The following is a 57,671-nucleotide window of genomic DNA, read 5'->3' as shown; positions in this document are numbered from 1 at the left end:
AGGACACCGACGCAGGCGGCATCGTCTTCTATGCCAACTACCTGAAGTTCTTCGAACGCGCTCGCACCGAGTGGCTGCGCGCATGCGGCATCGACCAGCGTCGGCTCGCCGACGATACCGGCGCGATCTTCATCGTTCGCAGCACGTCGCTCGACTACCGCGCGCCGGCACGACTCGACGACGCGCTGACGATCACGAGCCGGCCCGGACGCATCGGCCGCGCATCGGTGGAATTCACGCAGGAAGCCTGGTGCGGAGATACGCTGCTCGTGGCCGGACACATCCGCCTCGGCTGCGTCGACCGAACCGGCATCCGGCCCGCGGCAATCCCGCCGGTCGTGCTCGACGCGCTGCAACGCGGGCCCGTCATCGACGCCGGGCAGACTGTATTGTCAACGAAGCTCGGATGAGCACCGTTTAGACAAAGCCTATGAACTTGCCCTCCTGAATCGATACTAAGCAAGGTTCGGCGCCAGGCCAGGCCGGCGCGCCGCGCCACACGCATACCGTGCGCCCTCGCCGGACACCCCCGAAGGGACGTTACTCAAACCTCTATGAACACTTCTCAAGACCTGTCGATCATTTCCCTCGTCCTCAACGCGAGCGTGCTGGCCCAGGCCGTGATGGGGCTGCTGCTGCTGCTGTCGCTGATGTCGTGGACCTTCATCTTCCGCAAGTGGTTCGCGATCCGCCGCGCACGCGCGCAGACCGAACGCTTCGAAAGGGATTTCTGGTCGGGCGGCGACCTGCAGGCGCTGTATCAAAGCGCGGCCAACAATCGTCACACGATCGGCGCGCTCGAGCGGATTTTCGAATCGGGGATGCGTGAGTTCCTGAAGGGGAAGGAAAAGCGCATCAGCGACCCGGGCCTCGTGCTCGACGGCGCGCGCCGTGCGATGCGCGCGTCGTTCCAGCGCGAAATGGACGTGCTCGAAGCGAACCTCGCGTTCCTCGCGTCGGTCGGCTCGGTCAGTCCGTACATCGGTCTGTTCGGCACCGTCTGGGGGATCATGAACTCGTTCCGCGGCCTGGCTAACGTGCAGCAGGCGACGCTCGCGAACGTCGCACCGGGCATCGCCGAGGCGCTCGTCGCCACCGCGATCGGCCTGTTCGCCGCGATTCCGGCGGTTGTCGCGTACAACCGCTACGCGCACGACATCGACCGCCTCGCGATCCGCTTCGAGACCTTCATCGAAGAGTTCTCGAACATCCTGCAGCGTCAGGCCCAGTAAGGAGCGCGCCATGGCAGGAAGTCCCATTCGATCCAGCATGCGCGGCGGCCGCTCGCGCCGCGCGATGGCCGACATCAACGTCGTGCCGTACATCGACGTGATGCTGGTGCTGCTCGTGATCTTCATGGTCACGGCACCGCTCGTCGCCCCGTCGATCATCAATCTGCCGACCGTCGGCAATGCCGCACCCCAGGAACAGACGCCACCAGTCGTCGTCAACATCAAGGCCGACCGCACGATGAGCGTCAAGTACAAGGGCGACTCCGGCGCGACGCAGGAAGACACGATGACCAAGGCCGAGCTCGACAGCTTCATCTCGGCCCGGCAGGCTGACCATCCCGACCAGCCCGTCGTGATCGCGGCCGACAAGACCGTGCAGTACGATGCCGTCATGACCGTGATGTCGGACCTGAAGGCGCGCGGCGTCAAGCGCGTCGGCCTCCTCGTCAAATCGCAATGAACCGGCAGCAATCCACGCGCGGCAACGCCTATCCGTCTCAGCCCCCTCGCGAGCGCGGCACCTGGCGCGCGTTCGCGCTCGCGGCGCTGATGCACGTGCTGCTCGCGTTGTTCCTCTATCACGGCGTGCAGTGGCAGAACAGCACGCCGGCAGGCGCCGAAGCCGAACTGTGGACCGAGGTGCCCGACGTGCCCGCGCCGCGGCCCGTCGTCACACCCACGCCGCCCGCGAAGCTCGCACCGCCCCCTCCCCCGGTCCGGGACGAGCAGGCGGACATCGCGCTGCAACAGAAGAAACGGCAACAGGAAGCGGCCGCGCGCGAAGCGCTGCTCGAGCAGCAGCGCCGCGCGCAGCAACTGAAGACCCAGCAGGAAGAAGCCCGGCGCGAGCAGCTTGCGGCCCAGCAGGCTGCTGCCCTCGCCGCGCAGAAGGCCGCCGAGCGAGAAAAGCAGAAGCAGGCGGACAAGCTCAAGCAACAACAGCTCGTGGAGCAGCAGAAGCTCGACCAGCAAAAGCTCCAGCAGCAGAAACTGCAGCAACAGAAGCAGGCGCAGCTGGAAGCGCAGCAGGCGGCGAAGGCCAAGGCCGACGCGGCCGCGAAGGCGAAGGCGGAAGCCCAGGCAAAGGCGAAGGCCGAGGCGACGGCGCGCGCGAAGGCCGACGCGGCGGCGAAGGCGAAGCTCGACCGTGAGCGCAGCGCGCGTCTCGCGCAGATGCAAGGCATGTCCGGGTCCGGCGAAGGCGGCGGTGAAGGCCTCGCGAAAAGCGGTACCGGGACGGGCTCCGGCGGCAATGCCGCGTCGCCCGGCTATCCCGACAAGGTGCGTCGCCGTGTGAAACCGAACATCGTCTGGGGCGGCGAGCGCGCGGGCCTGACGACGGTCGTCGCGATCCGCTGCACGCCGTCGGGCGACGTGCTGAGCGTTTCGATCCGCCGTTCGAGCGGAAATTCGGGGTGGGATCAAGCCGTGGTCAATGCGATTCAGGCGTCGGTCCCATTGCCGCCCGATTCTAACGGTCGTACCCCGTCCGACATTACGATTACCTTCAAGGCAGCGGAGTGATCGCAAATGCGCTTACACTCCGTGCGTCGCTGCCGGACGGGAACGAATCGGGTATTTTTACTGTCTCTGCGGTTGCGCAGCGATCCAAGTCACATGGGAAGCAAGAAGCATGAGTTTGATGACGAAACTAGGTTTCAGGGCACTCGTGGCCTCGTGTCTGATTGCGGCCGGCGGCGCCGCTAACGCGCAGGTCAATGTGTTGATCACCGGCGTCGGTTCGACCCAGTTCCCCATCGCCACCGCGAATTTCGTGAACGAGGCGAACCTGCCGCAGCAGGTCACGTCGATCGTCCGCGCCGACCTCGCGCGCAGCGGCAAATTCACCAATATCGACGCGGGCAGCACGCCCGTGCCCGAAACCGCATCGGTCGATCTCGGCGCATGGAAGGCCAAGGGCGCGAACGCGTTCGTCGCCGGCAGCGTGAACCGCGACGCCAACGGCCAGTACAAGGTGAACTTCATCCTGTACGACACCGTGAAGCAGCAAAGCCTCGGCGGCCTGTCGCTGACGGCGAACGACAACACGCTGCGCACGGCTGGCCACAAGATCGCCGACTACATCTACCAGAAGTTGCTCGGCGTGCGCGGCGTGTTCGCCACGCGTCTGTCGTACGTGATCAAGACGGGCAACCGGTACCAGTTGCAGATCTCGGACTCCGACGGCCAGAACGCACGCATCGCGCTCTCGAGCACCGAGCCGATCATCTCGCCGGCGTGGTCGCCGAGCGGGACGAAGGTCGCGTACGTGTCGTTCGAGCGCAAGAAGCCGATCGTCTACATCCATGACCTGCCGACGGGCCGCCGCTACATGGTCTCCGACCAGAAGGGCAACAACAGTGCGCCGGCGTGGTCGCCGGACAGCAACACGCTGGCCGTTGCGCTGTCGCTGACGGGCAATACGCAAATCTATACGGTCAATGCGAACGGCGGCGGTCTGCGCCGGCTCACGCAGAGCAGCTCGATCGATACCGAGCCGTTCTACTCGCCGGACGGCCGCTGGATCTATTTCACGAGCGATCGCGGCGGCGCGCCGCAGATCTACCGGATGCCCGCGCAAGGCGAAAGCGCCGGCTCCGCGCAACGCGTGACCTTCACCGGCAGCTACAACACCAGCCCGCGCATCAGCCCGGACGGCAAGCTGCTCGCCTACATCTCCCGCACGGGTGGGGGGTTCAAGCTGTACGTTCAGGATCTGCAAACCGGCGCGGCGAACGCCATCACGAATACCAATCGCGACGAATCGCCGAGCTTCGCGGCAAACGGCCAGTACCTTCTTTACGCTACCCAGTCGGGTGGTCGCAACGTGCTGGCAGCAGTGCCCTCCGACGGCAGCGCGCCGCCGCAGATCCTGTCCGTCCAGGGCGGCTCCGTTCGTGAGCCGTCGTGGGGGCCCTTCATGCAATGACCACAAGGAGAGTAACCATGATGTCGAACAAAGCTCGTCTGGCCCTGGCCGTGATGATGATCAGCGCGCTCGCAGCGTGTAAGTCGGGCGTCAAGCTCGACGACAAGGCCAACGCGGGCGCGATGAGCACGCAGCCGAGCGCCGACAACGTCGCGCAGGTGAACGTCGATCCGCTGAATGACCCGAACAGCCCGCTTGCGAAGCGCAGCATTTACTTCGACTTCGACAGCTATTCGGTGAAGGACGAATACCAGCCGCTGCTGCAGCAGCACGCTCAGTACCTGAAGAGCCACCCGCAGCGCCATGTGCTGATCCAGGGCAACACCGACGAACGCGGCACGAGCGAGTACAACCTTGCGCTGGGCCAGAAGCGTGCGGAGGCTGTCCGCCGCGCGATGGCACTGCTCGGCGTGAACGACTCGCAGATGGAAGCCGTGAGCCTCGGCAAGGAAAAGCCGCAAGCATCGGGTCACGACGAAGCATCGTGGGCGCAGAACCGCCGCGCCGACCTCGTCTACCAACAGTAAGTAACGGAAGAGTTGCCGTATGACGCACCGTGTATCCTGGCTGCGGATGGCCGCAGCATTCTGCGTCGTCGGCGCGGCGTGGTCGGCCGCGCCGGCGCACGCCGGCATGTTCGACGACAACGAGGCGCGCCGCGCCGTGCTTGATCTGCGCAGCAAGAGTGACAACCTGTCCAGTCAGTTGTCGGCCGCCCAGCGTACGATCCTCGATCAATCCGGCCGTATCGACCAGCTGAACCAGCAGGTCGCGACGCTGCGCGGCGAGAACGAAGATCTGACGAACCGGCTGACGACGCTCGAGCGGCAGCAGAAGGAGTACTACCAGGATCTCGACACGCGGCTGAAGAAGTTCGAGCCGCAACAGGCGACGATCGACGGCGTGGAAGGCACCGTGCAGCCGGGTGAAACGGATGCGCTCAACGCGGCGCAACAGCAATTCCGCAACGGCAACTTCAAGGCGGCGGCGGCTTCGTTCCGCGCGTTCATCGCGAAGTATCCGCAGAGCCCCTACCAGCCGACCGCGCAGTACTGGTACGGCAATGCGCAATACGCGCTGCGCGACTACCGCGGTTCGACTGCAACGTGGCAAGGGATTGTCAGCAAGTTCCCGCAGCACCCGCGCGCGGCCGACGCACTCGTGGCAATCGGCACGAACCAACTCGAGCAGGGCCAGAAGGCGGCTGCAAAGAAGACGTTCGAGCAGGTCGTGTCGCAATACGCTGGATCGAACGCTGCGCAGACGGCACAGGGCAAGATCGAAAGCATCAAATAAATTATGGTGACGGGTTGTTGACAGACCAGCGATCCGCCGCTATAATTTTTTGCTCTTTGGGTCGTTAGCTCAGTTGGTAGAGCAGCGGACTTTTAATCCGTTGGTCGCGTGTTCGAGTCACGCACGGCCTACCAAGATGTCAAGAAGGGGCTTCCGGGAAACCGGAAGCCCCTTTTTCATTGTTGTTGCCTCGCGAGCAGGTGTGCGCCGCTGCACGCAGACACTTCTCCCCTCTTCGATTTCGCCAACGGTTCGTCGTCGAGCACGACGCCCCCGCCGGCAACCTCACGTGTCGCGCTGCGCGCGACGCCAGCGCCCCGGCGTCGTGCCGAGCACCGCGCGAAACGCCTTGCCGAACGCCGCCTCCGACTGATAGCCGACTGCCTGCCCGATCTCCGCCTGCCCGCGCTGCGTGTCCTGCAGCAGCGCGCACGCATGCATCATCCGGATCTGCGCGATGAACGCGCCGACACTCATCCCGGCCCGCTCGCGGAAATGCCGTGCATATGTCGCGCGCGACATCGCGGATGCATCGCCGAGCGACTCGACCGTCCACGGCTTCTCCGGCGCCTGCAGCACGGCCTGAACCGACGGGCCGAGCCGCGCGTCGGCCGCAAGCGCGAGCCAGCCGGACGGCACGCGCGCACCACGACCGTATGCGCGCAACGCATACGCGAGCAGCGCCTGGCCGAGCGCGTTCACGATCGCGCCGGCGCCCGGTTGACCATTCGACGCCTCGGTGCGCAGCACGCTCGTCAGCAGTTGCAGCGGCGCGAACCCCGACGCCTCGCGCAACCCGACATGCAGTACATGCGGCAGCGTGCGCATAAGCAGTTCGCCCGCACCGCGCGCATAGACGAACCGTCCACACAGCAGGTCCACGCTCGCGCCGCCCAGTTGGGCCGGATCGAGATTCGACTTGACCGGCAGCACCGTACCACCGCCGGTCCCCAGATCGCGCAGCGCTGCAACCGGCCCCAACCGGCCGGCCCCTGCGTCGAGCAGGTCGTGCGCGCCACCCGCGGGCAGCAGTACGAAATCGCCGTCGGCGAGCTGCAGCGTGCGCCCGTCCGCGGTACGCATACGGCACGTTCCGGCCAGCACGAGGTGAAACGCGGCCTCGCCGGGCGGCAGCGGGTCGTGCGGCATCGCGAACGGGCCATCGAGCAGGCAGCGCACGTCGAGTTCGACATGGCTGCGGCCCAGCGATAGTAGTTGACTGAGGGCATCCATGAGACGATCTCGCTAAAAATTGACACTCTAGCGTATCGAAACCCTCAGCGCGAACGATCAGAATAGGTCTGCATCGCCCGAGATCGCGGCGCCCGCCGCCCTCCTCACCTCTTCTCGAAAGGACGCATCATGCTGAACTGGAACGAATACCGGAAGGAACTCTCGACGCGCATCGGCGACATCGCCAAGCTGTCGCCCGATACGCTGGCCGGCTACAAGGCGCTGTCCGGCGCCGGCGCCAAGACGGGTCATCTCGACGCAAAGACGCGCGAGCTGATCGCGCTCGCGGTGGCCGTCACCACGCGCTGCGACGGCTGTATCGCCGTGCACACGGCGGAAGCCGCGAAGCATGGCGCGACCAAGGAGGAAGTGGCGGAAGCGCTCGGCGTCGCGATCGCGCTGAATGCGGGCGCGGCGCTCGTCTACTCCGCCCGCGTGATGGACGCGCTCGGCGACTGACGCGTGCACGAAGGATGCGGCACCCACCGCATCCTTCATCGACGATCGACCGGCGCAGTCTGCCAACCGGCGAGCGTGCGGCAGCCGCGTATAACGGCGCCGCGAAGTCGGCTACCATGCGCGAGAGGATTCATCGCGAAGGAGCGCTCCATGTGCCGCTGGCTCGCCTATACGGGTAATCCGATCCATCTCGAGACCGTACTGTTTCGCGCGAAGCATTCGCTGATCGACCAGAGCCTGCACTCGGAACTGGGCGCCACGACCACCAACGGCGACGGGTTCGGCATCGGCTGGTACGGCAACCCCGACGAACTGCCGTTCCGCTACCGCTCGGTGCATCCCGCGTGGAACGATCGCAACCTGCGCGAAGCCGCGCGCGCGATCCGCTCGCGGATGTTCATCGCGCACATCCGCGCGGCAACCGATACGCCCGTGCAGGAAACCAACTGTCACCCGTTCCGCCACGGCCGCTGGCTGTTCGCGCACAACGGGCTGATCCGCGACTTCCACAAGCTGCGCCGCGACCTGACGATGAAGGTCGACCCGGCGCTGTTCGCTACGCTCGAAGGCTCGACCGATTCCGAGCTGATGTTCCGTCTCGCGTTGACCTACGGCCTCGAGCAGATGCCGCTGCCGGCGCTCGAACGCATGGTCGGCGTGATCGAGGAAACCGCCGCGCGATACCGCGTCGCCGAGCCGCTCAACATGACGATCTGCGTGACGGACGGCGACCGGATCATCGCGGTGCGCTACTCGAGCGAACGGCAATCGCGCTCGCTGTTCCACAGCACGTCGTTCAGGCATCTGCACGAACTTTATCCGCACAATCCGCGCATCGTCGAAGCGGGTGACGACGCGTTCATGGTCGTGTCGGAGCCGCTCATCGACCTGCGCGACGCATGGGAGGAAGTGCCCGAAAGCACGGTGATCGTCGCGCATGGGGCGGATGTGCAGCAGCGGCCGTTCAATCCGCGACACAAATAACGCCAAGGCGTTCGCGCCGTCAGCCGCGACGCGTGAGCCGCATGCGTACCGAATCAAGCTCGGCGGGCAGCCGTCGCGAGCGCTGACGCGACCGCGTCAGCGCGACAAAGCCGAGCCGCTCGTACAGTGCGCGGGCGCGCTCGTTGCGGGTCAGCACGTCGAGCACGATGTCGCGGCTGTCGTCGTCCGGCAACGCACCGGTCTCGAGCGCGTCGCGCAGCAGTGCGGTGAAGATGCCCGTGCCGCGCCGCCGCTCGTCCGTCGCGCAATGCGCAATGAGGATCTGCCCACGCTTGGGCGCCGGAATCTCCGTTTCGAGCACCAGCCCGCGCAGCAGCTGGCCGATCGTGCGGCGCACGCCGAAAAAGCGCGCCAGGGCCCACACGACGTGAACGTCGTCGAACAACGTCCGGCGCCCGTCATGAATGGCCATCACGGCATGCACGGTGCCGTCGGCGCCGAGCGCGACCCGATGCCTGCGCCACGAGAACCGGCCGTGACGCGACCGGAACGCCTGTTGCAGGAACGCGATGCAGCGCGCGTCGCTCTCACCGAGGAAGAAACCGAATTCGCCGACGCCGGATGCGAACACGAGCGGTGCGCATGCCGCCGCATCGTCCGCGCATGCGGCGCGAAACGGCGTCGACGCGCCGGCTTGCGGCACGTCGAACGACGGCGCAAGCACCGCGGCGGGCATCATGCCGCCCGCCCCGCCAGGCGGGCCAGCACATCGACCGTCCGGCTGATCTGCCCGGGCTCGTGCGTCGAGCAGATGAAGAACCGCAGGCGCGCGGCCTTCTCCTCGACGGCCGGATAGAAGATCGGCTGCACGTTGATCCCTTCGTCGAACATCGCGTTGGCCCACTGCGCGGCTTTCAGCGAACTTCCGGTGATCACCGGCACGACCGCATACCCGGCGCTCGTGCCGGTGTTCAGCCCCGCCGCGCGTGCCTCGGTCAGGAATTGCTGCCCGCGCGCCTGCAGTTGCGCAACCCGCTCTGGTTCGGCCTGCAGGCGTTCGAGCGCGGCCAGCGACGCTTCGGCGAGCGTCGGCGCGAGTCCGACGCTATAGAGAAAGCCCGGCGCCAGATGGCGCAGCATGTCCACGAGCGGCTGACAGCCGGCGATGAAGCCGCCGCAACCGGCCAGCGTCTTGCTCATCGTGCCCATCCACACGTCGACCTGGTCGGGCGCGACCGCGCAATGTTCACGGATGCCCTTGCCCGTCGCGCCGAGCACGCCGAGCGAATGCGCTTCGTCGACCAGAAGGAACGCACCGTGGCGCGTCTTCACGTCGACGAAACGCTGCAGGTCCGGGAAATCGCCATCCATGCTGTACAGCCCCTCGATCGCGATCAGCACGTGCCGGTATTCGCGACGCACGCGCGACAGCAGTTCGTCGAGCGCCTGCCAGTCGTTGTGCGCGAAGCTCAGCCGTTTCGCGCCGCTCAGCTGCGCACCCTGCACGATGCTGTTGTGCGCGAGCGCGTCGTGGACGATCAGGTCGCCGGGGCCGAACAGTGCACCGATCACGGTCACATTGGTCGCGTGGCCGCTCACGAACGCGACGCAATCGTCGGTCTCGTAGAACGCGGCCAGCGCCCGCTCGAGGTCGCGCTGCACGGGACGCTCACCCGCGACCATGCGGCTCGCGGACGCCGACGTGCCGTAGCGGTCAATCGCGGCCTTCGCACGTTCGGACACGGTCGGATCACCGGCGAGACCGAGGTAGTTGTAGTTCGCGAAGTTCACGTACTCGCGACCACCGATCTGGGTGGTCGCGCCGGCAACGCCATCGTGCACGCGGAAGAACGGCGAGTCGACGCGCAGCTTCTCGCCCATCTCGCGCATGATCCTGACTTGCTGATACTGCGGCATCGATTCGAAACGGCTGCGCGCCGACGCGGCCTGCGCCGCCGGCGTACCGGGCACGCCGGGCGCCGCGGCAGCTTCCGTTGCGCGCTCAAGTTGCCGCTTCAGGGCTTTCGCCGCCAGTTGCTGGCGAAGGTGTTCTCCAAGTGCCATGGGTTAGTTCGGTATATGTCGCGAATCCGTTATAAGGTGTCGCTTGACTTATCAAAAGCGCCGATTCAGGCTTCGGCGAACTCGATCCACCGCCAGGCATTCCTGTCGGTAAGCAACGCATCGATCAACCGGAAATTCATTTCGTGGCTGGGTCGCAGTGCACTGACACGCGCGAGCAGCGGTGCGCCGGCGAGCGCGAGATCACCAACAAGATCGAGCACGCGATGCCGCACGAACTCGTCCGGCAGTCGCATTCCGCCCAACACGCGATTACCGACGATGGAAGCGGTGCACGACGGACGCGCGCCTCGCAATATCGGTGTGCCGCGCAAATAGCCGGCGATGATCGCCGGCACGGCCCATTTCACGCGCCCGTACGAACGCGACGGCGCGATTTCAGTTGCAAACATGTCCGGCGTCAGCGCTCCATCCCACTGCATATCGCCGAAGCCGCGCAAGTCGTTCCGCACGCTCAGTTCATAACGCGGCGCCGGCTCGATCCGCATTTCGCGTCGCTGATCGCCGATGCCGTCTGCGACCACGAGGGGCCGCAGCACACGAATGAAGCGCTTCGGTGTGTCGAGCGCAATTCGGCCACAGGCACGAATCGCCTCGACCCACGGCTTCGCGCTTCCGTCGAGAATCGGCACCTCCTCAGCATCGAGCTCGACAACCGCATGATCGATCTCACATGCCAGCAGAGACGCGAGCAGATGCTCTATCGTGCGAACGCCGACGCCGTCGGCATTGCGCAGCATCGTGCAAAGCGGCTGTGCGCGACGCAGGGCGGGATCGACTTCGAGTTCACCGAGTTCGCGTCCGTTGCGCACCCTTCGAAACACGATTCCGCGCCGCCCGCGCGCCGGCGTCATCGGCTGGATACGCACCTGCACGTGCCGACCGGTATGCAGACCGTGTCCCGACAACGCGAGCGGCCGCGCAAGCGTGCCCTCACTCGTCTGCCAGCCAGGGGGCTGCTTGATTCGAGCAATCACCGTGTCAACTGACACGCTTTCGTCCCTTGGCTCGTTCAATTTGAACTCCGCTCGAGTTGGGCCCGTCCTTCATCACCAAGCGCATGCCGCGCGACCAGCGCTTGCGCCAGTTCGTCCCCGGCCGCGGTCTTCTCGTCGCCGCTGCGCTCACCGAGCAACTCGACGATGCGCTCGGCCAGCGTATGCACCGTCGCGCCTTCCGCGATCGCCATGATCGACAGCTTGACGCCGAAGGTCTCCTCGACGGCCATGCCGAGCTCCATGCCCATCAGCGAGTCCATCCCGAGATCGAGGACCGACCGGCCTGCATCGACGCGCTCCGGCGACATATGCAGAATCCGCGCGATCTGGCCGCGCAGCACGGTCTCGACGAGCGCGACTGCCTCGGCCGGCGGCAACGTACGCAATTGCTCCAGCAGCACGCGATCGTCGCTCGACGTTTCGGCCGTGCCACTCGTGTGCAACGCCGTGTAACGCTGAGCGTGCGCGGCCGGCATGCCGCGCGAAATGGCACCCCAGTCGAGACGCACGACGGCTTCGCCGACGGTCCCTTGGGCAAGCGCGCGTTCGAGCGCGGCCATCGCTTCGTCCGACGTGATCGACGCACCGCCGATCCGCGACTGCAACGCCTCGCGCGTGCCAGCGTTGCGCGCCAGGAAGCCGACGTCCTCGATCGGCCCCCACGCCATGAACATGGCCGGCTGGCCGGCCGCGCGACGATGCGCGACCAGCGCCTCGAGGAAGCCGTTGGCGGCGACGTACGCACCCTGCCCCGGGTTGCCGAGAAAGGTCGTCGCCGACGAATACACGATGAAGAAATCGAGCGTGCACCGCTGCGTCGCGCGATGCAGGTTCCATGCGCCCGCCACCTTCGGTTCAAGCACGGCCGCGAAGCGCGCGTCGTCGACGTTGCGCAGCAGCCCGTCGTCGATCTGCATCGCCGAATGCAGCACGCCCTTGAGCGGCGTTCCGCGACGCTCGATCTTGTCGACGAGGCCGTCGAGCGCCGTGGCGTCGGTCACGTCGCATCGCGCGACCGACACGTCAGCGCCAAGCAAGTCCCGCCAGCGGTCGGCTTCCGCCTGCATTGCCGCGCCCAGCGCGCCGCCGCGACTCGCGAGCGTCAGGTGCCGCGCGCCGCGCTCGATCATCCAGCGCGCGGTCGCGAAGCCCAGCCCGCCGGTGCCACCGACGATCAGGTACGCCGCGTGCGGGTCGAATCGCAGCGCCGGCACCGCAACACCACGCGTCGGCGCCGGCGTGCCTGACGGATAGGTGACCAGCACCTTGCCGATCTGGCGTGCCTGCTGCATGTAGCGGAATGCTTCCTCGGCACGTGCGGCCGGGAATGCGCGATATGGCAACGGATGCAGCACGCCTGCAGAGAACAGGTTCATCACATCCTCGAACAGTCGTGCCGTCAGCGACGGCAGCACGCCCATCAGTTGATCCGCGTCGATGCCGAAATAGCTGATGTTGTTGCGGAACGGCCGCAGGCCGATCTGGCTATTCTCATAGAAGTCGCGCTTGCCGAGTTCGAGGAAGCGGCCGAACGGACGCAGCGTATCGATGCTACGCACCATCGCTTCGCCCGCGAGCGAGTTGAGCACGATGTCGACGCCTTCGCCGTGCGTGCGCGTACGGATCTCGTCGGCGAACGCGAGGCTGCGCGAATCGAACACGCGGTCGACGCCGAGCAGGCGAATGAATTCGCGCTTCTCGTCGCTGCCGGCAGTGGCGAAGACTTCCGCGCCGAGATGGCGCGCGATCTGGATCGCCGCGATGCCGACCCCGCCCGCGCCACCGTGCACGAGCACGCGCTCTCCGCGTCGCAGTCGCGCCAGTTCGCACAACGCGTAGTACGCGGTGAAGAACGTCGTCGGAACCGTGGCGGCCTCCTCGAACGACATCGTGTCGGGCTTGTGTGCGATCGCGGTCGCGCGCGTGACCACGCGTGTCGCGAACGATGCCGGCGCGAAACCCAGCACCGCGTCGCCCGGTGCAAACCCTTCGACGTCGGCGCCGACCCGCGCGACGCGTCCCGACATTTCCATGCCGATCGTCGCGCCCGCGAAGCCCGTCTCGACGGCTTCGTCGGACAGCAGCCCCATCGCGTACATCACGTCGCGGAAATTGAGCCCCGTCGCCATCGGCTCGATCTCGACCTCGCCGGCGGCGAGATCGCGTGCCGGCATCGCGAACCATTCGAGGTTGCGCAACGAACCCGGCATGTCGAATGCGAGCCGCGCGCCCGACCGGCCCGATGCGCTTGACAGCGCGCCGTCACGCTCGGCCGCCTGCGCGGCCGGCAACATGCGCGACACGTAGCGGCCCTGCGGCGCCAGCAGCACTTCCTCCTCGCCATCGTCACCAAGCAGCGCCATCGCAAGCTGCGATGCCGGTTGTTCGACGGTGCGATCGACGTCGATCAACCGGAGCGGCAGCGTCGGATACTCGTTCGCGATCACGCGGCCGAGACCCCACAACGTTCCATGCTCGGGGTGTGACGACGTGCCTGCGGCAAACGGCGCACCACCACGCGTCACGGCACACAGTCGCCCGCGCTCCGTCGCGCCGGCTGCATCGAGATCGCGCACGATCGATGCCAGCGCGAGCGCGCCACCGCGCTGCGCGCGCATCATGGCCGCACCGTCGGCGGTGTCGAGCGATGCAAGCGGCGCCACGAACACGACATGCGCCGGATGCCCGGCCGGCTGACGCGCCGACCATGCCGCGGCGTCACGCACCGCTGCCGACTCGACACGGCAACCCAGCCGCTCGAGCTCGCCCGACAGGGCGATGCCGAACGCGTCGACATCGTCCTGCACGATCAGCCAGTGCGCGTCGTCACTCTGCGCCATGCGACGCGCTCGATCCTCATCCCGCGATGCGCCGGCCGCTTGCTCGCGGGCAGCGGGCTTGCGCGCGACGAAGAACGTCGGCGTGCCCTCGAGATCGAGGCCTTGTTCGGTATCACGCACCACGTCGACCAGTCCGGCACGTTCGCACATCGACTCGATCGCGGCTGGCGCCAGCGCACCGTACGCGCCGGCGGCGCCCGCGCCACTGGCCGTGCCGAACACGATGTCGGAGAATCGACTGCGGCGCGCATCGGCAATGACGACGAGCCCGCCGGGCGCGAGCCGTTCTGCGATCGCCGTCAGCGCGGCGAGCGGATCCGGATGATCGCCCAGCATCCGGTTGACGATCACGACGTCGAACGGCGTCGTATCGCGGCATTGCGAGAACAGCGGCGCGTCGGTCGCGAACGCCAGCGTCCGCACGTGCGCGTGCGCTTGCGCATCGAATCCGGCGAGCTGCTGCGGCGTACCCGCCAGCAGGTATTCGCAGCGACCGGCCGGCACGTCCACGTCGAGCGGTTGCAGCACGTCGCCGCTCGCGGCACCGAACTCCAGTACACGCAAGCGGCGTGCGTCCGGCCACGCCGCGACGGACTGCGTCACGCAGGCGGCGAGCAGCGCACGCGCATGCGCCCAGGTCGGCGATGCATCGAAGAACTGTTCGACCAGACTGCGTCCGGTCGACGACAGCAGCACGCCCCCGGGCGACGCATCGCGCAGCACGCGCGGCAGCGCCGCGCCGACGTGTGCCAGCAACGTCAGTTCGGCGACATGGGCCGGCGATGCCGCCAGCACGTCGCGCCACAGCGCGTCACGCGCGGGCATCGCCGCGCAGGCTTCGTCATCGCGAACCAGACGATCGCCTTCGAAGCGCGCCAGCCCGTCCTCGACGACGATTTCCGCCAGTCGCGCGACCTGTTGCGGATGCGTGTTCGTCAGCAGCGCCGGCTGGGCGAACGCGCCGAGCGTATCCAGCGCATCGAGCGCATGCAGACCGGCAAGCACGTCGAGCAGCGGCAGCATTTCGGTCAGATGCTTCGTGCGGCGCTCGAGGTCCTCACGCGCCGCGACGTGCGCGTTCGCACGCTCGACGAGCACGCCCGGCGGCGGCAACGCGTCGGCCGTGTAACCGGCCGGCAGCGGCCGCGCTTCGAGCACGTAGGCAAAGCGCGCGGGCGCGCCGTGACAGCGCCCGGCGAGATCGACGCGGCGGAAGCGGCACGCGGAAAGGCGCGCGACGATCTTGCCGTTTGCATCGATGAATTCGAACGACGCGACGATGGAATGCGGGCTGCGGCGATGAATGCGCGCCAGCACGCGACGAATCGCTTCGCCGCTCAGGAAATCGACACGACCGATCTGCACGGGGACAAACGCCGACTGCGCATCGTTCGGCGTGGCACCGGCCTGCGCCAGCACCGCGAACAGCGGATGGAAGCCGCTGTCCATCAGGGCGGGATGCAGCAGATAGTCCGACCGCGCACGCGCATCGACAAGGACCGGCGGCACATCGAGCTCGGCAAGCGCGTCGTCGGCCGATACGCGCAGCGACCTCACCCATCGGAACGCCGGCCCGTAGCTCAGGCCGATTGCCATCGTGCCCGCATACAGTGCATCGCCGGACAGCGCCGGACGCGACTGCAGACGGGTGACGACGGACGCATCCGGCGTGCTGTACGCATCGAGCGTATTGCCGCTTTCGAGCAGGCGCCCCGTCACGTTCAGGTTCCATGGGCCGTCCGACATCCGGTCGCGTGTCTCGATCGTAAACGACGCGGTACGCACGTCGATCGCGAACCGGAACAGCTTCGCATGCTGCGGCTGGAACACGACCGGCATGCGGATCTCGACGTTCTCGATGGCCACATCCGGTGTGCCGAAGAACGTGCGCGCCGCCGCGAGTGCCATCTCGACATAACCGGCGCCCGGAAACGCGATGCCGCCGTCGACCACGTGATCGGCGAGCATCGGCACGCGCTGCGGATCGAGCTGATTCTCCCAGGCGAACGCATGCTCGTGCAGACGATAGCCGAGCAGCGGATGATCGACGCGGCGATTCACGAGCCCGTAGCCCTCGACGCTCGGCACGAGCCAGTAACGCTCGCGCTGCCACGGATAAGTCGGCAGCGCGGCGTGCGGGACATCGGGAACGAGACGGTCGAGATCGACACGCGCCCCCTGCGCGACCGCCGACAGGAACGAATGGGCGAGCATTTCCGCACTATCGTGCTGACGCTTGAGCGTCGGCACGACGACGCCCGGCGCGACGCGTGCGGCAAGCGTCTGCTTCACGTAAGTGCGCAGAATCGAATGCGGGGCGATCTCGACGAACACGCGCACGCGATCGTCGGCCAGGCGAGCAATTGCATCGCCGAAACGGACTGGCTCGCGGATGTTGCGCCACCAGTAATCCGCGTCGAGCGCGGTACCCGGCAACGTGTCGCCGGTGACCGTCGACACGAATCGCGTATGCGTATCGCGCGGCGCGAGATCGGCCAGCCCGTCGCGCACGACCGGCTCGATTACATCCATGCGGCTGCTGTGGAACGCATAGTCGAGGCCGAGCATCTGATAGAAATGGCCTGCGTCCGCGAGCGCCGCACCGATTGTTTCGAGCGCGGCTTGCGAACCTGCGAGCGTCACCGAGTCGGGGCTGTTGGTGCCCGCGATTTCAATGGCCGCAGCGAGATCGAGACGCGCGATCCAGTCGCGCGCCGCGGCTTCGCCGATGCCGGCCGCCGCCATCCTGCCCGCGCCGCGCGTCAGGCCCTGGGCACCGCTGCGAATCCTGATCACGCGCACGGCCTCGGCGAGCGTCAGCGCGCCCGACACCCAGGCCGCCGCGATCTCGCCGACACTGTGGCCGACCGCCGCATCGAAGCGGATGCCGCGCGCGGTCAGCACACGCGTGATGCCGACCTGCATCGCGAACAGCAGCGGCTGCGCGTTCTCGGTCGCGGCGAGCCATTCGGCGTCGACACCCTCGCACATGACTTCGACGAGCGAAGCGTTGCCGTCCGCGCGCCACAACGCATCGACTTCGTCGAGCGCCGCGCGAAACACCGCATCCTCGGCATAGAGCCGCTTGCCCATCCCGGCCCATTGACAGCCGTTGCCCGCGTAGACGAACGCGACGGGCGCGTCGCCTTCGATGGCCTGCCCCTGCACGGCGCATGCCGGCAGCCCGCGCTCCGACGGCTCCGCGAGTGCGGCAAGCGCAGCCAAGCCTTCTTCGTGATCCGCCGGCGCGACGACCGCGCGATGCTCGAGCCATTGACGACGCCGTGCGGCGGCGGCCGCGAGTGCGGCCCAGTCGGCACCCGACTGCAGGCGCGCAAGGTGGCGTGCGGCGACGGCTGCCAGCGCGGCCGGCGACCGTGCGGTGAGGACGAGCGGCGGCAACGCAGCATCGATCCTTGCCGCCGACTGCGCGACTGGCGCCGGCGCCGCCGCTTCGGTGACGACGACGTGTGCATTCGTGCCGCCAAAGCCGAACGAATTGATGCCGATGGTCAGCGGTGCATCGCCGCGCTCGAGCGGCGTGAACCGATCGACCACGCGCAAGCGGCCGCCTTCGAAATCGATATTGGGGTTGGGCGTGTCGAAATGCAGCGAACGCGGCACCGCGCGGTGCTTCAGGCACAGCACGGCCTTCAGCAGACCGGCCATGCCCGATGCCGTTTCGAGGTGTCCGATATTGGTCTTGACCGAACCGATCAGCAGCGGATCGGATTCCGGCCGGCCGCCCGACACTGCATCGATCAACGCACGCGCCTCGATCGGATCGCCGACCGCCGTGCCCGTGCCGTGCGCCTCGAGATACGCGAGCGTGCGCGGATCGATGCCTGCGCGCCGGTACACGGCGCGCAGCAGGTCCGCTTGCGTCGCTGCTGCCGGCACGTTGATGCCGCCGTGCGAATGACCATCCGAATTCACGCCCGATCCTGCGATGACCGCGTGGATCGTATCGCCGTCGGCCAACGCCTGGTCGAGCGTCTTGAGCAGCACGAACGCACCGCCTTCGGCGCGCACGTAGCCGTCGCCGGTCGCGTCGAACGCGCGGCAGCGGCCGCGCGGCGACAGCATCGATGCCTTCGAGAAACTGACGAATCCGAACGGATGCAGCAGCAGGTTGACCCCGCCGGCAAGCGCCATCGCCGTCTCGCCGGACTGCAGCGCGCGGATCGCCTGATGAAGCGCGACGAGCGAGGACGAGCATGCGGTGTCGACCGACATGCTCGGGCCGCGCAGGTCGAACAGGTAGGACACGCGGTTCGACGCGATGCTGAGCGTGTTGCCGGTTGCCGAATACGGATCGATCGTGTTCATGTCGTCCATATTGCGGTTGCCGTAATCCATGCCCGCCACGCCGACGAACACGCCGCAGTCGCGGCCGCGCATCGCGGCCGGACGCACGCCGGCGTCTTCGAACGCCTCCCACGCGAGTTCGAGCAGCAGCCGCTGCTGCGGATCCATTTGCGCCGCCTCGCGCGGCGAGATGCCGAAGAATTCGGCGTCGAAGCCCGCGACGTCGTCGACGACGCCCGCGGCGAACGTGTAGCTCTTTCCCGGCTCCCGTTTCGACGGGTGCTGGTAGAACGCCGTGCCGAATCGATCCGGCGGAATGGCGGTCACGGCATCGCGTTCGTCACGCAGCAGTTTCCAGAAGTCGTCGGGTCCCTCGACGCGACCGGGGAACCGACACGCCATCCCGATGATCGCTATTTGCTTGTTCATGCTGTTTCTGATTTGGCCAGCGCATCGTGATCACACGCGTGCGGCTCGTTCGAATAGGTAACGGCCGACATCAACATTCGACCCAGTTCTTCCGCCCGGATATCCTGTGCGCAGGCATCGGCTCTCGCATCATTCCTCCAGACGAAATAATCGCTACGATCGGGTAGGACACCGAGCTTGCCAAACACACGCCGCAAGGCTGGTACATGATCACCGTAGAAGCAAACGATCGTCTCGCGGTCACTTTGCCTCAGATGGTCGAGCAGTCGCGCGATCATCCGGTTCGCGTTCTCCAGGTGACGCAGGTAGGCAGTCAGGTCGTGCCATGCGTCATTGTCGCCGAGCGAATGGTAGCGGGTTGCTTCGCCAGTCGCCACCGCCTCGAGATGTAGCGGCCCATGGTTTTCCATCGTCATCGCGAAGATGAACGCGGGGTACTCGCGAGGGGCGTCCAGCACGTCGATGATCGCGTCGGCGACTGCCGCGTCGGCAACGTACTGCCCGGCGCGCGGACGACCGTCGAAGTTGCGGATGTCCATGAAGGCATCGAAGTGCATCAGCGGAAACACGCGATCGCGCCCGAAGAAATCCGCGTGGTACGGATGCATCGCAATCGTCCTGTAGCCGCCGCGCTTGAACCACCCGGCAAGCGATGGACACGCTTTTCGCAGAAACGCATACGGATAGAAGCGCGCGTATCCGAGTCGATCGGCCGGTATGCCCGTGAGGACGGCAAACTCCGTACGCATCGTATTCGCGCCCCACGCCGGAACGGTCAGCTTGCCGTGCGCGATTGCTTCTAGGCGGGCACGATCGAACGCGGGCAGCAGTGACGGCACCACCGCGGACGTCGCGCGACGGATATCGAAGAACGACTCGCTCTGAATCACGATGACGTCAGGTCCGCGCGACGGTGAACCAGACGCGAACGGGCTCGTACCGGCAGCAGCATCGAACGTCTTCAGCGTCGCAGGCCGCAGACCGTTGAGCAAATACGCGACGAACACCGCGAAGAAACCATGTCGTTGCTGATCCGCAGTCGCATCGAGCGTCAACGGCAGGCGTGCGGCCACGCGCCCCCCAATCAGCAGACAGACGAGCGAGACGGCGACGGCCGCCGCGCGCGGCGGCGCATCTGCATGGTCGAGCAGACAGCCTGCCACGAGCAGCACGACGCCGGCCGCAATCGCGACGACTTTGCCGACGCTCAGAAACGGCAGATAGAGACGCGGATGGGCAAACAACTGGCTGAACAGGCTCAGATCCGTAAAGACGAATGGCTCGCGCAGCGATTCGAACTTCGCGTTGCCGATGACAGCCAGCAGCACCACCAGAGCCGCCGCGATACCGGCAGAAAACAACGGCCGCGACGTGGCGGCCAGCACGCAGGCTCCCACGAATGACACAGCCAACCCATGCAGAAACACGGCACGCACGGGCCTGCGCAACGGCGCACGCGGTACCGCAATGGCATCGAGGCCGAACGAGGCGACCAATGCCATCGCGAATACGAGTAACAGCGTGCCGGACATGCTAGCGGCCCTCGCGCGGCAGGTACGACAGCTTGCCGAGAATCGCATCGGCGAACAGCGCCGGCAACAGCGTCAACAATCGCATCCCGAACGCGAGCGTGCCCGGGAACGCGATTTCCGCCCGGCCCGCATGCAGCCTGCGGCGGATATGCCGCGCGGCACGCTCGGCCGACCACATGAACGGCTTGTCGCCGGGAAAGACATCGCTCATCGCGGTCTTCACGAATCCGGGCAGCACGATCGACATCCTGATGCCATCACGCGCCAGCACCGGCCGCACGGAATCGCCATAGGCCTTGATCGCCGCCTTGCTCGCGCAATACGCGGGCGAAATCGCCATCCCGCGCAACGCCGCGAGCGAACTGACCATCACAACGTGGCCGCGACGGCGTCCGCGCATGCGCGCGATCACCGGCAGCACCGCATGCAGCGCACCGTACAGGTTCGTATCGACCACGACGGTCGTGCGCTCGAGCTCCTCCCAGTCGTCGGCGTGCGCCAGCGTACTCGCAACACCCGCGTTCGCGATCAGCAGATCGATCGGGTGCGCGTCATCGAACGCATCCAGCCATGCGCGCAGCGCTTCGGCATCGCACACGTCGACAAGACCGCATTCGACCGTCGCGCCGCGCGCCCGGCAGGCCGCTACCACGTCGTGGAGGCGCGCGGCGTCGCGGCCGATCAACCCGACAACGACGCCGGGTCCGGCATAGGCCAATGCCAGCGCGCGCCCGAGTCCGGCAGTCGCGCCGGTGATCACGACATGACGCGGTTCAGACGAACGCATGACTGACCTCCACCTTGGTTGCTTCCAGTCGTCGCACGGCGCCCTCTACGGCCATGTGGATGCCAGTATCCGTATAGAAGTCGCCGTTGATCTGAGTGTGATGAATCACATAATCCAGAAACGCTTGGAACAGGCCTTCGTCGGGCCGCTCGGCATGCTCCCAGAAGCTGTCGAGTCCGCCTTGCCACGTCAGTCCCGGCATGTCATAGATCGCCACGCCCAGTGCGATCAGCGGGCAATGGTGGTAAAGCGCCGACATCCCGGTGGTACTGTTGACCAGCACCACGCCGCGCGTGTGGTCGAGCAGCGTCGGCAGATGGCCGGCATCGATGAACGCCACGCGATCGGTGATCCCGAGATCGCGCGCCAGCTGCCGGACGTGGCCGCGATAATCGAACACGCCCGTATCGAGAGGATGGTTCTTGATCAGCAAATCGTGCCTGCCGGGTGCGTGCTGCGCGAACGACTGCAGTACGACGTCGATCGATGCCCGCACGCTGCCGAATGGCGAATGGTGGACGATTTGCGCATCCGCATTGACCTGGAGCGGAAACAGATAATAGGGTCGACCTGCAAGCAGACGCTGCGTCACCCGCGCCGACTCATGATCGAATATCGGCTGTTTCAACGCGCGTGTTGCCAGTCCCGCATATTCGACAATGCCGTTGCGCGGACGATGGCTGCGATAATTCGGAAAACGAGAATGATACAGGGTATTAGCCGCACGATAGCGCATGTCGTGATAGGCGCGGACGGCCAGTCGATATCCGGTGGCGTGCCCCAGATCGCGCGGAGGCGTTACGCTGCGCTGATCCAGATACCACGCCGGATCGCGCGGCAGCAATGAGCGGCCATTGACGCCGTGGCGCTCGAGCGTCAGCCAATGCGGACGTACGTATCCTTCCTCGAATACATGCACGGCAACACCATGATCGCGGGCGACATGATGCACGGGCCGGTGAATGGCCCGACAGTCGCCGAACAGGATCACATCGGTCACGTCGCCGGTTCGAAGCGTTGTCGCATACCACGCGGCAAGCTCGTCCGGATGCGCGGTGTAATCGCTCGCGACGCCATTTCCGGAATAGGCCAGGTCTCCTCCACAGAAATTAATTCTGCGTACACGATGGCCGCGACTCCGCAACGCGTCGGCTAATCGGCTAAAGAACGGCGATGCCGTGCCCTGCAGAATCAGAAAAGAGCGTTGCATTATTAATATGATTTATCATTTTTCAATATTTTTACGCACACACACGAAATGAACGCCGAATGCGCCGGCAGTTAAACTACCACCCCTACCCCGATTTTTCGGCCCCGGATTTATAGGCGAACAATTGTATCGTTCTATGAGATAACCACGCAACCTTGGTTGTCCGAAAAACGCAATAGCGGATTTGCGCTGCCGATGCCGCCGGCGCCATCTTCGATGTCCGGCGGCTAAAGCTTCGCGAGCCAGCGTTGCAGCGACATGTAGAGTTTCTTGCGCGCCGAAATCCGATATTCCGAGTAAGTGGTCAGCGCCCACATCTTGACTTTCCCGGACTGCTGCGTCAGTCGATTTCGCTTCAGCTTGCCCTGCCCCGTCGATTGTCGCTGCGCGTACAGCAATGTAATTGCGTGGTGCGCGTCAATCACGGCGCGCGATACCGGATGGACATAGCGCGGATAGCGCAGCAGCGTCCCGGCAATCAGCTCGTCGAGCGTGAGCCGGCGAGTGCGACGCGACCAGACCGGATGCGTGTCCAGCAGACCGCCCGCGACTGGCACGGGCTCGGCGCCTGACGATACATTTGCGAAGACGTCGTGCGTCAGCCCCCAGCCGGCGTAAAACGGCGCACCATAGCAGACAACCCGCTTGCCGCGCAGCAGCGCCTCAAAGCCAGTCAACGACGTCATCGTATGCACTTCGTCGGCCTGCTCGACGCACGCGATCACGTCGGATTCAGGCGCCACGGCATCCGCGAGCCGGCATGCTTCGTGCAGCGCGACCGCGCCCGCACGGTTGCCACTGACGACATCGGGATGCGGCTTGAAGACGATGAACGCATCGGGATTGGCAGCCCGTACGCTCGACAGCAAACCGAGATTTGTGGAGATCCACGGTGAGCCGGTCCGGATCGATGCATCGTCCTCGACCTGCCCGGGCACCAGAATCACTTTCGCGGGACGGGGTGATGGCAGCACGACGCCTCCGTTGCCGACGTTGTACTTCCCGATACGCGCGTCGACCAGCGCCGTGCGCACGGAGCGGGCTTCGACGAGCTCCGCATCGTCGAAGCCGCCTCGCTCCAGGATCGCCTCCAGCCGCGACGGCGTGCGCGGATCGAAATAGATGCCGAGATCATCGATCACGAGAGAAAGCGGTGCAATCAGGTTCGAACCGAGACCGACGGACCGGATGAATCCATCCTCCATGCGAAGCACGGGGAGGCCCAGATCCTGGGCGACGGCAGCGACATCGGGACGGCGGGCGCCCCAAAGCACGACGCTTCGCGACGCATCGGGCGGCAGACGCCGCAGCGCCGCCGGCGAGTCGACAAAACGCACGCGCGCGCCGCCGTGCCGCAGAAACGGGGCGACTACGCTGCGCTTCCACAGGCTCAGCCCGACGCACACGAGTTCGCCTCTCGTGACCTCGTTCAGCCGGCGTTGCTTCGCGAGATGGGCGATCACGTCGAAGATCCTGCCGCGGCTGCCGGTTTCAGGATCGATGTAACGGCAATAGCGCAGGTACGCCGCGTCGAACAGTTGGAGGAGCGTCGCGCGACCGCGACGATCGGCGACGGTCGGTGCATCCGCATGGCGATCGTCGGTCAGCCCCCAGCCGGCGTACCACGGCAAGCCGAACGTCACGACCGGCTTACCGCACAGCAGCGCCTCGAAACCCATTTGCGACGAAACGGCGTAGACCTTGCCGACCCGCTTCAGCAGCGAGGGCGGACTGACGTCGGCCGGCAGCAGGCGTACGCGCGGATCGTTGAATGCAGCATCGACGAGATAGCCGGCTTTCTTGCCGCACATGACGTCGGGATGCGTCTTGATCCAGACCGGCTTGCCGGGGTTTTCGGCAAGCGCGGCAGCAAGCATGGCGCGGAACGATGACGCGTCGGCGCCGCCCAGGCGGACAGCGACGTCGCCATGGGTCTGGTCGATGACCAGAATCGCGTCGTCGCGCCAGTCGCCGGGAGGAACGAAATCGGGCGCGTGGTTGTATTTCGACAGGCCATGGCGAACGATCAGGGACATCGCGCGGCTGGCGTCGTGGCACGAGGCATCGGCATGGCCAACCCGCCGGGTAGCCGCGTCCTTCACCAGCATCTCGAGACGGGACGGTCGGCTCGCGTCGTAGTAGATGCCGAGATCGTCGATGACGATCGACAGCGCGGTGTCGCCGAGCACGCCGAGGGAAACGGAGCGGAGGAAGCCGTCTTCGATGCGCAGCACGTCCACGCCGGCACGCAGCGCCCATTCCTGGGCACGCAGGCCGCTTTCGCGCAGGCCCCAGCCGAGAATGCCGGCAATGCCTGATCGCTGCCATGGAAAACCGCACGAAACAATACCGTCGAGCCAAGGGGGCGTGCCGCACCATGCCCACAGGCCAACGCTTTGAATCGGAACGATCCAGCGTGGCGGACGACTCATAATTCCGCCCCGCCACGCGCGCTGCCATGCCGAATGGCGCATTCGGCACCTGCGGCCCGCATCGCAAACAGCTCCTTCAACTGCTGTACGAGACAACGAGCATACGGCCGGCGCGCATAGTGATGATCGAACCGGCGGGGATGGTGCCATGATCGTTTGACCAGGCCATCCACTCCGAGTGCATGCGGGCTCGAATCGAGGTACGGGACGCCGTGCGTACGACAAAATGCTTCAATGCGCGCATTGAATTCACGCGCCAGCTCGGTTCGCTCGCGCTGCGTTGCCGATACCTGTTGACGTACCGAGGCCGTCTCGTCGCGCGGCGCGGCCTGGTCCGCCAGCGTCGGCAACGGCGCGCTGAGTACGGCGACCCGGTGGGCCGCGGCCACTTCGGCAATGAACTCGCAATAGTTGCGAACCGCCTCGTCAAGCAATACAGGAATCGGGCACGATCGGAATTCCACCAGTTTCCACAGCGAATAAGCGGTATCGACTTCTCCAAGATTGAGCAGCACCCAATCGTGTCCTGAAGACTGAAGCCGGTCTGTGAAGCGTAGCAATGCAGACGTCGTCGAATGACGGTTGTCGATGCCGATTGCCGTTGCGCCCGGAACGTATTCGATGTCGAACCGTACGTTCGGCAATCTCAACGCAAACCAGACGTGCTCGAACACGCGAACGTGAGAATCCCCGAGGACCAGTACGTGTTGCAGCGGCCGCTTGCATACAAGCGCCGCACATCGACGCCACACGCGCAACAGCACACTGTCACGCACGCGTTGCATGATCGTACTCACCGCCCCAGCACCTCGGCAATCTGGCGCAGGCGATGCGGCCATGTGTGGTGCTTCGCCACGTACTCCGCACCAGCGCGTGCGCGCTCGAGATCACGGCTGGACGGGCCGCCGCGCAGCCGCGCGAATAGCTCGCGCGCCTCGTCGCCGCTGCGCACGACGTGACAGAAATCCGAGAACATCGCATCGACCGACCGTGCCGGCGTTGTTACGGCAATTCCACCGCAACCCAGGATCTCGACCAGCCGGCGCGAGAACATTGTCGGCGAGTCCTCGACCGTATTCACGTTCAGGGACACGACATAGTCGCGGTACACCTGGGCGGTTTGTTCATGTCGAACTGCATGCTGTACCTCCAGGTCGTCAAGCGCCGGAAATCGATAATGCGGCGCCTTGCGGCCCGAATTGCGGTCAACGACAGTCAGGCCCAGACCACTACCGCATGCCGCGCCGAACAGTGCGTCCTGCCACGCACGGCGACGCGCGTGGTTCTCGCTGCTGTAGCTGCCGACGAAGTTCGCACGCCGGAGCTTGAAGTCGAAGCCAGTGAAACCGTGCGTCTTCGGCTGGATCGCGAACATCAAGGTATGTACCGACGCCTGCGCGCCCATTACTGCCTTGTAGCGCGCCACGGCATTGGCGTCCACCGTGAACACGTGATCGAACAGCTTCGCGCTTTCCACGAAACGATCGAAGTGAACCGAATCTTCCTTGTTCCAGAACACCGTCGGAATACCGCGGTCCCTCGCAGTTTCGACCAGCCGGATCAAGGCGTGATTCGTCCGTTCGGGGTATTCCGGATAGGCGGCGATCTTGTATTTCCATCGATCACGCAGGCCGGACCACGCTGACTCGACCAGCAAATAGTCCGGACGCGAAAACGCCAGCCGCCAGCGAAATCCACGGGAAGACAGCGGAACGATACGACTATCGAAAATAAGGCTCGACGATGTCAGTCCGTCGGCAACCAGAGCGATAGTCGGATGCTTTCGGATACTCAAGTCCACTCCCGACGATCGGCCCGCGGCGCAACGCCGCGTGCCGCCAAAGCGGTTCCATGCCGCATCACGCCACCTTCTCCAGCACGAGCACGCCGTCGAGCAGATTTGCCGCATCTTCCTCGATATTCAAATAGGCGAGCGCACGCAATTTTCCGCCGCGGAATCCTACCGAGAATCCGTCATCCGGAATCGGGTTACCTTTGAAACGTTTGGCTAAATATTGCGCAACGTCCGGATGACTGCCTTCGGCCGCGCGGCTCGGAAACGGCACGAGAAAGCATGCACCCACCGGATGGCTTTCCGTGCTTTCGACCAGGCCGACAGCACAGAATTTCGCAAAGTCTCCGTCGGCCGGATATGCCAGGTCGATCAGCGGTTTACCGAGAAGAGAATCAAGCTTCGCCGCCAGCGCGTCCCGCTGCACTGCTTCCCGCACGAAATCCCACTTCTTCAGCTTGACACGCGGCTTCTGGCTCTCACGCGAGACGGTCGGAGTCGGAGCCGGGTCCAGGTCCGGGTCCCCCTCGCCCTCTCGCTCGGCCTCGATATACGAAATTGCATCCAGCGCACTGTCGTACGTGATGAAGCGCTGCGATCGAAATCCGAGGCTGCGCTTGAACAGGTTGATCCCCATCCCGTCGTCCACGACGTACAGATAGTTGATCGACTTCACCCACGAATATTTCTCGATCAACTCCTTCACGACGTGAAATACATTCAGGTTCATTACCCCGTTTTTCACGTGCTCCTTGTGGCACAGGATGTGGTTGATCTGCGCGAGCTCTCCGAACATGAAGAGCGTAATGTATGAAACCAGACGCCCTTCGTGCACGATACCGAAGAATCGTTCCGTGTGATATTCGCAGCCGGCCGCGCTCGGGTTCAGTACGTAAATCGGCGGATTCGAATAGTAGTACTCGGGAATCGGCCGCCCCTGACGCATCGGATCCGACGTGCGGATCTCGTAGATGTCCTGCTCGAAGCCTGCATGGCCACCTTCATGGAACCGGTATCCGAGGCGATTCGCCTTTCGAATCATGTTCCGCGACTTATCGCCAATCGATCGCAGATACGCGTCGACCGTATCGGGAATCGTCAGAAATGCGGGGCTGGCCTTCTGCAGGCTGGCGGGCATCAGTTCCCCGCTCGCGGCTTCGACAAACACCGGTTCCCGGCCAAAGCGCCTGACGTCGTGCCTTGACGCGAACGCGTCCATTGACGCGAACCATTTGTCGCAATGGACGACGCACTCCGGCCCACAACGGTGTCTTTTGAGCAGCAGGTTCGCACGAATCGCCGGTTCGCGCGTGATGGTGACCGCCTGGCTGCCGTCCTTGCGTTTCGCGCTCAATGCCGGACTATCGAGTACTGCGCCGCCCGCCTCGAAGCAGACTTCCGTGAGCAGGACGGGGCCGTCGAAATTCCAGGTCAGCACCTTGAGCGACGTAATCCTGCCGTCGACCGCGATCTCCGTCGTCAGCCGATCTTCGCGCATATCGTTCTTGAGATATCGAAAGTAGCCGACCCACGACTTCATGTACCCCATCGCGTGCATATCGGCGTCGACGAGATTATTGCCCGCGACGACGAGCAGCAGGTTGCGGTTCCCCGACAGGTCGCCGTTGACGATTGCGCTCAGACGGACGCGCGTCGCCGCCGTTGCGCGTACCGACACCTCGAGACCTTGCATCGCCTTCTGCAACGTCACACGGTCGCTGTACCAGGCAGTCGGCGGCGTTGCGTCTTCATCGCGGAACCGGTTTCCGGCCAGACGCAGCTTGTCCCGGACATACCTTACAAAACCCACGCTGCTCCCCTGCTTGTCAGAAGTTTCCGCGGTACCTGCCCCGTCTCGTGCCACATATCGATCGAGACGATCAAGCAAGTGGGTGTAATATCCGCTTACATAGTGGAACGGACTCTTTCCCCATTGATGATCGGTTGCACCGACCAGCAATGTCGGCTCGAAATGCAGGAATTGTTCGTCCGCGAGGTCCTCTCGCATCCGAGCATATTGCCTCGACAGGAATGCGTTCGCCTGCGCGATGTCGTCGCGCGAGTATGCGGGCGAGAAATCGGTGCCATCGGAACAGGCCGAGCTCCAGTACACCTCATTCACGATCAGTGCGTTGAGCCGATCCCCTGCGCTCAACGACGCGACCAACTGCCGCCAGCCGCTTTCCCACCGCTCGAAGAACGCATCCGTGAACGGCTTGATTACCTTGCCGCGGCGTGCCCCGACGTCGAATCCCGACGACAGCAGTTCGCCCGATACGGTACAGCATGCGCCGCGCTCATCAACGAACAGACTGAATCGGTCGTCGATCAGATCCATCAGCAAAAAATCGAATCCACCAGCGGCGAGCACCGTTACCAATCCGTGCCCCACGTCCGATTGAACCATCCGGCGCTGAAACGGCGATGCAATCGCGTCGAAGTCGACGTTCTCTACCACCCCCGACGCAAATGCGGTCGCGAACGAACTGCGCGCGAGATAACCCGCGAGCTCATACTGCTCCGCTTGCGGAAATCGATCGGTAAAGGCGTCTCGGCTCACGCAACTTCCATGAATCAGAAGCTTCGGTTTACTGCGCGCCATCCATTTTTCCTCGTACTTGCTTTTAATTGTCGTCACGCAATCGCGCAGCGCCCATTTCGAAGAATGGGTCCCTGCGCCCTGCGAAGTTCACCGCGGCCAGTGAACAATCGTCACCCGATCCGCCACCACCGAGGCGAATGATCGTCGAATACGCCCTCTCGCCATCTCTCGAGCGCAAGTCGATGCCGGTGGTCGGCGTGACCTTGCCGAACTCGAAGGCAGTCCAGCCGCGAATCCTGTCATCACACTGGCCCGTATATATATCGGCATTTGCACCCCGATGGATAAGGGTGCCAGCGAACTTTTGTGCGCTCAGATGAATGCACTCGTCGCCGGCCGCCGTTTCGATCTCCGGGCCGAGGAGGAAACGCTGCACGACGTCGGCGGTGTCGGGCGCCTCGAACGTGTCCACCACCACGACTTCGTCCGATCGCCCCACGAACACATAACGATTCAGCGCGGCGTCACATCCCGGCACCGTGTAGGTGCAAGCGATCCGGACACCGTCATCCGACTCCTCAAACCGCTCGATGCGCCCCGAGACCGGGCCGAACTTCGACTGCACCTCATGTCGCGGCAAGCCGTCAAGCACCGCCGGGACAATAGCACTATGACCGGTGGTCGACGTAATGCAACGTGAATAAGGATCACTCTGATCGTAGGAATAGCTCCCGGCGTCGACTACGACGTCAACCCCGTTGTACTGCAGATAGATCGACGAATCGTCCATTTGCTTGTGCCATTCCGTTCGCCCGCCGCACACCAGTGACAGGTAGAGGCCATCACGCTTCACCACGGCGAATCCCGATTCGAAGAAGCAGAACGCGCCATTTCGCGACGGCAGCCCGAGATCGTAGCGCGGCGAATCGCCTATCGGCGGAATTTTACCGTCGGGAAGCACACAGAGTTCAAGTGCACGGGACGCTCTTCCGATCAGGGCATCGATGTCGTCACGCAGATCGCCAGCGATCTGAAGGTTCGTGAGTACGGCGCGGAGCTTGCGGTACAGTGACAAATTGAAATTGTGGTAGCCGATCGTATTCTCATTGCAGAGCCCGTCCTCGTCGAACGACTGCGCTGCAAGCGACAGGATCCGGTCCGCTGCAATCTTCAGATAACCGCTGCCTTCACCGTCGGCCAGTAACGCACATACGTAGATGAGCGATGTCGCGCCCATCAGCTTGTGGTTGCCGACGCCAAGATTTTGATCGTCAGCCAGCCATTCTGCCCAGCGGTGGATTTCGCGCAGGAGACGCACCCGCAACGCCGTCGGGCCGCCAACCTCTTCGAGCAGTTGATGGCAGGTCAGCAACACCTTCAATCGCTCGCTAGCCGAGTGGTCGGCGGACGGAATACTGCCAATCGCAAGCCGATTCCCGGCAATCGCCGTGAAATCCATGAAGCTGGAGATCAGGTCGACCGCCAGCTTGCGTGCATCCGCGTCCTTCCGCTGTGCCCAGGTTGCGAGCAGACGGCCGACATACGCGAGCGAGTAATACCACATCCGATCGGCATTGAGTGCAAACGTGTGGTTCCACGGGAACCGTGTACCAATCTTGACTTCGATGCGGGTAGCCCCTGTCATGAACGACATTTGAGCGACGCCGGCCTTGAGCCAATCCTCGGCAAGCGGTTGGTAGTCTTCGACCAGACGCACGCGCTCCAGTCTTGATGGACGGACTGCCGTCGCTGCCAGGAAATCGGCTTCTGCCTTGACCTGAACATCCGCCGTTTCGGCACTTTCCGGCGGAGTGCCGGGTGCATCGGTTACCTTCTCGAGCACCAAGATGCCGTTGCAGAACTGTTCGGCCCAGTCGGTGATTTCGAAAAACGCGAGTGCACGCAGTTCGCCCCCCTTGAAACCTGCCCGAAAACCTTCGTCTCCAACTGGGATACCTTTGAAACGTCGGTTGAGATAGTCGACGACGCCATGACCGACCTTCGCATCGACCTGCGCCGGGAACGGAACAGCGATGATCGCCCCGGCGGGATGAACCGCGACAGACTTCATCAGTCCCTTGCCGATGTACTCGACGAATTGCTCCGGAGCCGGCTTCGGCATCTCGACGACCGCACGCCCGATCCTGTCGGCGACATGTGCGAGCGCGCCCTCCTCCGCGATCGCTTCGCGGAGGAACGACCATTGCGACAACCGGAGTTTTTCCTTTCCCTTACCCGATTGCTGTGCGCTCGGCTCGTCACCTGCATCGCCGGACGCAGATGGAGTATGGATGTCGGCAAACATCGCCGGCGCACCGTCGTATGCGAGGAAGTTGCGGGGGGTAAATCCGACGCTGCGCCGAAATGTGTCGATACCGCTATCGCGGCCGGCGATATACATGTAGTTCACCGCCTTGACATGAGGATGACGCGTAATCAACTCGTCGACCATGTGCAGGACGTTGAGATTCATCACCCCATTCGTGGCATGTGCCTTGTGGCAAAGAATGTGGTTGACCTGCGCCAGTTCGCCGAACAGGAACACGGTTATATACGACACCAACCGGTCGCCCAGAAAAATTCCGATGAATTTCTCGGTGTGGATTTCGCAACCCACCGGACTCGGAGCAAGTACGTATTGCGGCGGGTTCGTATGGAAATACTCGGGAATCGGGCGCCCCTGCCGCATCGGATCGGAAGTTCTGATGTCATAGATGTCCTGGCCCAGCGTCTCGGGGGCGATGTTCCTGAATTCGTAGCCGAGCTTCCGTGCCTTCCGGATCATGTTTCGCGACTTGTCCCCGATCGACTTTAGATATTCGTCGACCGAAGCCGGGATCTCGAGAAAGGCCGGTTGGGCACGCTGCCGCGACGCGGGAACCAATTCTCCCGTACGGGTCTCGACATACACATCTTCTCGACCGAACGCATCACTACGAGCCCGGATCGCGAACTCGTCCATCGACTCGTACCAGCGATTGCAGTGAGCGACGCAATGAAATCCACAGTTCTCCTTGCGAATCAGAAAATTGGCCAATAGCGGCAGGCTGCCGTCTGCGGCAAGCGTATGCCACCGCTTCACGACCCGCCGCGACTGACCGGGAAACGCCGGAACGGCATCCTCACTCGTCAGTACGACGTCCTCGAGTACAACAGGCGTCGTCATGTTCCAGGGCCGAATCTGAAATCCGGTCACCTCAGGAATCACCTCGAAATCGAATGCAAGTTTTCCGTCCTTGATCGACGGCAGCAGATACCTGTAGAAACCGGACGACGTCTTGATGAAGCCGATTTCCGCCGCCTTTGCTTCGGTCAAATGCTCGCCGGTTATCACCAAAAGCAGGTTGCCCTTCTCGGGCAGCGTCCATCCGACCATCGAGGACAAACGAACCGAGCTTTTGCGTTCAACGGTAAACGCACCGCTCAGCACCGCCCGCGCGCGATTCAGTACAACCCGATCGATCCATGCTTCATTCATAGCTACACCACACATTGCTCATTGTTCTCAGGCCTGCGGCCCTTCTTCTTTCACCCGCGCGTCATGTGCCGCGCCGACATGGTCCGCCGATCTGCCCGGGAGTACGCGGACCGATTCGATCGCATCCGGTCCGGAATGCGCGAGCCGGACCAGGAACGCATTGATCGCCTCTTTCGGCGGCGGTTCGTGCCCTTGCGCGAGGCTGCCGAGATGCAGGAAGAGTCGATCTTCCAGCCATCCCCAGAACTCGGTTCCACGAACGTCGCGAAAATTCGAATTCGACAGGAATGGCTTTAGATGGGATTCGGTGTGCCAGTCGGTAAAGTTCTGCAGATAGACCACGCGGTTCCTGTCGCTCGGATAGACCCTCCACAGGTCAGCCACGGCCACCTTCTCGAGCCTTTCACGCAGCGTCCCGAGATCCTCCGTGCCAAAGCACACGCGACCGAAATTCCGTACGGCCATCTCCTCGAACGCGAGAATCGAAGTCTGTGGATTCCATACGAAGGCCGTCGAGTCGGCAAACCTTGTCGACAGATACAGCGATGCGAAACCGCCTCCCGATCCGCCCCAGAAAACCAGCCTTTCGGGAGCAAGAACCGAACGGACCTTTTCCGTGACCAATTCATACAGATACTGCAGCGGCGTGGTTGAAGTGCCGACGTGCCATGCAAGCGTCAAATCAGGATCCAGCAGCAATGCAGGATCGGAGAAGATGAGGACGGAACTGTTCACATCGTTCATCATCGATACGCCACTGAACACGGGCAGCTTGAACACGTCCGAGCGTGGGGCATTGCCGTGAAGAAAGCAAAATAGCGCCGGGCTGCGCCGATCAACGAGCAAGAACTCGATCAACAAGTCGTTGACGGGTATGATGTGCGCGCAATTCTGCAGCGTAGTCGCAGACAGAAACTCGCTAATGCTGGCCCACACCTTCGGCGGATATCGCGCGGCATCGCGGGCATTTTCATACCGCGCAGCCAGTTGCTCGGCAAGAGGACTCTTCAGTGCGACAAATGAGCGGAGTCGGACGACGTCGCCGGCTCCCCACGTCACAAGCTTGAAGCGAACGATACCAGTGAACGGAGTCGCCTGGACGAATTCCCAATCGACGGACACGCGCCCTGCGCGAGTCGGCACGTATCGATACCACCAGCCATGATGGGAATGTACAAGTCCCAATCGTTCAGGTTCGTCCGGTGGCTCGCTGAATTCGAACTGGATCAATGCGCAATTGGTCGCGATTTGCGGCCCACATGCCAGATCCATGCAGATCGAAAAGCGTTGCACCCCCGCTATATCAAGCGAAAACCGAACACCTGCATCGGATAGCTGAATGCCATCAGGCGAGTGATAGCAGTTTGGAGTGTCGTTCATAAGCCGAAACCGTAAATCTTTGAAAAGCCGTACGATGGTGGGAACCGGCCGATCAATTCGTGAAGAATGGATCGGATTTGTTCGCGAATGCACGTGCCGCGGCGGAGCAGCCATCCGGATCAGTGCCGTTCAACACCACGATCGACGATAATTCTCCGGCAATCGACCCGCCGCTCAGATCGATACCCGTCGTCGGAGAGATCTCACCGAAGTCGTACGTACTCCAACCTCGCACCTTTGCATCCTGCTCGCCGCGGTAGAAGTCTGCATCCTGCGACGAGTGAATGATCGCGCCGTCAAACGTTTCGCCTTGCAGGCGGATGATTCCCTGTTCCGCGTGTGCCGAAATGTTCGGCGCAAGCAAAAAGCGCTGTACTGCAGCGGCAAGATTCGGCGATCTGACCATGTCCACGATGACGACCTCACCGATCCAGTGGACAAACACGAATCTCCGGAAGCTCGTCCAGCACCCGGGAACGGAGTACGCGCACTCGATGCGCACGCCGTCGTCGCTTTCCTCGAACCGTTTGATGCTGCCCGACACCGGCCCATACTTCGCGATAAGTTCGTATCGCGGCAAGCCATCGAACTGCGACAAAAACACGCCGCTATGGCCAGCCGACGACGTGATGCAGCGTGTATGCGGATTTCGCTGATCGTATGAATAGCTGCCGCCATCGATAAACACGTCCTCACCCCTGTACTGCAGATAGATCGCCGTGTCATCCATGTGCTTATGCCAGTTCGTTCTACCGCCGCAGATCAATGACATATAGAAGTCGTCGCGCTTGACGACCGCAAATCCTGACTCGAAGAAGCAGAACGACTCATTGACGGAGCTGACGTGCGAGTCATAGCGCGGCGAGTCGCCGATGGGCGGGATCTTGCCGTTCGGGAAAATGGCCAGCTGCAGTGCGCGCATTGCATTGCCGAGTACGGGCTCGATGTCTGACCGCATCGATGCGGCAACCCCCAGTCTTCCGAGCGCATCGTGAATCTTCGTATACAGCGACAGATTGAAGTTGTGGTAACCGATCGTGTTCTCGTTGCACAGCCCGTCTTTATCGAAGGATTCTTCCAGCAAGGCGCGCACACGACGCAGCGCCGTTTCCAGATAAACCGCCCCGGCCTCATTCGACAGAAGCGAATACGTAAACATCAGGGACATGCAGCCCATGAGCTGATGATTCCCAACGCCGAGATTGGCCTCCTCTGTCAGCCACTCGGCGCAGTAGTGCATTTCCTCGAGCAACCTCGGCAGCAGCGCGACTCCTCTCGGGTATTTCGATTTCCTGACAATTTGATGCAGCGTCAGCATCACTTTCAGGCGCTCGGCCGTGGCGTGATCGGCAGACGCAATGTTATCGACTCCGGCACGATGCTCGGCGACGGCCACGTAGTCGAGATAATCCGACGTCAGCGACAACGCGAGGTCCAGCGACGCGGAATCGTTGGTTTTATGGTACGTCGCAAGCAATCGTCCGATATAAATCAGCGAGTAGTACCACATGCGTACCGAGTTGTTCGGCAGCTCCGAGTTCCAGGCAAACGTCTTGTTCAGTTCAATATCAACCGTCGCCGTCGAATACGGAAACGACATCTTGACGATGTTTCCCAACAGCCACCCGTCACCCAAAGGCTGATACTCGTCGGCAAGACAGACGCGGTCCAGGGCCGCATCTTCCGTCGGAACAGACGCCATGAAACGATCTCGCGTTACGAATATTCCCTGGGATTTGTTCCGCACAATCAGATCCGGACGCAAACCGGCTTTGCCGAACTTCTGGAACGTCTCGGTCAGACCACGAACGTTGCTCACCCCTACCGGTGTCAATTTCTCGACCACCAACAGACCCCGGAAGAACAGCGCGTCATCGTCACTGACCTGGAAATATCCCAGCACGCGGAAATCGCTGCCCTTGAATGCCGTTTCGAAACCGTCGTTCGATATGGGACTCCGCTTGAAACGCCGTCGCATGTAGTTGCAGAGCCCATCATCGATATCGGGAATCTGATCCGGAAAAGGCACCGCGAAACAGCTTCCCTCCATCCAGTCGATCACCGTCTCGCTCAATCCGCGCGACAGATAGCGTTCGAACTCCTGATATACGGGCATCGGCAGACGCGCGACGCGCCGGCCGATGCGGCTCTCGATCGCCTGCATGACATCGCCGCTCACCTGCTCGCGCATAAACGTCCAGTTGTCGTCTTTCACCTTAGTCTTGAAGGACGGCACCGAAGGTGCGGTTGAACCATCGATCGTCAACCGATTCCGTCTATGTCGCTCGTACAACTCCACCACGCTGTCGTACGTCATGAAGGCGGTATCCCGGAACCCGACGCTCTCCTTGAAATGATTGATCCCGCCCTGAGATTGTCCGATGTAGAGATAGTTGAGGACGCGTACCTCAGGCTGATGCCTGATGAGTTCGTCCACGACATGAAACACGTTGAGATTCATCGCGCCACTGCTCGCGTGATCTCGATGGCACAGCAGGTGATTGACCTGCGCAAGTTCGCCAAAGAGAAAAAGCGTGACATACGCGACCAGCCGATCGTCCTTGAAAACGCCGTAGAATCGCTCGGTATGCAGCCGGCAACCGACGGAACTCGGCTTCAGCACGTGCTCGGGCGGATTCTTGTAGTAGTACTCGGGAATTGGGCGACCTTGCCGCATCGGATCCGACGTTCGAATCTCGTAAATGTCCTGTCCATACTCGTCAGGATCGATTGCACGGAATTCGTAGCCGAGTCGCCGGGCCTTTCGCACCATATTTCGTGACTTGTCGCCGATATCGGACCAGTATGCGTCGATAGATTCCGGAATCTCGAGCATCGCCGGCCGCGCGCGTTGAACGCTCGCCAGGATCAGCTCCCCGGTGTCGCGTTCTACATAGACGTCGTCGCGTCCGAACTCGAAGCGCTTCGTCCGCTGCTCGTATCCATCCATCGAGTCCAACCATTTATTGCAATGTACGACGCATGCCGCACCGCATGCATGCTTCGCGAGCAGCAGGTTCGCAGCAATCGGCCGCTGCTGCTGGACGGCAAGCGGATCCCATTTTCTGACAATGCGACGCGGGCGAGCAGACAGGAATCGAAAGCCGCCTGCTTCGACACCCGTCACGCGAACGTCGTCGAGCACGACGGGCTGCGCACCGATGCCCCACAGCCGGATGTTGACCGACGTGACTTCCGGCAGGATATCGAATGCGTGGCAGAGTCGCTCGTCCTGCACTGACGGCTTCAGGTACTGGTAGTAGCCACCCTTTGTCGGCACGAAGCCGATCTCCGTCGCGCGCTGCTCGGTCAGTGCATCACCATTGATGAGGAGAATCAGATTCGTGCCATCCGGCAATCCTCCCAAGATCGTCGCACAGAGTTCGACCGACGTCTTCTCTGCGACGCTCGCCGTGCAGTAGATCATCGAATTTCGCTCGTTCAATACGACGCGATCCAAATATCGGTTAGCCATCTTTCCCCGCAACAGTTCCTGTGAAGGTGCGGTTCCAGTCGTCAACCCGCACCATTGTCCCTTTCAGACGCACCTCTTCCGGGCATGCACGATTCCCGATGCAACACCACGAGTCATCGCGAAGCCGATGTCCGTCGCGATCAGGCCTCTTCCGGCTTCCCTGTAAAGCACGCCATTTCTCGTCGAATCATCGCGTCGTAATCGCTCTGCCGTCTCACGCGTCGCGCCGCATTAGCACTCATGCTCGCAAATAGCCGCGGATCCTGAATGATCGCCAGCAGTCCGTCGGCAAGTGCTTTCGCATCCTCCGCCGGCGCGAGCACACCGCATGTTTCGTCGACGAATTCCGGGATGGCCGCAACCGCATTGGTAACCGGGACCAAGCCCGACGCCATCGCTTCGTCCCGCGACACGCCCTGCGTATCCATTCGCGACGGGCACAGAAATATGCCGTACTCCTTGTGCAGACCGGCAATCTCGCGTTGCGTCAGGAAGCGTCGTTCGATCAGGACATTCGAGAATCCGCGAAGCGGCGCAACGGTCTCGTCGAACAGCGCGCCGTCCCCGATCAGGTGGAATTGCATCCGGTCAAAGTTCGGCGTGCCCGACAGTGCAAGAATCGCAGCGACGCTCAGGTCATTGGCATAGACTTTCGATGCATACGGCCGAATTGACAGCACCTTCCAGCGCAGGTCGATGTCCTTCTCAACATAATCGAATCGCGTAGTATCGATCGGGTTATGGATGACGCTGTACGCTGCGTCCGGCAGCTGCAACCCGAGGTCTTCCATCGCAGTTGTCGCGAGATACTTCGAGACGAAGACGAAGTGCAGCGACGGTGGCCGCTCCGTCAGCAGATTCCGCCAGAATTCCGACCGCCGCTCGCTCTTCAGCGCAGCGGCGGAACGTTGCTCGTCGTCATAGAGGAATGCGCGACGCTCGAAGCCCTGAATGTCGGCGCCATGAACCCACACGACGATCTTCAATCGATCTGCGTAAGGTTTCAGCGCACGCCACATCGCATCATCAAGGAAGTGGACAAGCACCGAGCGATACCGCCCCGACTGCAGCAGTCTGTCCAGCACCTCCGCGCCGCCAGTCATCACATCAACGTTCTCGAACTCCTGGTATTCCACCGTTTGTTCTTCACGGAAGCGGAAGACATCGCAGCGCACGCCATGCGCGCGATACGCGCGTACCCGGCTATGCACGAACGCATTGCGATACAGGTCGTCGTAGGACGGATAGTGGTTTGTAAGTACGAGATGTTCGCCTTGAGAAAACACATCCGCAGGCAGGAGCGAGCGGTGACCGAGCAGCAAGGATTGCACGCGTGCGGAACCGCCGGCATAGACTCGCAAGCCAATCCTCAGATACTTGGTTCCCGCCGGCACCTCGACATCGTGATTGCGATTCGAAGCCTTCACGACATGGCCAATTCGCGTCTTTTCGCCATTGAGATACAGCACGACAACCTGGACGTTCAGACCGGGGGAAACTTCAAGGTGGAACTGAAGTTTCCCGTTATCGACCAATAGATCGGACGGAGAAAAGTCGCGAATGGCATACCAATATTCGTGCGAGCCATCCGGCAACGCCGAATCGATCTGCAGGCAGCCGCCGCGCTCGACCATCGACACGCGGCTGTTCGCGGGCGCCTTCGTCAGTAGCGATGCGAGATCGCTGCCGCGCAATTGCGGCAGGGCATTGCTATCAAGTTGCTCCGGTGCGACTGCTTCGGCTCGCTGCTGCATTTCATCAAGCGTCAGTCCGTAGTCGGACAGAACCACATCGTCGACGGTCGCACGCCCGGCGTCATCCAGCGCGACTCCACTTCTGCAGTAGTTGAATTCGTCGATGGCGAAGCACGATTCGTGCTCGAACCGCGCGGTATACAGTTCCCTCACCCAGTCGCGCAACGATACCTCAGGCAATGTGTCGAAACGCGCGATACCCGACCGTGCAGCAATCTCGGCGACAGACGTATATGCTGCATCATCCCGAAGCAGCGAAAGGCCGTTGCTGTTCGACCATACATACTGAGCAACCTTGCCGATCGCCCGCGCCTGCGAGTAACGCGTCGCAAGCGCGAGATCCATCAGATAGTGGGCGCCGTAATAATCGTCCGCAACCATCACGGCAAGCCAGGCAGCCGGTTCTGCCAGCGTCTGCAACATCACCGTATCCGATTCACGCGCAGACAACACACGCACGGCACCACTGTCCGGAACGCCGGCCGGGTCGAACTGCTCCGGCACGACGAGCACCAGCGTTTTCGCCTGATAGTGCTGTCGTTCGAACGCGCGCAGGAGGCAATCGGCTTGCGCCTGATCCTTGGCGTGTGCAATCACAATGATCTGCGGAAGCAGCGATGGCAACGTCTCCTCGCTGACCTTCGAGATGACGTAAGCAAGTCGATCCTGATACGTATGCTCGAACATCACCTTCCGAAGCGCGGCAAGGCGGAGCTTGCGCGCGCCTGCTTCGTCACCATTCAATGCGTCGAGACGTCGCCGAATCTCAGCACCACTATCGCTCGTCACGACCAGATCGCCGAACATGAGGCGGACGCCGCGCGAGAAGTTGCTGATGGTGATCGTATTGGACGCCAGCAGTTCATAGACGCGACGCGCGAACATCGACTGCGACTGCTTGATCGAGTTGAGGTTGATCGCGTATCGATAGCCTTTGTATGCCTTGTCGATCTCCGCGTATGGCAAATTGCCCACGACAAACGGTTGGTATTCGCCCGGAAACTGGTAGTTCGCGTCACTTTTCCCGTAATTTCTGTCGTAGATTTCCAGCGGTCGAAACTCGGGCAAATTGACAATGAAGTTCCCTAGGTCCCGCGTCCGCTCCGGATATCGGACGTAATAGGCGCCGGCAAAGCAGAAAGCGTCTTTCCGTTCGTACTTCTCGACGGGATTGTTGGCGAGCGGCTGAGCTGCAAACGGCAACAGATAGACCCGGTCGTGGCCGAGTGCAGCCTTGTAGCGATGAATGCAGTCGATATCCGTCGTAAAGACGAAATCGAACAACTTCGCGGTCGTCAGGAACGTCTCGAAATGCACCGGATCTTCCTTGTTCCAGAAGATCGTCGGAACCTGGTGATCGCGGCACCATTGAACAATATCGAGGACTTCCTGACTCAGGTGGCCAACCTTGCTGCCCCAGAGATCATCTTTTCCGCGCCACGCGGATTCGATGAACAGCATGTCGGGATTGAATGCATTCAATTCGATCTGCCAATGGGCGGGTGTCAGTTGCAGCAGGTTGCACTCCGGATCGTACGAACCGAACGTGAACTCGTCCATGATCGCCGCAACCTTCAGTTGCTTCATACGATGCGCAAGCTGCTGCCCGTCGGCATCGTGCAGACCCTGCAGCCGCGCACGCGTGGCGATCGCGACATGCTCGGCCGCTTCTCCACGCGGGGAAACTGACGTAGTTGGCAGCGTCGCACGGACGTTCGGGCTCTTCAGTACTTTGGCTTGCCTGTCGTCACGGCGTTGCTTCGACAAACGGTGAATCTCGAGCAACTTGCCCGGCAGCGCGAAGAACCCGCCCCACGACTTCGTGCCGAATATCAGCGCATGCCCAAGCTGAAACGACAGCGTGTTTTTTGTCCGAATCACCTGCTGATTTGCCGCGATCAATTGCTGACGCAACCGTTCAATCTGCGCGTTCGCCTCGGTGAGCGCCATCCTGTTGCGAACCGCATCGAGCTTGATTTTCTCGAGGTTCGCGGACAACGACTTGCTTTCCGAGCGCAGCACGGAGAGCATCGAGCCAATTTCCTGCCGCTCGATCGCGCGAGCATTGCGTTCGGACTCCAGATCCGCAATCTTCTGCTCGAGTGCCGCAACGCCAGTAGCACGCAATTGTTCCTGCTGTCGGGCAACATCCCTTGCCGCGTCGACCTCGCGCGTCAGCCTGCCGATCGTCTCGCCATGCCGAGAAAGTTCGGCCGTGAGCGCCTCGATTGTTACACCAGTGTCCGTCCGGTACTGCCGGAAAGTCTCCTCCTCCCGCTCACGCAACGCCTTCAACCCGTCGAATCGGTTCGTGAGATCGGTAATCGTCTCCTGATATCGGGTGACCGCGACGTTGCTAACGGCGTGCCGCGATGCCCGGCCGGCACCGACACTTGTCGTGGCGATCTGAGGCCCGCGCAATCGAGCGATTTCCGCCTCGAGCCGCGACACAAGCTCATCCTGCGCAGATCGTTCAGCCCGCAATGCCTCACTTAGCGCGGCATGCCGGTCGCGCTCCCGTCGCAAAGCGGCAACCTCGCCACGATCATCAAGCGCACCGACATCGACCTTCACGCTCATTCCAACTTCCCCGCCTTTTCAAATTCGTCTTTGCATTCCCGCCCCACGAACGGAGCACCGATACGAGCAATTCAACTCCAGATGCCCTTTGTATCGACGAGTCGCTGCGTGTCGCGCAGAGTCGGCTTGATTGACTTGAATCGAGTGTGATCAACCAGCATGACGAGAACGTCGGCGCGTGCCAGCGCTTCATCCACATCGATCAATCTCGCACCACTGAACTCGAGCTTCTCCGGAATCGCGTCGATATGCGGTTCTACGACGAGGACTTGCTCTGGATATGCGTCGGAAAGCTTGTGCGCGATATCGAGCGACGGGCTTTCCCGAAGATCATCGATATTCGGCTTGAACGCAAGACCGAAGCATGCAATTCGGATGTCGCGCCGGACCTTTCCGCCCTCACACAGCGCATCGACCGCGGCACGGACCTTGTCGATTACCCAGTGCGGCTTCGAATCGTTCACTTCCCGAGCCTGTCGGATCAGCTTCGCCTGGTCTGGCGTTTTGTTGACGATGAACCACGGATCGACGGCAATGCAGTGTCCACCGACGCCCGGCCCCGGCTGGAGGATATTGACGCGCGGATGGCAATTCGCGATGTTGACGAGTTCCCATACGTTGATGTCGAGCTTGTCGCAAATGAGGGAAAGCTCGTTGGCGAACGCAATATTGACGTCGCGAAATGCATTCTCGGTCAGCTTCGACATCTCGGCCGTACGAGCGTCCGTAACCAACAATTGACCGTTGACGAACGTGCGGTAGACTTCTTGGGCACGTACGGCGGAAAGCGGATTGACGCCACCGATCACACGATCGTTTTCGATCAGTTCGCGAATGACCTGACCGGGAAGAACACGCTCTGGACAATAAGCGACATAGACGTCGCATTCGCCCCCGCCCTTCACGGGAAATACCAGATCCGGACGGGCACGCGCCAGCCATTCCACCATCTGTTCGGTCGTACCTACCGGCGAGGTCGACTCGAGAATGACGATGTCCCCCTTCTTGAGCACCGGCGCGATCGATTCGCTGGCTGCCTTGACATATGACAGGTCCGGCTCGTAGTTACCGTCAAACGGTGTGGGCACCGCGATCATGAAGGCGTCCGTAGCTTCCGGCCGGGTCGTCGCGCGCAACCATCCTTCCTTCACGGCCGCATGCACGACGATATCCAGTTCCGGCTCGACGATATGAATTTCGCCCCGATTGATCGTATCGACGGCGCACGGGTCGATGTCGACACCGACCACCTTGATCTTGCGCGATGCGAGTACGGCCGCGGTCGGAAGGCCGATGTATCCGAGCCCGATGACAGATATGGATTGAATGGTATTGTTCACGGAACGTCCTTGAAGATGTGTGGAGGCGCGGCGGCTCGTCGGCATGCCACGCGAATCAGCGCTGATCGGTCACAGTCACCGCGCGGCATCAACCGGCGAATGCCCGGGCCGCATCGAGAGCTGCAGAGCACGACTCCGGATCGTTGCGGTCGCTTTCGCCGACAAGATGACGAACGATGCGCTCGCATGCACGGCCATCGCCATACGGGTTGTGCGCACGCGCCATTTCCCCATAGCGCTCCGAGTCATCGAGCAGTTCCCGGCAGGCTGTAACGATCCACCCCGTGTCGGATCCGACTAGCCGCACCGTTCCGGCAGCAACCGCTTCAGGCCGCTCCGTGGTGTCACGCATGACAAGCACGGGCTTGCCGAGTGATGGTGCCTCCTCCTGAATACCGCCCGAATCGGTCAGGATCAGCGTCGACCGTGACATCAGATAGACGAAAGGCAAGTAGTCCTGCGGACTCAGCAGATGGACGTTAGGCAGGCCCGACAGTATTTCCTCGGCCGGCTGCTTGACCTGCGGATTCAGATGAACCGGATAGACGAAATCGACGTCCGTGTAGTGCGCGGCCAGTTGACGGATTGCGTTGCAGATATTCCGGATCCCTTCCCCGAAGTTTTCTCGGCGATGAGCCGTAACGAGCACCATGCGGCGCCCGTCCCCGAGCGTCGGAAATGCATCGCGCATCTGGCGCTGCAGGACCTGATCGTGCTCGAGCCTGCGCGTAACCGTCAGCAGCGCATCGATCACGGTATTGCCCGTCACGATGATGTCCTCGTCGCGAACACGTTCGGCGACGAGGTTCTCGCGCGACGCCTCGGTCGGCGCGAAATGGATGTCGGCCAGCTGGCCTGTCAGCTTCCGATTGCCCTCTTCAGGCCACGGCGAGTACATGTCGCCGCTACGCAGTCCGGCTTCGACGTGGCCCACCTTGATCTTCAGATAGAACGCCGCCAGCGCGCTCGCGAACGTGGTCGTCGTATCGCCGTGCACGAGCATATAGTCGGGACGATACGAGGCGAGAACGGGCGTGATCTCGTTCACGATGTCGCACGTTATCGACTGAAGCGTCTGCCCCGCCTTCATCAGGTTCAGGTCGTAATCCGGCCTTATCTCAAAAAGATCGAGCACCTGGTCCAGCATTTGCCGGTGTTGTGCGGTGACGCATACGCGACAATCCACACCCGGCGTCCCCCTGAGCGCGTGTACCAGCGGCGCCATCTTGATCGCCTCCGGCCGCGTGCCAAACACGGTCAGAATTTTCATGATAATTATCGTTGCTATTATTTTACGAGCCCCCGAAGGAGCAATCTGCCGGTGCGCTCGTGCCAACGAGCGTCCGCGGCCCTCTCGGCGTCACGTGACGCGCTCTCTACGCGTCACGTGACGTGCTGCAATCATCACCAGAAGATCAGCTTCGCTGCCACCGCCATCTGATACAGGATCTGTGTAATCCCGCGCGTGATCTCGATACTCTTCGACTTCACCTTCGGTAACACCATGAGTTCATCGCCAGCCTCGACCTTCGTACCGCTGTCGGCCAGTTCGGCCTTGCCGTTCTGATGAATCACGATGATCTTGCTGTTGTCGGCTTTCTGCGTGTAGCCGCCGACGTGCCCGACATAGTCACTCGCCGTCATGCCCGATTGCCATTCGACCGCGTTCGGAAAGAGCACCTCGCCATGCACCATGACGACACTAGTTCTTTCGGGGATGTTGATGACGTCGCCATCCTCCAGAATCACGTTACCCATCGTCTGCTCGTTGAGTACGACCTGTCCCTTGAACTCGGTCTTGCTCGCGAGCGCAGCAAACTTCGTGATGTTCTCTGCTTCCTTCGAGCGCAGATTGGCCTCCTCGCTCGTAGCGGACGGTGCGGACAACGCCGCCTCCTGAAGCTTCTGCAGTTCGACACCCAGCATTTCCTTTTGCCGGTCCGCGACCGACTTGCGGAACAACTGGGCTTCGTCCACGCGCGACAGCGGATTGGTGCGGACCTGGTTCAGCACCTGCGCCATCGTCGAACCGTACGGGAGCACCAATGCGTGTTCTCCCGAATGCGCTCCCTCGACACGCACCTGAATCGTGCCGGCATAGCGATCCGAGGTGACCGTGAGCTGATCGCCGTCGTTGAGCCTGACGTTCGACGCATTCGAAATCGCGTAGTACTCGGTGGTCCGCTCGGTGCCTTGGCGGCGTACGATGCTGACATGCGTTGCGCCCGGTTTCGGACGCGCAACCGCAAGTGCCTGCTGAAGCGTAATGACCGGCGTGGCGAATTCGAAGTCGTATGCGTTGTAGACCTCACCCCGTACCGTGAAGACGTGTTCCCGCGGTCCGACGACAATCACGTCGCCATCGGCCAGTTGCAACTGGTCGATCTCGCCATTCAGCAAGAAGTCGTACAGGTTGAAGCGCTTGCGCACTACCGCGCCACGCTTGACCATCACGTCGACATAACTGCCTCGGTCGACGTCGACGCCACCGGCCTTGTCGAGGTAGGACAGGATGCTTTCCGACGCAATCCCGCCATACATGCCCGGTTGCTTGACATATCCGGTGACGAAAACCTTCACCGGCTGCGCGACGTCCAGGCTGGCATAGACGTTCACGTTCGCCTTGTAGACCTTGCGCACTTCATTCAGCACGCGCCCGTTCAAATCGGCATTCCGAACACCCGCGACCGTGACCGGCCCGACATTCGGCACGAAGATATTTCCTTGCGGATCGACGGTCAGCTGGCCGTCGAATGCAAACGCACCCCACATCCGCAGCGTCACCGTATCCCCGATGCTCACCTGATAGCTCGGATTGAATCCGGTCCCACGGCTGTTGTGGAATGTTCCGCCAAACAACTGCGAGCCAAACATGCTGTTCGGCGCCTGCGGGGCAACACTCACGTCGACCGGGCTCGGAGCCGCCCCCCCGGGTCCGGCTTGCTGGCGCGACATCCTGCCGCCTTGAAGCATCATCGCCCCAGCCGCTACGTCGTCGGGGTTGTATCCGAAACCCGTCGAGGCGACACCGCGCTGTCCACCGTCGGTAGCAGCTTTGGACGATGTCGAGCCACTGTCGCCATCGGTCCCCGAGAGTCCGAACAGCGTATCGCTGATCCCGGCCCAACTCGCCGTGCTCGCGACGCCCAGAACCAGGGCAACCAATGCCTTTCGGCCTCTTGATAGATTGATCATCTGAATATTTGCGTTCGTCGATGCCTGTTTGCATTCGCCACCCGGTCAATGGCAACGACGCTGTACAGCCGTTCAAGTTCGTGCGCACTGCCGACCCGATACGAAATCGCGGCAGCAACCTTATGCGTTACGTCCGGTGATCTTCGATAATCGCTTGTCCCAGCTTCGCGACACCGAACAGCAACAACAATCCGACAACGAGAGACATCATGATGTGAAGCTTGCGTGGGTACTCGGCCTCTTCCGGCAGGTTCGGCGCCACGATCACGGACAAGCTCTTCGCCTTGTGTCCCGATTCGATCCGTGCCTTTTCGAAAGTCGATAGCGATACCTTGTACAGGTCGGTCGCGAACTGGAGACGAGACTTCAGTTCCGCGTACTGCGCGGCTGTGCGGTTCATCTTGCCGTCGCCAGGCGCACTGAGCTTGGCTCTCTCGACAGCGATCTGCGCGACAAGCGCCGATAACGCGTTACGTTTCGCGACGACCGGAGGTGCGTCGTCGTTCATGTACGTCTGCAGGTTGCGCAACTCAGCTTCGAGTTCTGCCTGCTTCGACTGCATTTCAACCACCATGCGCCCGCCAGCTTCGGCACTCGCCGTCGGGTCCAGCATGCCGGTCTTGTTTTCGAAGGCGAGTACGGCATCACGGGCCGTCTTGACCTCGTCATACGAGCGGTCGATTTCCTCACGGGCAAAAAGCATGTCATTACGCGAAATGCGATGCGACAGTTCGTTCAGGAAAGCTTCGCTTTCGCTCAGCAACGTTCGATTGAACGTCTGCGCGAAGGCCGGCGACAGGCCTTGCGTCCGAATCGTCAGAAGCCCCGTCTTTTCGTCTACTTCAACGCTGACGCGCCGCAAGTAGTACTTCAGTGTTTCCTCTCGCGTGGCATGCGGTGAGAGCCGGTTGAGCAAGTCGAGCCCGACATGGCCGAACGCGTCCTTCAGGTGCAACCGAGCATCCACTTTCGCCAACATGTCGGGCGATTCGATGTACTGCCTGAGCACGACCGCGTCGTCCCGTGCCGACGCATCGCCACCGCCCCCAAGCAGCGCTTGAATATTCAGCCCCGTCCCTACGGAGCGCCCCGAATCCTTGACCAGCACCTGCGATTCACTGACGTAGCGATCCCGCGAAACCAGTCCGAGATACAACCCGCAAACGACAAGCGGTACCGCGACAAGCGACACCTGCAGCCGCTGCCTGCGCAGCTTCCCCAACCAATCAGACATTGTTCTCTTGCTTGTAAACTTCGATTGCCTCATTCACGTCGGGGTAGTACGTGACTTTCCCGTTGCCGATCAGCAATCCGACATCGCAGATCCGACGGACCTCGTCGAGACCATGCGACACAAAAATGAACTGGCTGACGGCGCGCCTGGCCATCATCAACGCCTCGCTTTTCTTTCTAAAGACGGCATCGCCAACCGCCGTCACCTCGTCAATCACGTAGTAGTCGAAGTCGAACGCCATCGACAGCCCAAATCCCAATCGGGCCCGCATACCAGTGGAGTAGCTGCGGATCGGCATGTCGAAGAATTTGCCGAGTTCGCAGAAGTCCGCGACAAACTGCACCTTCTCCGCCAGTTCGCCCTTGCTCGCGTACAGGCGCGCAACGAACTTGACGTTCTCGCGCCCCGTCATGCTGCTTTGAAATCCGTTCGCAAGACCAACCGGCCACGAAATGCGCCGGTTCGTCACGACCCGACCGCGATCGGGACGATCAATACCGCCGATGATGCTGAGCAGCGTGCTCTTGCCTGCGCCGTTTCGCCCGATCAGGCCAATACTTTTCCCTGACGGCACTTCGACATTGACGTCCTTGAACACGTAATGTCGCCCCGACGGCGTCTTATACGATTTCGTGAGATTCTCGAGTCGAATCATGATCGCAGCAGGGATGGTTCACGTGCCTTGTACAGGGCCATACCAGCGAACAGGACGACAAGCGCACAGAACGCCGGGTATACGAGGCCGACGTTTTCAACCGCATACGCCGGTACGATCGTATGCCGCAACAATTCGAGAATATGAACAAGAGGATTCCACAACACCCAGCCGCGGTATTCCGCCGGAATGGTCGTTAGCGGATACATGACCGCACTGGTGAAATAGAGGGGGCGCATGAACAATGGGATGACCTTCTCGCTGACCGGAAATTCGTGGCCTATAACCATGAAAATGATCCCGACACCCAGCCCTAGAAGCACAAGTACCGCCCAGATTCCGGCGAGTTCCGGAATATCGCCCAGTTGAACCGGCTGTCCGCCGAGACCGAGAACGATCAACAATACAACCAGGACAACCGCGCTGATAATGCATTCGAGACCAGCACGCGCAATCAATGTGTCGAGCGGATGCACCGGACGATAGCTCAGCAGCCCGAGATTCGCCTCAAGCGCGTTCAACGACCGCAGCGCGATGTTGATGAACATGAAGTACGGCACCAGGCCGCAGATGAGAAATACGGGAAACGAAATATCGGGCATCGTATGTTTTGCGATCAAACCAAGGATCGCGAACAAAACGAGCATGTGAACGATAGGCTCGAGAAACACCCAAAGATACCCGAGCCGATGCTTGCCGAACCGCGTTTTCAGTTCGCGCAAAAACAATGCATAAACGACTCTTCGCTGAATAGCAAACGCTTCGCCCAGCCTGGAATCCCCATTTGGCGGTTCTGCCATACCCAACCCCGATCCTACTTTTATCGTTTGCGCCCCGTGCACGGTGGACTTTTCCCCCGCGCCCCTGAATTTTCAAATCACCCCAGACTACCCAGGCGCCGCATTGTACCAGCTTACATACCTGAAAACTTCTTTGCTTTTAAACCTGTTATCACTTTTATACATGCTTTCGATTCGCACGATGAATTTGCGTAAAGCAGTAAAAAATACCTTTCCTTTGTCGCGCAATGCAGAGCCGGGAGCCATCACCGCTTCACCTTGTAAAAGACGGTAATAATCAGGCAAGAGTCCCTTTAAACTGCCAGATTCACGTCACCTTGGAGCCCCCATGCTGAACCTGGAATCCGCCCAGCAATTCCTGATGACCCGCGGCCTCGACTTTGGCCTGAATCTCCTCGCCGCGATCGTGTTGTGGTTCGTCGGTCGCTGGGCGATCCGCATCGCCACGCGCCTGCTCGGCAAGGTCGTGCGCCGCAGCGGCAAGGTCGACCCGACGCTCACCGACTACCTGACCTCCGTGGTCGGCGTGCTGCTGACGATCCTGCTGATCCTCGCGATCCTGCAGATCTTCGGCGTGCAGACCACGTCGTTCGCCGCGCTGCTCGCCGGCCTCGGCCTCGCGATCGGCACCGCCTGGGGCGGCCTGCTCGCCCACTTCGCCGCCGGCGTGTTCATGCAGGTGCTGCGTCCGTTCAAGATCGGCGACGTGATCAGCGCGGGCGGCGTCACCGGCACGGTGAAGGAACTCGGTCTGTTCGGCACGACGATCATCACCGCCGATAACATCGTGACGATCGTCGGCAACAACAAGATCTTCTCGGACAACATCGCGAACTACAGCGCGACGCCGCATCGCCGCGTCGACCTGACCGCCAAGATTGCGAACAGCGTGGACGCGGTCGATGCAATCAACCGCCTGAAGTCACGGATCCAGCAGATCCCGAACGTGCTGCCCGATCCGGCGCCGGACGTCGGCGTGCTGCAGTTCACGCCGGAAGGCCCGCTGCTGTTCGTGCGTCCGTCGACGCAGCCGGAGAACTACTGGCAGGTGTACTGCGATACCAATCGCGTGATCCTCGAGACGTTCCGCGACGCGCAATACCCGACGCCCGAAACACCGATCTTGCATCGCACGACCTGACGCAACGGTGTCGCCCATCGGTCCGCGGGATTCTGACTGAAGCAGCCGGCGTCGAGCAGCCGGATCGGCCGATACCGCAAATCGGCAATCGGTCGGGCCGCACGGACGAAAAAAAAGCGTGGCAGCCGCCACGCTTTTTTATTGCGCCGAAGCGAACACGCGCGGCTCAGTGACCGCCAGCCTTCGGCGCTCCGTCCGATCGCCGCCCGCGCACCAGCTTCCACAGCGCGCCCAGCGCAACCGGCACGATCGCCGCACCGATCCCCGCCAGCACGATCACGTTCAGATACTGGCGGATGAACGGAATGTTGCCGAAGAAGTAGCCGAGCAGCACCAGCAGCAGCACCCAGACCAGCGCGCCGATCACGTTGAACAGCTGGAAGCGCGTGACGCTCATCGACGACGCGCCGGCGACGAACGGCGCGAACGTGCGCACGACCGGGATGAAGCGCGCGAGCACGATCGTCTTGCCGCCGTGCTTGTCGTAGAACGTGTGGGTCTTCTGCAGCGCCGCGCGATCGAGGAAGCGCTCGAGCACCGGAATATGCGTATTGAACACCTTCGGCCCGATCCAGCGGCCGATCAGGTAGTTCACGGTATTGCCGGCAATCGCCGCGACCAGCAGCAGCACGATCAGCGCACCAAGGTTCATGTCGCCCGTCGCCGCGAACGCGCCGCCGATGAACAGCAGGGAATCGCCGGGCAGGAACGGCAGCACGACGAGCCCGGTCTCGCAGAACACGATCAGGAACAGCACCAGATACACCCACGCACCGTACTGCCGGATGAAGTCGCCGAGGAACGCGTCGATATGCAGGACCAGGTTGACGAAATGAAGCAGCGTATCCAAATGCGATTCCTCGAAGGCGAAAGGGCCGGAACGGCCGAAAAGGCGGAAGTGCCCGCCGGACAAGGCGGCACGCGGAACGGAGCCATCATACCGAAACTACCTTAAGGCTCCGTGAAAAAACGTAACCGGCACCGCCCCGGCACGCCACCGCCGCCTCGCTATAATTCGGCCATGTCCGAAATCACCGAAACGGCCGCGGGCGCCGCGCCCGCCCCTGCTCCGCGCCCGCTGCGCGCGATCCAGCCCCTGCCCGACCAGTTGATCAGTCAGATCGCTGCCGGCGAGGTCGTCGAACGCCCGGCGTCGGTCGTCAAGGAATTGCTCGAGAACGCGATGGACGCCGGTGCGACGACGCTGCGCATCGTGCTCGAGGAAGGCGGCGTCAAGCGCATCTCGATCACCGACGACGGCTGCGGAATCCCGCCCGCCGAACTGCCGCTCGCGCTGATGCGTCACGCGACGAGCAAGATCCGCTCGCTCGAGGAGCTGGAGGCGGTCGCGACGCTGGGTTTTCGCGGCGAAGCCCTCGCGTCGATCGCGTCGGTCGCCGAGATGTCGATCACGAGCCGCACGGCCGACGTCGCGCATGCGACGAAGATCGACGCGACCACGGGCGCGCTGTCGCCGGCCGCTGGCGCGGTCGGCACGACGATCGAGGTGCGCGAGCTGTACTTCAACACGCCCGCGCGCCGCAAGTTCCTGAAAAGCGAGCAGACCGAATTCGGCCACTGCCTCGAAATGATCCGCCGCGCGGCGCTCGCGCGGCCGGACGTCGCGATCTCGGTGCTGCACAATGGCAAGGCCGTCGAGCACTGGAACGCGACCGAGCCCGCGCAGCGTGTCGCGAAGATTCTCGGCGACGGCTTCGCCACCGCGCACCTGCCGCTCGACGAGCAGGCCGGGCCGCTCGCCGTCTACGGCTGCGCGGGCCTGCCGACCGCGAGCCGCGGCCGCGCCGACCAGCAATACTTCTTCGTCAACGGCCGCTTCGTGCGCGACAAGCTGCTCACGCATGCGGTGCGCGCGGCGTACGAGGACGTCCTCCACGGCGACCGCTACCCATCGTACGTGCTGTTCCTCGACCTGCCGCCGGAAGCGGTCGACGTGAACGTGCACCCATCGAAGATCGAGGTGCGGTTCCGCGATTCGCGTTCGATCCACCAGTACGTGTTCCACGCGGTGCAGCGCGCACTCGCGCGCCACGCGGGCGCGTCGCCGGAAACCACCGCGGGCGGCCATGCCGCGCAACTCTCTCCGGCGCCGAGCGGCCCCGCGTCGTTCCTGAATACGCCACTCGGCCAGGGCGCGGCCACCGGCAAGGGCGGCAGCGGCTTCTCGTCGCCGTCATCGTCGTCGTCGGGCAACACGTGGATGCGCCAGGCACGCATGACGCAGGGCACACTGCCGGTCGCGCAACCGCTCGCGCTCTACGACGCGCTGTTCGGCCGCAAGGACACGGGTGCGGGCACGCCGGATGGCACGACGATCATCGCGCGCGATTCGGCGGATGCGGTCGGTGCGCCAGCCGCGCCGCTGCCGGGCTTCGCCGCGTCGCCGCTTGCCGCCACCGTACACGGCGAGCAGCCGCTCGGCTTCGCACTCGGCCAGATTCACGGGATCTACGTGCTCGCGCAGAATGCGCACGGCCTCGTGATCGTCGACATGCACGCGGCGCACGAACGGATCCTCTACGAACAGTTCAAGAACGCGCTCGCCGACCGCACGGTCGCGGTGCAGTCACTGCTGCTGCCGATATCGATGACGGCGACGCCGGTCGAGATCGGCACGGTCGAGGAAGAACGCGACACGCTCGAATCGCTCGGCTTCGACCTCGCGGTGCTGTCGCCGACGACGCTTGCGGTCCGCGCGGTGCCCGCGCTGCTGAAGGACGCTGATTTGCAGTCGCTCGCGCGCGCGGTGCTCGCCGACCTGCATGCGTTCGGCGGTTCACGCGTGCTCACCGAGCGCCAGCACGAGCTGCTCGGCACGCTCGCGTGTCACCATGCGGTGCGCGCGAACCGGCGCCTGACGCTCGACGAGATGAACGCGCTGCTGCGCCAGATGGAGGCAACCGAACGCGCGGACCAGTGCAATCACGGCCGGCCGACGTGGTATCAGCTCACGCTGAACGATCTCGACCGTCTCTTCATGCGCGGCCAATGAGCGCTTCACCGCAGTCTCGTCCAACGACGATCGCCTGCCTGCTCGGCCCCACTGCTTCGGGCAAGACGGCCGCGGCGCTGGCGCTCGCCGCGCGCCGTCCGATCGAGATCGTCAGCGTCGATTCGGCGCTCGTCTACCGCGACATGGATATCGGCACCGCGAAACCGACGCGCGACGAGCGCGCGAGCGTGCCGCACCACCTGATCGACATCATCGACCCGGCCGACGCCTATTCGGCGGCCGAATTCCGCGCGGACGCGCTGCGCGTGATCGGCGAGATCGTCGCGCGCGGCCGCACGCCGCTGCTCGCGGGCGGCACGATGCTGTACTACAAGGCGCTGACGCAGGGCCTCAACGACCTGCCGACCGCCGATCCGGCCGTGCGCGCGGAGCTCGATGCCGACGCCGCGCGCGACGGCTGGCCGGCACTCCATGCGCGGCTCGCGCAGGTCGACCCCGCGACGGCCGCGCGGCTCGCCCCGAACGATTCGCAGCGGATCCAGCGCGCGCTTGAAGTGTTCCTGCTGAGCGGGCAGCCGATGTCGGCGCTGCTTGCCGCGCCGCGGCGAGCGGACGATGCGGCCACCGCGTACCGCTTCGTGCCGGTGGCGCTCGAGCCGTCGGACCGCGCGGTGCTGCACGCGCGCATCGAGCAACGCTTCGACGCGATGCTCGACGCGGGCTTCATCGACGAAGTCGAACGGCTGCGCCGCCGCGAGGATCTGCACCTCGGCCTGCCGTCGATGCGCTGCGTCGGCTACCGGCAGGCATGGGAGTTCCTCGACGGCGACACCGACTACCGGACCATGCGCGACAAAGGTATCTTCGCGACGCGCCAGCTGTGCAAACGGCAGATCACGTGGCTGCGCGCGATGCCCGAGCGGATCGTCGTCGACTGCATCGCGCCGGATTCGACCGACCGGGCGGTTGACGCGCTTGAACGCGTGCTGGACGGCCGTATCGAGGATCACTAACGGGGCCGGATCGGCGCGCGTCGCCCGCTGCGCACACGTAATGCCCCTGCCCCGCTCAGTGCGCGAGCATGACGAGATTCGCGTCCCGCGCGAGCTGCCATCGGCCATCCGACTTGCGGAAGATCGTCAGCGTATGGCCGGAGCGGCGCACGGCATCACCGCCCGGCGGCGTCACATCGATCTCGATGAAATTACGCATGTACGCCCAGTCGCCCATCACGCGCAGTTCGTCGATCCGGTAACGGCCGTCGACTTTCGGCCCATTGCCAGCCGCCGCATTTGCGTCGCGCGATGCGGCCGCGAACGCCGCCTTGTCGAACGGCGGCTTGCCGGCCACCATGAAAATCGCGTCGTCGGCGATCAGGTCGAGCACAGTGGCCAGATCGCCGCGCCGGCTCGACACGAACCAGGTTTCCACCAGATCGCGAATCGCGCGTTCGTCTTCGGTCATCGTCGTTGCTCCTTCGGCGGCCCGCCGATACGCCGGGCCACGCCAGAAAAAAAGCCGCCCGGATCGACTCCGGGCGGCTTTACTTGCTGCATCTTGCGTGCGGTGCGTCAGACCACGACCGTCTGCGCCTCGCCTTCGCGGCTCGCACGCACGGTGCCGATCTTCCACACCTGTTCGCCGGCGGCCGTCAGGTCGGCGATGGCCGCGTCGGCATCGGCCGCCGCGACGATCACGGCCATCCCGATCCCGCAGTTGAACACGCGGTGCATTTCGGCGTCGGCGACGCCGCCGTGCTCCTGCAGCCACTTGAACAGCGGCGGGAGCGGCCACGCGTTCTGGTCGAGCTCGGCCGTGAGGCCATCGCGCAGCACGCGCGGAATGTTCTCGACGAGGCCGCCACCCGTGATGTGGGCCATGCCCTTCACCGGCAGCTTCTGCATCAGCGCGAGCAGCGGCTTCACGTAGATGCGCGTGGGTGCCATCAGCGTGTCGGCCAGCGAGCGGCCGTGGAAATCGGCCGACAGGTCGGGGTTCGCGCGCTCGATGATCTTGCGCACGAGCGAGAAGCCGTTCGAGTGGATGCCGCTCGAAGCAAGGCCGAGCACCACGTCGCCTTCGGCGATCGTGCTGCCGTCGATGATCTTGCTCTTCTCGACCGCGCCGACCGCGAAACCGGCCAGGTCGTATTCGCCGTCCGGGTACATGCCCGGCATTTCGGCCGTCTCGCCGCCGATCAGCGCGCAGCCCGACAGTTCGCAGCCGTGCGCGATGCCCTTGACGACCGTTGCGGCCGTGTCGACGTCGAGCTTGCCGCACGCGAAGTAGTCGAGGAAGAACAGCGGCTCTGCACCCTGCACGAGGATGTCGTTCACGCTCATCGCCACCAGATCCTGGCCGACGGTGTCGTGTTTGTTCAGATGAAAGGCCAGCTTGAGCTTGGTGCCCACGCCGTCGGTGCCCGACACGAGCACGGGCTCCTTGTACTTCTTCGGCACTTCGAACAGCGCGCCGAACCCGCCGATGCCGCCGAGCACGCCGTCGCGCAGGGTTTTCTTCGCAAAAGGCTTGATCTTGTCGATGAGCGCGTCGCCTGCGTCGATGTCGACGCCTGCGTCGCGGTAGGACAGACCCTGAGCGTCGGGAGCGGATTTCGGAGGATTCATGGGGGAATGCGAGAAGGTCGGTAAAATGCGATTTTACCCGAAGCCGGCCCGTTGGCCGGAATTCCCAGCACCGAATCGTCAGGGATTGCATCTTGCTCGACACGTCCCCGTTTTCATCGCTACGCGAGCCGCGCCGAAACCCGCGCGCCGCCGTGCGTGCGGCCGCGTGTGCAGGCACCGGAGCAGCCCCCCGCGCGTGCCCGGCGTACGGCGCGCGTTTCATCAACCGACCCGCATTGTGACTGTTGTGTCCCGTCAACTGACGCTCGATCTCGGCACGCCGCCGCCCGCCACGTTCGACAACTTCATCATGAATGAGGAGAACGACGAGCTCATCTCGCGGCTCCAGAAGCTCGACCTCGCGCTCGCGGCGGGGCCCGTGCCGGACCGGTCGTTCTATATCTGGGGTGAGCCCGGCAGCGGCCGCACCCATCTGCTGCAGGCGCTCGTGAGCGACGCGTCGTACGGCAACGCGCGCTACCTGACGCCGCAAAGCCCGCTCGGCGCGTTCACGTTCGACGCGCGCATCGGCATCTACGCGATCGACGACTGCGACCGGATGAGCGACACGCAGCAGGTCGCGCTGTTCAACCTGTTCAACGAGGTCCGCGCGCACCCGTCGAGCGCGTTCGTCGCGGCAGGCCCGGCGGCGCCGCTCGCGCTCGACGTGCGCGAGGATCTGCGCACGCGCCTCGGCTGGGGGCTCGTGTTTCACCTGTCGCCGCCGTCCGATGCCGGCAAGATCGCCGTGCTGAAGCTAGCGGCGAAAGAGCGCGGGATCGCGCTCACCGACGACATCGCCGCCTACCTGCTGACCCATTTCCGCCGCGACATGCCGAGCCTGATGGCGCTGCTCGACGCGCTCGACCGCTTCTCGCTCGAGCAGAAGCGCGCCGTCACGCTGCCGCTGCTGCGCCGGATGCTGGCCCGCCCCGGCGACGACATCGCACCGCCGGGCACAGGCCCGAACCGCTTCGAGTAAAATGCGCATCCATGACTAATCTGGCACTCTTTGACCTCGATCACACGCTGATCCCGACCGATAGCGACCACGAATGGGGCCGCTTCATGGTGAAGCTCGGCATCGTCGACGCGGAAAGCTTCTCGCGTCAGAACGATCAGTTCTTCGCCGACTACAAGGCCGGCAAGCTCGACATCCATGCGTACCTGTGCGCGATGCTCACGCCGCTCGCGAAGTATTCGCGCGCGCAGCTCGCCGAATGGCACGAGCAGTACATGCACGAGGTGATCCGCCCCGCGATGACGCCCGCCGCGCTCGAACTCGTGCGCAAGCACCTCGATGCCGGCGACCTGTGCTGCGTCGTGACGGCCACCAACGAATTCATCACGCGTCCGATCGCGACCGCGTTCGGCGTCGACACGCTGATCGCGTGCGAGGTCGAAACGACCGACGGGCATCCCGACTCGCCGTACACGGGCCGGCCGACCGGCACGCCGAGCTATCGCGAAGGCAAGATCGTGCGCACCGAAGCATGGCTCGCGTCGCTCGGCAAGCACTGGAACGACTTCGAGCACAGCTACTTCTACAGCGACTCGCACAACGACATCCCGTTGCTCGAGAAAGTCACCGACCCGATCGCGACCAACCCCGACGACACGTTGCGTGCGCATGCAAGCGCGCGCGGCTGGCGCATCCTCGATCTCTTCTGAACGTCGTGATCAAAAAATTCATTCGCAAGCTGCTCGGCCAGGACGGCGCCGAACAAACGTCACCCGCCGAGGCGCCCGCCGCCGACACGGCCCCTGCCCAGCGCCCCGCGAAGGGTAGCCGCGGCGGCGCCGCCAGGAAGCCGCGCAGCAATCACGAACCGACCGTCGTGCCGGCCAGCGTGCACCAGATCGATCCGTCACTGATCTCGCGCAATGCCGTCCGCGTGACCGACACGCTGCAGCAGGCGGGCTTTCGCGCATTCATCGTCGGCGGCGCGGTGCGCGACCTGCTGCTCGGCATCGCGCCGAAGGACTTCGACG

40 protein-coding genes and 1 tRNA gene (2 of these 41 running past the window's edge) are annotated in these 57,671 nt (G+C 63.1%); 16 read left to right on the top strand and 25 right to left on the bottom strand.

Annotated elements, in window-relative coordinates; all coding sequences use genetic code 11:
* The 8 genes from ybgC to LGM71_RS01185 form a co-directional block, all read left to right on the top strand.
* Window positions 1–410 carry the 3' portion of a tol-pal system-associated acyl-CoA thioesterase gene (gene ybgC, locus LGM71_RS01220; protein WP_059608334.1) on the top strand. Its footprint begins 76 nt before the window's first position, so the window shows 410 of its 486 coding nt (coding positions 77–486); the start codon falls outside the window, past its left edge; the stop codon is at window positions 408–410.
* 144 nt (window positions 411–554) lie between these two features.
* Window positions 555–1,232 carry a protein TolQ gene (gene tolQ / locus LGM71_RS01215; RefSeq protein ID WP_059608333.1) on the top strand — a complete coding sequence of 226 codons (678 nt, stop codon included), beginning with the start codon at window positions 555–557 and terminating at the stop codon, window positions 1,230–1,232.
* 10 nt (window positions 1,233–1,242) lie between these two features.
* Entirely contained in the window at window positions 1,243–1,692 is a 450-nt protein-coding gene (gene tolR, locus LGM71_RS01210) for a protein TolR (protein ID WP_006484943.1), read from the top strand.
* Window positions 1,689–2,756 (top strand): cell envelope integrity protein TolA, encoded by a 1,068-nt coding sequence (gene tolA / locus LGM71_RS01205; protein WP_226113644.1) that lies wholly within the window; start codon window positions 1,689–1,691, stop codon window positions 2,754–2,756. The genes tolR and tolA overlap by 4 nt, the downstream gene beginning before the upstream one ends.
* A gap of 109 nt (window positions 2,757–2,865) precedes the next feature.
* Window positions 2,866–4,161 carry a Tol-Pal system beta propeller repeat protein TolB gene (tolB, locus tag LGM71_RS01200; RefSeq protein WP_124625062.1) on the top strand — a complete coding sequence of 432 codons (1,296 nt, stop codon included), beginning with the start codon at window positions 2,866–2,868 and terminating at the stop codon, window positions 4,159–4,161.
* 17 nt (window positions 4,162–4,178) lie between these two features.
* The gene (gene pal, locus LGM71_RS01195; protein WP_059465490.1) at window positions 4,179–4,688 is read left to right on the top strand and encodes a peptidoglycan-associated lipoprotein Pal; all 510 of its coding nucleotides are present in this window, start codon (window positions 4,179–4,181) and stop codon (window positions 4,686–4,688) included.
* 19 nt (window positions 4,689–4,707) lie between these two features.
* Window positions 4,708–5,457 carry a tol-pal system protein YbgF gene (ybgF, locus tag LGM71_RS01190; RefSeq protein ID WP_059608330.1) on the top strand — a complete coding sequence of 250 codons (750 nt, stop codon included), beginning with the start codon at window positions 4,708–4,710 and terminating at the stop codon, window positions 5,455–5,457.
* Between the two features lie 58 nt (window positions 5,458–5,515).
* Window positions 5,516–5,591 (top strand) — tRNA-Lys (locus LGM71_RS01185).
* A gap of 151 nt (window positions 5,592–5,742) precedes the next feature.
* Here the strand turns inward: LGM71_RS01185 and LGM71_RS01180 are convergent.
* Entirely contained in the window at window positions 5,743–6,690 is a 948-nt protein-coding gene (locus LGM71_RS01180) for a cupin domain-containing protein (RefSeq protein ID WP_226113642.1), read from the bottom strand.
* A gap of 129 nt (window positions 6,691–6,819) precedes the next feature.
* Here LGM71_RS01180 and LGM71_RS01175 point away from each other — a divergent pair, with 129 nt between their 5' ends.
* Together LGM71_RS01175 and LGM71_RS01170 are read left to right on the top strand one after the other, a co-directional pair.
* Window positions 6,820–7,149: a carboxymuconolactone decarboxylase family protein gene (locus LGM71_RS01175; protein WP_006484989.1), complete on the top strand. Its 330-nt coding sequence runs from the start codon at window positions 6,820–6,822 to the stop codon at window positions 7,147–7,149.
* A gap of 150 nt (window positions 7,150–7,299) precedes the next feature.
* Window positions 7,300–8,133, top strand: a complete 834-nt coding sequence (locus LGM71_RS01170; protein WP_059608328.1) for a class II glutamine amidotransferase — start codon at window positions 7,300–7,302, stop codon at window positions 8,131–8,133.
* A gap of 19 nt (window positions 8,134–8,152) precedes the next feature.
* Here the strand turns inward: LGM71_RS01170 and LGM71_RS01165 are convergent, their stop codons facing one another.
* The 21 genes from LGM71_RS01165 to LGM71_RS01065 form a co-directional block, all read right to left on the bottom strand.
* Window positions 8,153–8,830, bottom strand: coding sequence for a GNAT family N-acetyltransferase (locus tag LGM71_RS01165; RefSeq protein WP_124902722.1), 678 nt, complete (start codon window positions 8,828–8,830; stop codon window positions 8,153–8,155).
* Window positions 8,830–10,158, bottom strand: coding sequence for an aminotransferase class I/II-fold pyridoxal phosphate-dependent enzyme (locus LGM71_RS01160; protein ID WP_124625046.1), 1,329 nt, complete (start codon window positions 10,156–10,158; stop codon window positions 8,830–8,832). Before LGM71_RS01160 ends, LGM71_RS01165 begins: the two co-directional genes overlap by 1 nt.
* Before the next feature lie 65 nt (window positions 10,159–10,223).
* Window positions 10,224–11,141: a UDP-3-O-acyl N-acetylglycosamine deacetylase gene (locus tag LGM71_RS01155; protein ID WP_226114234.1), complete on the bottom strand. Its 918-nt coding sequence runs from the start codon at window positions 11,139–11,141 to the stop codon at window positions 10,224–10,226.
* Window positions 11,142–11,188: 47 nt separating this feature from the next.
* Window positions 11,189–18,751 carry a type I polyketide synthase gene (locus LGM71_RS01150; protein ID WP_226113640.1) on the bottom strand — a complete coding sequence of 2,521 codons (7,563 nt, stop codon included), beginning with the start codon at window positions 18,749–18,751 and terminating at the stop codon, window positions 11,189–11,191.
* Complete coding sequence (locus LGM71_RS01145; protein WP_226113638.1) at window positions 18,748–20,283, bottom strand: LTA synthase family protein; 1,536 nt, start codon at window positions 20,281–20,283, stop codon at window positions 18,748–18,750. Before LGM71_RS01145 ends, LGM71_RS01150 begins: the two co-directional genes overlap by 4 nt.
* A gap of 1 nt (window position 20,284) precedes the next feature.
* Entirely contained in the window at window positions 20,285–21,070 is a 786-nt protein-coding gene (locus tag LGM71_RS01140) for an SDR family NAD(P)-dependent oxidoreductase (RefSeq protein ID WP_226113636.1), read from the bottom strand.
* Window positions 21,057–22,280 carry a capsule biosynthesis protein gene (locus tag LGM71_RS01135; RefSeq protein ID WP_226113634.1) on the bottom strand — a complete coding sequence of 408 codons (1,224 nt, stop codon included), beginning with the start codon at window positions 22,278–22,280 and terminating at the stop codon, window positions 21,057–21,059. The genes LGM71_RS01140 and LGM71_RS01135 overlap by 14 nt, the downstream gene beginning before the upstream one ends.
* 227 nt (window positions 22,281–22,507) lie before the next feature.
* On the bottom strand, window positions 22,508–24,754 hold the full coding sequence (locus LGM71_RS01130) for a capsular polysaccharide biosynthesis protein (RefSeq protein ID WP_226113632.1): 2,247 nt from the start codon (window positions 24,752–24,754) through the stop codon (window positions 22,508–22,510).
* On the bottom strand, window positions 24,709–25,509 hold the full coding sequence (locus LGM71_RS01125) for an SGNH/GDSL hydrolase family protein (protein WP_226113630.1): 801 nt from the start codon (window positions 25,507–25,509) through the stop codon (window positions 24,709–24,711). The genes LGM71_RS01130 and LGM71_RS01125 overlap by 46 nt, the downstream gene beginning before the upstream one ends.
* Window positions 25,506–26,513, bottom strand: a complete 1,008-nt coding sequence (locus LGM71_RS01120) for a glycosyltransferase (protein WP_226113628.1) — start codon at window positions 26,511–26,513, stop codon at window positions 25,506–25,508. Before LGM71_RS01120 ends, LGM71_RS01125 begins: the two co-directional genes overlap by 4 nt.
* A 58-nt stretch (window positions 26,514–26,571) precedes the next feature.
* Entirely contained in the window at window positions 26,572–29,106 is a 2,535-nt protein-coding gene (locus LGM71_RS01115; RefSeq protein WP_226113626.1) for a DUF6270 domain-containing protein, read from the bottom strand.
* Window positions 29,107–29,128: 22 nt separating this feature from the next.
* Window positions 29,129–32,524: a heparinase II/III family protein gene (locus tag LGM71_RS01110; RefSeq protein WP_226113624.1), complete on the bottom strand. Its 3,396-nt coding sequence runs from the start codon at window positions 32,522–32,524 to the stop codon at window positions 29,129–29,131.
* A 27-nt stretch (window positions 32,525–32,551) separates the two neighbouring features.
* Window positions 32,552–33,904 (bottom strand): hypothetical protein, encoded by a 1,353-nt coding sequence (locus LGM71_RS01105; protein ID WP_226113622.1) that lies wholly within the window; start codon window positions 33,902–33,904, stop codon window positions 32,552–32,554.
* 52 nt (window positions 33,905–33,956) lie between these two features.
* On the bottom strand, window positions 33,957–37,331 hold the full coding sequence (locus tag LGM71_RS01100) for a heparinase II/III family protein (RefSeq protein WP_226113620.1): 3,375 nt from the start codon (window positions 37,329–37,331) through the stop codon (window positions 33,957–33,959).
* A gap of 188 nt (window positions 37,332–37,519) precedes the next feature.
* Entirely contained in the window at window positions 37,520–41,713 is a 4,194-nt protein-coding gene (locus tag LGM71_RS01095; RefSeq protein ID WP_226113618.1) for a glycosyltransferase, read from the bottom strand.
* Between the two features lie 71 nt (window positions 41,714–41,784).
* Entirely contained in the window at window positions 41,785–43,098 is a 1,314-nt protein-coding gene (gene wecC, locus LGM71_RS01090) for a UDP-N-acetyl-D-mannosamine dehydrogenase (protein WP_226113610.1), read from the bottom strand.
* A 43-nt stretch (window positions 43,099–43,141) separates the two neighbouring features.
* Entirely contained in the window at window positions 43,142–44,323 is a 1,182-nt protein-coding gene (wecB, locus tag LGM71_RS01085) for a non-hydrolyzing UDP-N-acetylglucosamine 2-epimerase (protein WP_226113608.1), read from the bottom strand.
* Between the two features lie 134 nt (window positions 44,324–44,457).
* On the bottom strand, window positions 44,458–46,248 hold the full coding sequence (locus LGM71_RS01080; RefSeq protein ID WP_226113606.1) for a polysaccharide biosynthesis/export family protein: 1,791 nt from the start codon (window positions 46,246–46,248) through the stop codon (window positions 44,458–44,460).
* Window positions 46,249–46,375: 127 nt separating this feature from the next.
* On the bottom strand, window positions 46,376–47,482 hold the full coding sequence (locus LGM71_RS01075) for a lipopolysaccharide biosynthesis protein (RefSeq protein ID WP_226113604.1): 1,107 nt from the start codon (window positions 47,480–47,482) through the stop codon (window positions 46,376–46,378).
* Window positions 47,475–48,137, bottom strand: a complete 663-nt coding sequence (locus tag LGM71_RS01070) for an ABC transporter ATP-binding protein (RefSeq protein ID WP_226113602.1) — start codon at window positions 48,135–48,137, stop codon at window positions 47,475–47,477. The genes LGM71_RS01075 and LGM71_RS01070 overlap by 8 nt, the downstream gene beginning before the upstream one ends.
* Complete coding sequence (locus tag LGM71_RS01065; RefSeq protein ID WP_226113601.1) at window positions 48,134–48,937, bottom strand: ABC transporter permease; 804 nt, start codon at window positions 48,935–48,937, stop codon at window positions 48,134–48,136. Before LGM71_RS01065 ends, LGM71_RS01070 begins: the two co-directional genes overlap by 4 nt.
* 328 nt (window positions 48,938–49,265) lie before the next feature.
* Between LGM71_RS01065 and LGM71_RS01060 the strand changes: the two genes are divergently transcribed.
* A complete protein-coding gene (locus LGM71_RS01060; protein ID WP_124624988.1) occupies window positions 49,266–50,078 on the top strand; it encodes a mechanosensitive ion channel family protein in 813 nt (270 codons plus the stop codon).
* 166 nt (window positions 50,079–50,244) lie between these two features.
* Here the strand turns inward: LGM71_RS01060 and LGM71_RS01055 are convergent, their stop codons facing one another.
* The gene (locus tag LGM71_RS01055) at window positions 50,245–50,928 is read right to left on the bottom strand and encodes a DedA family protein (RefSeq protein ID WP_174911189.1); all 684 of its coding nucleotides are present in this window, start codon (window positions 50,926–50,928) and stop codon (window positions 50,245–50,247) included.
* Between the two features lie 171 nt (window positions 50,929–51,099).
* Between LGM71_RS01055 and mutL the strand changes: the two genes are divergently transcribed.
* Entirely contained in the window at window positions 51,100–53,091 is a 1,992-nt protein-coding gene (mutL, locus tag LGM71_RS01050) for a DNA mismatch repair endonuclease MutL (protein WP_226113599.1), read from the top strand.
* Complete coding sequence (miaA, locus tag LGM71_RS01045; protein WP_226113597.1) at window positions 53,088–54,065, top strand: tRNA (adenosine(37)-N6)-dimethylallyltransferase MiaA; 978 nt, start codon at window positions 53,088–53,090, stop codon at window positions 54,063–54,065. Before mutL ends, miaA begins: the two co-directional genes overlap by 4 nt.
* A 55-nt stretch (window positions 54,066–54,120) precedes the next feature.
* Here miaA and LGM71_RS01040 read toward each other — a convergent pair whose 3' ends face one another.
* Window positions 54,121–54,516: a YybH family protein gene (locus LGM71_RS01040; protein ID WP_124624976.1), complete on the bottom strand. Its 396-nt coding sequence runs from the start codon at window positions 54,514–54,516 to the stop codon at window positions 54,121–54,123.
* Window positions 54,517–54,623: 107 nt separating this feature from the next.
* Window positions 54,624–55,679: a phosphoribosylformylglycinamidine cyclo-ligase gene (gene purM / locus LGM71_RS01035; RefSeq protein ID WP_059608307.1), complete on the bottom strand. Its 1,056-nt coding sequence runs from the start codon at window positions 55,677–55,679 to the stop codon at window positions 54,624–54,626.
* A 247-nt stretch (window positions 55,680–55,926) separates the two neighbouring features.
* Between purM and hda the strand changes: the two genes are divergently transcribed.
* The 3 genes in view from hda to pcnB are tightly spaced (at most 11 nt apart) and all read left to right on the top strand, a layout consistent with a single transcriptional unit that may run on beyond the window.
* The gene (gene hda, locus LGM71_RS01030; protein WP_059608306.1) at window positions 55,927–56,661 is read left to right on the top strand and encodes a DnaA regulatory inactivator Hda; all 735 of its coding nucleotides are present in this window, start codon (window positions 55,927–55,929) and stop codon (window positions 56,659–56,661) included.
* A gap of 11 nt (window positions 56,662–56,672) precedes the next feature.
* Window positions 56,673–57,350: an HAD family hydrolase gene (locus LGM71_RS01025; RefSeq protein WP_151047884.1), complete on the top strand. Its 678-nt coding sequence runs from the start codon at window positions 56,673–56,675 to the stop codon at window positions 57,348–57,350.
* Between the two features lie 5 nt (window positions 57,351–57,355).
* A protein-coding gene (pcnB, locus tag LGM71_RS01020) for a polynucleotide adenylyltransferase PcnB (RefSeq protein ID WP_226113595.1) crosses the window boundary here: on the top strand, window positions 57,356–57,671 show its start. Its footprint extends 1,223 nt past the window's final position; the window shows 316 of its 1,539 coding nt (coding positions 1–316); its start codon is at window positions 57,356–57,358; the stop codon falls past the right edge of the window.

It is taken from the genome of Burkholderia sp. AU33545, assembly GCF_020419685.1.
GTDB lineage: Bacteria > Pseudomonadota > Gammaproteobacteria > Burkholderiales > Burkholderiaceae > Burkholderia > Burkholderia diffusa.
The sequence above is the reverse complement of the archived record's forward strand: the minus strand, read 5'-3'. Positions and strand labels throughout refer to the sequence as shown.

Bases quoted from the DNA above. Each gene is read 5' to 3' on its own strand.
- LGM71_RS01145 (WP_226113638.1), bottom strand. From the start codon at position 20,283: ATGTCCGGCACGCTGTTACTCGTATTCGCGATGGCATTGGTCGCCTCG.
- LGM71_RS01130 (WP_226113632.1), bottom strand. From the start codon at position 24,754: ATGCGCCATTCGGCATGGCAGCGCGCGTGGCGGGGCGGAATTATGAGT.
- LGM71_RS01105 (WP_226113622.1), bottom strand. From the start codon at position 33,904: ATGAACGACACTCCAAACTGCTATCACTCGCCTGATGGCATTCAGCTA.
- LGM71_RS01065 (WP_226113601.1), bottom strand. From the start codon at position 48,937: ATGGCAGAACCGCCAAATGGGGATTCCAGGCTGGGCGAAGCGTTTGCT.
- LGM71_RS01150 (WP_226113640.1), bottom strand. From the start codon at position 18,751: ATGAACAAGCAAATAGCGATCATCGGGATGGCGTGTCGGTTCCCCGGT.
- LGM71_RS01140 (WP_226113636.1), bottom strand. From the start codon at position 21,070: ATGCGTTCGTCTGAACCGCGTCATGTCGTGATCACCGGCGCGACTGCC.
- LGM71_RS01080 (WP_226113606.1), bottom strand. From the start codon at position 46,248: ATGATCAATCTATCAAGAGGCCGAAAGGCATTGGTTGCCCTGGTTCTG.
- mutL (WP_226113599.1), top strand. From the start codon at position 51,100: ATGTCCGAAATCACCGAAACGGCCGCGGGCGCCGCGCCCGCCCCTGCT.
- LGM71_RS01110 (WP_226113624.1), bottom strand. From the start codon at position 32,524: ATGAATGAAGCATGGATCGATCGGGTTGTACTGAATCGCGCGCGGGCG.
- tolQ (WP_059608333.1), top strand. From the start codon at position 555: ATGAACACTTCTCAAGACCTGTCGATCATTTCCCTCGTCCTCAACGCG.
- LGM71_RS01025 (WP_151047884.1), top strand. From the start codon at position 56,673: ATGACTAATCTGGCACTCTTTGACCTCGATCACACGCTGATCCCGACC.
- wecC (WP_226113610.1), bottom strand. From the start codon at position 43,098: ATGCCGACGAGCCGCCGCGCCTCCACACATCTTCAAGGACGTTCCGTG.
- LGM71_RS01180 (WP_226113642.1), bottom strand. From the start codon at position 6,690: ATGGATGCCCTCAGTCAACTACTATCGCTGGGCCGCAGCCATGTCGAA.
- purM (WP_059608307.1), bottom strand. From the start codon at position 55,679: ATGAATCCTCCGAAATCCGCTCCCGACGCTCAGGGTCTGTCCTACCGC.
- LGM71_RS01075 (WP_226113604.1), bottom strand. From the start codon at position 47,482: ATGTCTGATTGGTTGGGGAAGCTGCGCAGGCAGCGGCTGCAGGTGTCG.
- tolR (WP_006484943.1), top strand. From the start codon at position 1,243: ATGGCAGGAAGTCCCATTCGATCCAGCATGCGCGGCGGCCGCTCGCGC.
- pal (WP_059465490.1), top strand. From the start codon at position 4,179: ATGATGTCGAACAAAGCTCGTCTGGCCCTGGCCGTGATGATGATCAGC.
- ybgF (WP_059608330.1), top strand. From the start codon at position 4,708: ATGACGCACCGTGTATCCTGGCTGCGGATGGCCGCAGCATTCTGCGTC.
- tolB (WP_124625062.1), top strand. From the start codon at position 2,866: ATGAGTTTGATGACGAAACTAGGTTTCAGGGCACTCGTGGCCTCGTGT.
- LGM71_RS01115 (WP_226113626.1), bottom strand. From the start codon at position 29,106: ATGGCGCGCAGTAAACCGAAGCTTCTGATTCATGGAAGTTGCGTGAGC.
- LGM71_RS01070 (WP_226113602.1), bottom strand. From the start codon at position 48,137: ATGATTCGACTCGAGAATCTCACGAAATCGTATAAGACGCCGTCGGGG.
- LGM71_RS01040 (WP_124624976.1), bottom strand. From the start codon at position 54,516: ATGACCGAAGACGAACGCGCGATTCGCGATCTGGTGGAAACCTGGTTC.
- LGM71_RS01135 (WP_226113634.1), bottom strand. From the start codon at position 22,280: ATGCAACGCTCTTTTCTGATTCTGCAGGGCACGGCATCGCCGTTCTTT.
- wecB (WP_226113608.1), bottom strand. From the start codon at position 44,323: ATGAAAATTCTGACCGTGTTTGGCACGCGGCCGGAGGCGATCAAGATG.
- LGM71_RS01095 (WP_226113618.1), bottom strand. From the start codon at position 41,713: ATGAGCGTGAAGGTCGATGTCGGTGCGCTTGATGATCGTGGCGAGGTT.
- LGM71_RS01060 (WP_124624988.1), top strand. From the start codon at position 49,266: ATGCTGAACCTGGAATCCGCCCAGCAATTCCTGATGACCCGCGGCCTC.
- LGM71_RS01170 (WP_059608328.1), top strand. From the start codon at position 7,300: ATGTGCCGCTGGCTCGCCTATACGGGTAATCCGATCCATCTCGAGACC.
- tolA (WP_226113644.1), top strand. From the start codon at position 1,689: ATGAACCGGCAGCAATCCACGCGCGGCAACGCCTATCCGTCTCAGCCC.
- LGM71_RS01160 (WP_124625046.1), bottom strand. From the start codon at position 10,158: ATGGCACTTGGAGAACACCTTCGCCAGCAACTGGCGGCGAAAGCCCTG.
- LGM71_RS01175 (WP_006484989.1), top strand. From the start codon at position 6,820: ATGCTGAACTGGAACGAATACCGGAAGGAACTCTCGACGCGCATCGGC.
- LGM71_RS01165 (WP_124902722.1), bottom strand. From the start codon at position 8,830: ATGCCCGCCGCGGTGCTTGCGCCGTCGTTCGACGTGCCGCAAGCCGGC.
- LGM71_RS01100 (WP_226113620.1), bottom strand. From the start codon at position 37,331: ATGATCTACTGCACGGCGAGCGTCGCAGAGAAGACGTCGGTCGAACTC.
- miaA (WP_226113597.1), top strand. From the start codon at position 53,088: ATGAGCGCTTCACCGCAGTCTCGTCCAACGACGATCGCCTGCCTGCTC.